At 53.5% G+C, this 57671-nt stretch carries 53 protein-coding genes and 6 pseudogenes; 20 read left to right on the plus strand and 39 right to left on the minus strand.

From position 1 onward, the window contains the following. The first annotated feature begins 310 nt into the window (after positions 1-310). Positions 311-1474: an alpha-hydroxy acid oxidase gene (locus V8L71_RS17160; protein WP_336269536.1), complete on the plus strand. Its 1164-nt coding sequence runs from the start codon at positions 311-313 to the stop codon at positions 1472-1474. Between the two features lie 93 nt (positions 1475-1567). Here V8L71_RS17160 and V8L71_RS17165 read toward each other — a convergent pair. The 8 genes and pseudogenes from V8L71_RS17165 to V8L71_RS17200 all read right to left on the minus strand — a co-directional run. Continuing rightward, positions 1568-1928, minus strand: a pseudogene (locus V8L71_RS17165) (IS5 family transposase); the annotation flags it as partial. A gap of 3 nt (positions 1929-1931) precedes the next feature. Beyond that, on the minus strand, positions 1932-2564 hold the full coding sequence (locus tag V8L71_RS17170; RefSeq protein ID WP_336269537.1) for an Rpn family recombination-promoting nuclease/putative transposase: 633 nt from the start codon (positions 2562-2564) through the stop codon (positions 1932-1934). Positions 2565-2776: 212 nt separating this feature from the next. Then, positions 2777-3454 carry a GntR family transcriptional regulator gene (locus V8L71_RS17175; protein ID WP_336269538.1) on the minus strand — a complete coding sequence of 226 codons (678 nt, stop codon included), beginning with the start codon at positions 3452-3454 and terminating at the stop codon, positions 2777-2779. Between the two features lie 107 nt (positions 3455-3561). Then, a complete protein-coding gene (locus V8L71_RS17180) occupies positions 3562-4515 on the minus strand; it encodes a 2-hydroxyacid dehydrogenase (protein WP_336269539.1) in 954 nt (317 codons plus the stop codon). 34 nt (positions 4516-4549) lie between these two features. Next, positions 4550-5734: an alpha-hydroxy acid oxidase gene (locus V8L71_RS17185; RefSeq protein WP_290696128.1), complete on the minus strand. Its 1185-nt coding sequence runs from the start codon at positions 5732-5734 to the stop codon at positions 4550-4552. Positions 5735-5784: 50 nt separating this feature from the next. Further along, positions 5785-7059, minus strand: coding sequence for a TRAP transporter large permease (locus V8L71_RS17190; RefSeq protein ID WP_290696127.1), 1275 nt, complete (start codon positions 7057-7059; stop codon positions 5785-5787). Further along, a complete protein-coding gene (locus V8L71_RS17195) occupies positions 7056-7595 on the minus strand; it encodes a TRAP transporter small permease (protein WP_193063331.1) in 540 nt (179 codons plus the stop codon). Before V8L71_RS17195 ends, V8L71_RS17190 begins: the two co-directional genes overlap by 4 nt. Before the next feature lie 67 nt (positions 7596-7662). Continuing rightward, positions 7663-8673, minus strand: coding sequence for a TRAP transporter substrate-binding protein (locus tag V8L71_RS17200; protein ID WP_226938611.1), 1011 nt, complete (start codon positions 8671-8673; stop codon positions 7663-7665). A 249-nt stretch (positions 8674-8922) separates the two neighbouring features. Between V8L71_RS17200 and araD1 the strand changes: the two genes are divergently transcribed. Together araD1 and V8L71_RS17210 are read left to right on the plus strand one after the other, a co-directional pair. Then, positions 8923-9909, plus strand: coding sequence for an AraD1 family protein (gene araD1, locus V8L71_RS17205; protein ID WP_336274903.1), 987 nt, complete (start codon positions 8923-8925; stop codon positions 9907-9909). 23 nt (positions 9910-9932) lie between these two features. Beyond that, entirely contained in the window at positions 9933-11510 is a 1578-nt protein-coding gene (locus V8L71_RS17210) for an aldehyde dehydrogenase (NADP(+)) (protein WP_336274904.1), read from the plus strand. Between the two features lie 69 nt (positions 11511-11579). Here the strand turns inward: V8L71_RS17210 and V8L71_RS17215 are convergent. The 5 genes and pseudogenes from V8L71_RS17215 to V8L71_RS20765 form a co-directional block, all read right to left on the minus strand. Beyond that, positions 11580-11768 (minus strand): annotated as a pseudogene (locus tag V8L71_RS17215) (IS3 family transposase); the annotation flags it as partial. 337 nt (positions 11769-12105) lie between these two features. Further along, positions 12106-13044: an acetamidase/formamidase family protein gene (locus V8L71_RS17220; RefSeq protein WP_336269544.1), complete on the minus strand. Its 939-nt coding sequence runs from the start codon at positions 13042-13044 to the stop codon at positions 12106-12108. A gap of 1 nt (position 13045) precedes the next feature. Further along, on the minus strand, positions 13046-14086 hold the full coding sequence (locus V8L71_RS17225; RefSeq protein WP_336274905.1) for an APC family permease: 1041 nt from the start codon (positions 14084-14086) through the stop codon (positions 13046-13048). A 4-nt stretch (positions 14087-14090) separates the two neighbouring features. Continuing rightward, a protein-coding gene (locus V8L71_RS17230; protein WP_336270105.1) for an IS3 family transposase occupies positions 14091-15253 on the minus strand; the annotation gives its coding sequence in 2 pieces (ribosomal slippage) (positions 14091-14980 and positions 14980-15253; 1164 coding nt in all). A gap of 25 nt (positions 15254-15278) precedes the next feature. Continuing rightward, on the minus strand, positions 15279-15503 hold the full coding sequence (locus tag V8L71_RS20765) for a hypothetical protein (protein WP_431313190.1): 225 nt from the start codon (positions 15501-15503) through the stop codon (positions 15279-15281). Between the two features lie 424 nt (positions 15504-15927). Between V8L71_RS20765 and V8L71_RS17235 the strand changes: the two genes are divergently transcribed. The 3 genes from V8L71_RS17235 (at position 15928) to V8L71_RS17245 (ending at position 17867) form a co-directional block, all read left to right on the plus strand. After that, positions 15928-16662 (plus strand): FadR/GntR family transcriptional regulator, encoded by a 735-nt coding sequence (locus V8L71_RS17235; protein WP_336269546.1) that lies wholly within the window; start codon positions 15928-15930, stop codon positions 16660-16662. Positions 16663-16863: 201 nt separating this feature from the next. Further along, positions 16864-17307, plus strand: coding sequence for an Xre family toxin-antitoxin system antitoxin (locus V8L71_RS17240; RefSeq protein WP_336269547.1), 444 nt, complete (start codon positions 16864-16866; stop codon positions 17305-17307). Positions 17308-17393: 86 nt separating this feature from the next. Further along, a complete protein-coding gene (locus V8L71_RS17245) occupies positions 17394-17867 on the plus strand; it encodes an RES family NAD+ phosphorylase (RefSeq protein ID WP_336269548.1) in 474 nt (157 codons plus the stop codon). Between the two features lie 264 nt (positions 17868-18131). Here V8L71_RS17245 and V8L71_RS17250 read toward each other — a convergent pair whose 3' ends face one another. The 4 genes from V8L71_RS17250 to V8L71_RS17265 all read right to left on the minus strand — a co-directional run bounded on the left by V8L71_RS17250 (position 18132) and on the right by V8L71_RS17265 (position 21736). Next, positions 18132-19256: an RNA-guided endonuclease InsQ/TnpB family protein gene (locus V8L71_RS17250; protein ID WP_336274906.1), complete on the minus strand. Its 1125-nt coding sequence runs from the start codon at positions 19254-19256 to the stop codon at positions 18132-18134. 66 nt (positions 19257-19322) lie between these two features. Next, entirely contained in the window at positions 19323-19478 is a 156-nt protein-coding gene (locus V8L71_RS17255) for a hypothetical protein (RefSeq protein WP_336269550.1), read from the minus strand. Positions 19479-19691: 213 nt separating this feature from the next. Beyond that, a complete protein-coding gene (locus V8L71_RS17260) occupies positions 19692-20144 on the minus strand; it encodes a hypothetical protein (RefSeq protein ID WP_336269551.1) in 453 nt (150 codons plus the stop codon). Further along, positions 20108-21736: a hypothetical protein gene (locus tag V8L71_RS17265; protein WP_336269552.1), complete on the minus strand. Its 1629-nt coding sequence runs from the start codon at positions 21734-21736 to the stop codon at positions 20108-20110. Before V8L71_RS17265 ends, V8L71_RS17260 begins: the two co-directional genes overlap by 37 nt. Positions 21737-21907: 171 nt before the next feature. Between V8L71_RS17265 and V8L71_RS17270 the strand changes: the two genes are divergently transcribed. Then, positions 21908-22609 carry a LexA family protein gene (locus V8L71_RS17270; protein ID WP_336269553.1) on the plus strand — a complete coding sequence of 234 codons (702 nt, stop codon included), beginning with the start codon at positions 21908-21910 and terminating at the stop codon, positions 22607-22609. A 334-nt stretch (positions 22610-22943) separates the two neighbouring features. Here V8L71_RS17270 and V8L71_RS17275 read toward each other — a convergent pair whose 3' ends face one another. From V8L71_RS17275 to glyA, 6 genes and pseudogenes are all read right to left on the minus strand, one after another. Next, positions 22944-23222, minus strand: coding sequence for an RpnC/YadD family protein (locus V8L71_RS17275; protein ID WP_336274907.1), 279 nt, complete (start codon positions 23220-23222; stop codon positions 22944-22946). Between the two features lie 100 nt (positions 23223-23322). After that, positions 23323-23823 (minus strand): PIN domain-containing protein, encoded by a 501-nt coding sequence (locus V8L71_RS17280; protein ID WP_336269555.1) that lies wholly within the window; start codon positions 23821-23823, stop codon positions 23323-23325. Then, entirely contained in the window at positions 23813-24889 is a 1077-nt protein-coding gene (locus tag V8L71_RS17285; RefSeq protein WP_336269556.1) for a helix-turn-helix domain-containing protein, read from the minus strand. The genes V8L71_RS17280 and V8L71_RS17285 overlap by 11 nt, the downstream gene beginning before the upstream one ends. 216 nt (positions 24890-25105) lie before the next feature. Continuing rightward, positions 25106-25549: pseudogene (locus V8L71_RS17290) on the minus strand (IS5 family transposase); the annotation flags it as partial. Beyond that, positions 25544-26196, minus strand: a pseudogene (locus tag V8L71_RS20770) (IS701 family transposase); the annotation flags it as partial. The pseudogenes V8L71_RS17290 and V8L71_RS20770, both read right to left, overlap by 6 nt. Before the next feature lie 500 nt (positions 26197-26696). Then, positions 26697-27962 carry a serine hydroxymethyltransferase gene (glyA, locus tag V8L71_RS17300; protein ID WP_336269557.1) on the minus strand — a complete coding sequence of 422 codons (1266 nt, stop codon included), beginning with the start codon at positions 27960-27962 and terminating at the stop codon, positions 26697-26699. Positions 27963-28291: 329 nt separating this feature from the next. Between glyA and V8L71_RS17305 the strand changes: the two genes are divergently transcribed. The 4 genes from V8L71_RS17305 to V8L71_RS17320 all read left to right on the plus strand — a co-directional run bounded on the left by V8L71_RS17305 (position 28292) and on the right by V8L71_RS17320 (position 30837). Continuing rightward, complete coding sequence (locus tag V8L71_RS17305; RefSeq protein WP_336274908.1) at positions 28292-28537, plus strand: DUF4258 domain-containing protein; 246 nt, start codon at positions 28292-28294, stop codon at positions 28535-28537. An 11-nt stretch (positions 28538-28548) separates the two neighbouring features. Continuing rightward, positions 28549-28740, plus strand: a complete 192-nt coding sequence (locus V8L71_RS17310; RefSeq protein WP_336274909.1) for a DUF2283 domain-containing protein — start codon at positions 28549-28551, stop codon at positions 28738-28740. A gap of 298 nt (positions 28741-29038) precedes the next feature. Beyond that, the gene (locus tag V8L71_RS17315; RefSeq protein WP_336274910.1) at positions 29039-29482 is read left to right on the plus strand and encodes a LexA family protein; all 444 of its coding nucleotides are present in this window, start codon (positions 29039-29041) and stop codon (positions 29480-29482) included. Then, positions 29479-30837 (plus strand): Y-family DNA polymerase, encoded by a 1359-nt coding sequence (locus V8L71_RS17320; RefSeq protein WP_336270571.1) that lies wholly within the window; start codon positions 29479-29481, stop codon positions 30835-30837. Before V8L71_RS17315 ends, V8L71_RS17320 begins: the two co-directional genes overlap by 4 nt. Here the strand turns inward: V8L71_RS17320 and V8L71_RS17325 are convergent. The 6 genes from V8L71_RS17325 to V8L71_RS17350 all read right to left on the minus strand — a co-directional run bounded on the left by V8L71_RS17325 (position 30799) and on the right by V8L71_RS17350 (position 38331). Continuing rightward, a complete protein-coding gene (locus tag V8L71_RS17325) occupies positions 30799-32262 on the minus strand; it encodes a sodium-dependent transporter (protein WP_336274911.1) in 1464 nt (487 codons plus the stop codon). The two genes, V8L71_RS17320 and V8L71_RS17325, sit on opposite strands and share 39 nt — an antisense overlap. 67 nt (positions 32263-32329) lie before the next feature. After that, positions 32330-33553: a YbfB/YjiJ family MFS transporter gene (locus V8L71_RS17330; RefSeq protein ID WP_336274912.1), complete on the minus strand. Its 1224-nt coding sequence runs from the start codon at positions 33551-33553 to the stop codon at positions 32330-32332. A 137-nt stretch (positions 33554-33690) separates the two neighbouring features. Then, on the minus strand, positions 33691-34044 hold the full coding sequence (locus V8L71_RS17335) for an AtuA-related protein (RefSeq protein ID WP_008957250.1): 354 nt from the start codon (positions 34042-34044) through the stop codon (positions 33691-33693). Then, the gene (locus tag V8L71_RS17340; protein ID WP_101146507.1) at positions 34031-35437 is read right to left on the minus strand and encodes an acyclic terpene utilization AtuA family protein; all 1407 of its coding nucleotides are present in this window, start codon (positions 35435-35437) and stop codon (positions 34031-34033) included. The genes V8L71_RS17335 and V8L71_RS17340 overlap by 14 nt, the downstream gene beginning before the upstream one ends. Further along, positions 35434-37344 carry a TRAP transporter permease gene (locus V8L71_RS17345; RefSeq protein ID WP_232774872.1) on the minus strand — a complete coding sequence of 637 codons (1911 nt, stop codon included), beginning with the start codon at positions 37342-37344 and terminating at the stop codon, positions 35434-35436. The genes V8L71_RS17340 and V8L71_RS17345 overlap by 4 nt, the downstream gene beginning before the upstream one ends. Positions 37345-37365: 21 nt before the next feature. After that, positions 37366-38331: a TAXI family TRAP transporter solute-binding subunit gene (locus tag V8L71_RS17350; protein WP_008957253.1), complete on the minus strand. Its 966-nt coding sequence runs from the start codon at positions 38329-38331 to the stop codon at positions 37366-37368. A gap of 183 nt (positions 38332-38514) precedes the next feature. On the opposite strand from V8L71_RS17350, the gene V8L71_RS17355 reads away from it, so the two are divergent. The 3 genes and pseudogenes from V8L71_RS17355 to V8L71_RS17365 all read left to right on the plus strand — a co-directional run. Further along, positions 38515-39399 (plus strand): LysR family transcriptional regulator, encoded by an 885-nt coding sequence (locus tag V8L71_RS17355; protein ID WP_101146505.1) that lies wholly within the window; start codon positions 38515-38517, stop codon positions 39397-39399. Between the two features lie 119 nt (positions 39400-39518). After that, positions 39519-40883, plus strand: coding sequence for a M20/M25/M40 family metallo-hydrolase (locus V8L71_RS17360; RefSeq protein WP_232774871.1), 1365 nt, complete (start codon positions 39519-39521; stop codon positions 40881-40883). A gap of 1681 nt (positions 40884-42564) precedes the next feature. After that, positions 42565-43224: pseudogene (locus V8L71_RS17365) on the plus strand (MipA/OmpV family protein); the annotation flags it as partial. A gap of 134 nt (positions 43225-43358) precedes the next feature. Here V8L71_RS17365 and V8L71_RS17370 read toward each other — a convergent pair. Both V8L71_RS17370 and V8L71_RS17375 read right to left on the minus strand, forming a co-directional pair. Further along, positions 43359-44096, minus strand: coding sequence for a MauE/DoxX family redox-associated membrane protein (locus V8L71_RS17370; RefSeq protein WP_336274913.1), 738 nt, complete (start codon positions 44094-44096; stop codon positions 43359-43361). 152 nt (positions 44097-44248) lie between these two features. After that, positions 44249-44935, minus strand: coding sequence for a type 1 glutamine amidotransferase domain-containing protein (locus V8L71_RS17375; protein WP_336274914.1), 687 nt, complete (start codon positions 44933-44935; stop codon positions 44249-44251). Between the two features lie 196 nt (positions 44936-45131). On the opposite strand from V8L71_RS17375, the gene V8L71_RS17380 reads away from it, so the two are divergent. From V8L71_RS17380 to V8L71_RS17390, 3 genes are all read left to right on the plus strand, one after another. Then, on the plus strand, positions 45132-45911 hold the full coding sequence (locus tag V8L71_RS17380) for a CLCA_X family protein (RefSeq protein ID WP_336274915.1): 780 nt from the start codon (positions 45132-45134) through the stop codon (positions 45909-45911). 2 nt (positions 45912-45913) lie between these two features. After that, on the plus strand, positions 45914-46069 hold the full coding sequence (locus V8L71_RS17385; RefSeq protein ID WP_176302726.1) for a hypothetical protein: 156 nt from the start codon (positions 45914-45916) through the stop codon (positions 46067-46069). Between the two features lie 401 nt (positions 46070-46470). Further along, entirely contained in the window at positions 46471-47208 is a 738-nt protein-coding gene (locus V8L71_RS17390; protein WP_336274916.1) for a Crp/Fnr family transcriptional regulator, read from the plus strand. 171 nt (positions 47209-47379) lie between these two features. On the opposite strand, the gene V8L71_RS17395 is transcribed toward V8L71_RS17390, so the two are convergent. The 8 genes and pseudogenes from V8L71_RS17395 to V8L71_RS20775 form a co-directional block, all read right to left on the minus strand. After that, the gene (locus V8L71_RS17395; RefSeq protein WP_336274917.1) at positions 47380-48117 is read right to left on the minus strand and encodes a hypothetical protein; all 738 of its coding nucleotides are present in this window, start codon (positions 48115-48117) and stop codon (positions 47380-47382) included. A 98-nt stretch (positions 48118-48215) separates the two neighbouring features. Then, on the minus strand, positions 48216-48671 hold the full coding sequence (locus V8L71_RS17400) for a hypothetical protein (protein WP_336274918.1): 456 nt from the start codon (positions 48669-48671) through the stop codon (positions 48216-48218). Between the two features lie 263 nt (positions 48672-48934). Further along, positions 48935-49728 (minus strand): IS5 family transposase gene (locus tag V8L71_RS17405; protein ID WP_431313191.1). Its coding sequence is split into 2 segments (ribosomal slippage): positions 48935-49404 and positions 49404-49728, totalling 795 coding nucleotides; the frame shifts between segments, so codons are not numbered across the junction. A 603-nt stretch (positions 49729-50331) separates the two neighbouring features. Further along, positions 50332-50805, minus strand: coding sequence for a host attachment protein (locus V8L71_RS17410; protein WP_336274919.1), 474 nt, complete (start codon positions 50803-50805; stop codon positions 50332-50334). Positions 50806-50866: 61 nt separating this feature from the next. After that, positions 50867-51376: an Hsp20/alpha crystallin family protein gene (locus V8L71_RS17415; RefSeq protein ID WP_336274920.1), complete on the minus strand. Its 510-nt coding sequence runs from the start codon at positions 51374-51376 to the stop codon at positions 50867-50869. A gap of 272 nt (positions 51377-51648) precedes the next feature. Further along, positions 51649-54045: an endopeptidase La gene (gene lon / locus V8L71_RS17420; protein WP_336274921.1), complete on the minus strand. Its 2397-nt coding sequence runs from the start codon at positions 54043-54045 to the stop codon at positions 51649-51651. A 13-nt stretch (positions 54046-54058) separates the two neighbouring features. Next, positions 54059-54199, minus strand: coding sequence for a hypothetical protein (locus tag V8L71_RS17425; RefSeq protein ID WP_336274922.1), 141 nt, complete (start codon positions 54197-54199; stop codon positions 54059-54061). Between the two features lie 202 nt (positions 54200-54401). Further along, a pseudogene (locus tag V8L71_RS20775) lies at positions 54402-54521 on the minus strand (hypothetical protein); the annotation flags it as partial. Between the two features lie 424 nt (positions 54522-54945). On the opposite strand from V8L71_RS20775, the gene V8L71_RS17430 reads away from it, so the two are divergent. The 3 genes from V8L71_RS17430 to V8L71_RS17440 all read left to right on the plus strand — a co-directional run bounded on the left by V8L71_RS17430 (position 54946) and on the right by V8L71_RS17440 (position 57172). Further along, positions 54946-56256, plus strand: a complete 1311-nt coding sequence (locus tag V8L71_RS17430; RefSeq protein WP_336274923.1) for a tyrosine-type recombinase/integrase — start codon at positions 54946-54948, stop codon at positions 56254-56256. Positions 56257-56480: 224 nt separating this feature from the next. Beyond that, positions 56481-56792, plus strand: coding sequence for a KilA-N domain-containing protein (locus V8L71_RS17435; protein WP_336274924.1), 312 nt, complete (start codon positions 56481-56483; stop codon positions 56790-56792). Between the two features lie 173 nt (positions 56793-56965). Beyond that, the gene (locus V8L71_RS17440) at positions 56966-57172 is read left to right on the plus strand and encodes a hypothetical protein (protein ID WP_336274925.1); all 207 of its coding nucleotides are present in this window, start codon (positions 56966-56968) and stop codon (positions 57170-57172) included. Positions 57173-57671 lie beyond the last annotated feature (499 nt).

Below are 57671 nucleotides of genomic sequence, written 5' to 3' on the forward strand. Positions count from 1 at the left end.
CACCCGAAACTGGGGGGTCACTGGTTCAGTGTCGCTTAACCCAGGAAAAGTGAAGGAAATCGAGCGTAATAAAAAGGCTGCTTAAGCTCAGCCATTTGGACAACTGGGTTGAAAATCACCGTTCGCCTCTGGCAGCCATGGACAATGTCGTGACGACGCCACACATAGGCTCTGCGACCCATGAAACCCGTGAGTCTATGGCTCAGTTGGCAGTCGATAACCTATTGGGAGCGCTAACCGGAAGCGGTCCTCTCAATGCTGTGAATGAAGACGCTTGGCGTCGGGTTACTGCTGATACTAAGGAGGCATGATGCCTCATCGCTTAGAACACATCTTGAGTCTTGACGATTTCGAGCGAGCAGCTAAGCGCCACCTACCACGACCGCTGTTCGGTTACGTGGCGAGTGTGGCTGAAGACGGCAGCACTGCCCGCTCAAGCCATGAAGCCTTCGATCAATACGCATTTCTTCCGCGCGCATTAGTGAATGTCTCTGGCGTGTCGACTGAAACCGAGCTCCTTGGCCGCCGCTATGCCTACCCTTTTGGTATAGCACCCATGGGTATTAGCGCCCTAACTGCCTATCGGGGAGACCAGGTACTGGCACAAGCAGCATCAGACAGCGGCATCCCCATGATTGTCAGTGGTACATCGTTGATCCCCATGGAAGAGCTTTCGGGGACAAATGGCTCGGATTGGTTCCAGGCTTACCTTCCCGGAACCCCGGAGGAAATCGACGCCTTGCTGGCACGTGTTGAGCAGGCCGGATTTACCAATCTGGTGGTCACCGTGGACTACGCTGTACCACCGAATCCTGAGAATCATCGTCGTGCGGGCTTCTCTTCGCCATTACGCCCAAGTCTACGGCTAGCTTGGGATGGCTTGGTGCGGCCGCGATGGCTATTCGGCACTTTTCTGAAGACATTGTGGCATCACGGTGTTCCGCATTTCGAAAATAATGCGGCGACACGTGGTGTGCCGGTACTGGCAAAGAACGTCAATCGTGATTTTTCTGGCCGCCGGCATCTTGATTGGTCGACGCTCGATCAGGTTCGGACACGGTGGAAAGGTAATCTAGTGGTAAAAGGTATTCTGCACCCAGACGATGCACGGCGTGCTGTTAGCGCGGGTGCCGATGGTTTAATAGTTTCCAATCATGGAGGCCGACAGCTCGATGGCACTGTAGCCCCACTCACTATGTTGCCTGAAGTGCTGGAGGCGGTCGCTGGAGCAGTGCCGGTGATGATCGACGGCAGCTTTCGACGCGGTAGCCAAGTACTCAAAGCACTTTCGTTAGGTGCAAGCTTTGTGTTTATTGGTCGTCCCTTTAACTATGCGGCCAGTGTCGCTGGTGAAGCCGGTGTGAAAAAGGCTGCCATGCTTCTAGGTAGCGAAATAGAGCGCAACATGGCGCTGCTTGGTATAACAGATGTGGAGAAATTGACCCCCGATTTGTTACGGCGGCTAAATCACTGATTGTTAGAATCAGTTTTCTGAAAAGAGATTGTGGTTTAGGAACCTACAAATCTCTTTTCAGGCTAGAACTGTCGGTTAGGGCCTGTTGACCTTTCACATGGGTAGCCGTAAAAAACCGCAGGCCAAGGCCACCATGCTTTCGTAGTTTCGTTTGAGTTTGTCATACCGCATCGCTATCGCGCGATACGGCTTCAATCGGGCAAACGCGTTCTCGACGAGATGCCGATAGCGAGATAACCCTTTGTCTAAACTGTTATTCTTTTTTTTGAATTGCGCTTTCGTGTAATCACGGGGCGCATGCCCTTTGCTTCGACCTGCTCACGGATACGCTCACTGTCATAGCCCTTGTCAGCTATCAGCGCCTCTTCTGTCGGCAGGTTGTCTATCAACGCCTGAGCCTGTGTGCTGTCTTGTACTTCCCTCCCGTTATCCTGAAGGCGTTGGGGAGTCCGTGGAATCAGTGCTGAGTCTCGGCACGTAGTTTTTCCACTTCTTCAATCGGCAGCTCTTCAATCTCTGCGATCAGCTGATCGTTAATTTCGGTCAGCGCTATCAGCTTGCGGGCTGCGTTACGTTTGCTTTCAAATGCTCTCTTCTCAGCTTCCTGCAAAACCTTCTGGCGCTCTTTATGAGCCCAGTTCTCTAGGTTCTCTGCCAACATACCTTTATCCTTTACCAAACTATTGAGCTGATCTAAGTTTACGTCAGCTCCGAGCCGCTGTAGATGGCGCTTTAACCAGCGGGTAATGATCTTGTCGATACGCTCTTTGTTCGGATCGGCCTGAATAATCGCCACAATCCGATCGACCGCCTGCTGTAACCCTTGTCGGTCAGTAGAGGCTTTCTCGATACTAAACACTCCGCTCAACGGCGTCTGGCGCAAGCCCAATTCGTCATTAGGATAGCGCGCTTCATCGACTAGGTAATAGCGTAGGTGGGGCTGGTAGACCTGCAGAAAGCCCGGCGGTTCCGGTGTAACCATCTCGTAGATATCCAGCGGTGCCGTCCAAGGTTTCGAGCCGTTGTGGAGGACGACCGGAAACACTGGCGGCAGGCCTTGGCCGGGGGTGATAACTTTATTTTTGAGCAATTCGCTGTAGATTCAAAACGATCGTTCACCCCCCGATGAAAAAGGCGGGCTCAGCGCAGTGGAAAAAATTGCGGCCGATTAGTTCTATCTCTGGGGCTTATCCCGGTGCGTAGTTTCAATCTGTCGGCCACCGACCCCGCGCAACCTGACGGGAGGGAAACACTGTACTTCTGTGTGCGGCGACCTGTTAGGTATTAACTTTCAATCCCCTACTAGCTATTAATATATTCCGAGTAAGCATCAGCCAGTTTGGCTAGGTTCGTCTGAATATAAGAGAGATGAATTTGCATGGCATCTAGCGCCTGTGCCGGTTCGCGAGACTCAATGGCACTTATCAAGGCAGCATGCTCACTGATAATGGATGGAATACGCTGCTCTTCAAGAAATAGCATCCGTACACGGTTGATATGTAGACGTACAGGATAAATAACGTCCCATACTGCACTATAACCGGCTGCTTCCGCTATTTTAGCGTGTAGTTCTTCGTCAAGGCGCTCGATGTCAAGGTAGGTCTTTCTACGACAGGCAGCTTCCTGCTCATCAAGATTTATCTTCAGATCAATGATCTGCTGTTCAGTACATTGCCTAGCTGCATCCTGGACTAGGGCACACTCAAGTGTGGAACGCGCGTAATGCGCCGCCATCACAGTATCCTTCTTAATTGGCGTGACGTAAGTACCCCGCTGTGCAAGGATATCCACGAAGCCATCATACTGGAGCCGGATCATCGCTTCCCGTATCGGCGTCCGGCTAAGACTGAATTCATCAGCAAGCTCTTTTTCCGAAATCTTTTCTCCCGGCTTCAGAGACAGGTTAATTATCCTGTCACGTATAGTGGCGTATGCGAAGCTGCTCGTAGAGACTGCTTGATTGCTCTTCATTATATTCATACTCAATATTCCAGCAGGGCCATAAATTCACCGATATCAGCTTCGCTTAAGTGACTATAGCAAGCCACTCAAGTACGAAACGAAGGCTATCATCAATATCTCACTAGTTAGTTAACCGGCGTTATTAATGGTAACCCCTTGAAATGGCAGCGCAAATTTTCAACCACCAAATCACGCATGGAAAAACGGGTCTCCCAAGTTCCACTTCCGGCGTGTGGCTGCAGAACGACGTTTTGCATGTGTTTTAGCGGTTCGGGCACATGTGGCTCGTTGCGAAAGACATCAAGACCTGCCGCCCCCAAGGCTCCGGTCTCGAGAAGCTCGATAAGACTATCTTCGTCAATCACACTGCCTCGTGAGACATTGACCAGACAGCCAGTGTTGCCTAGAGCAAGCATGACCTCACGGTTTATGATCTTGTCAGTGTTAGCACCGCCCGGCAATGTCACGATTAGAATGTCACTCTCCTCAGCAAGTCGAACCAAGTCACTATAAAAGCGATATGGCAACTCAGGTTTTTCAGTGCTTGCATAATATTGCAAAATACACTGAAACGCCTGCAGCCTGCGAGCGATAGCCTTGCCAATGCGCCCCAGGCCGACCAGGCCAACACGCTTGCCATTGACCTGAGCTGAGAGCGCCATGGGGCCTTGCCTTTCCCAGGAGCCGTCACAAACGTATCTGTGCGCAGCAACGATATTACGCCTTACCGCAAGCGTTAGCCCCACTGCTAGATCGGCGACATCTTCAGTCAATACATCCGGCGTGTTAGTTACGGCAATATCACGCCGGGAGGCCTCGCCGACATCGACACCGTCATACCCCACCCCAAAGCAGCTTATGACTTCCAGCGCAGGCAGCCGCGACATAAGTTCGGCGCTTACTTGCTGTTCTCCTGTATTCACCACGGCACGGAAATTGCCTTCACAAGCTTCAAGACACGCCTCAAGAGAGCCATGCAGCCAGTAGGCGATAGGATTCGCGAATTCGCTTATTGCCTCAAGAATATCGGGGGACTTGGGGCCAAAAACAAGAACATTCGGAATGTTTTGAGTATCCATAACTAGTTCCATGCTGATGGAAAGTGGGCAAACATCAACGAGACGATGACACCATTAGAGATGCAGAATCGAGTTCCGAGAGGTCGTTACAGCCTAGGAGGCCGAGTATTCGATCCATCTCCTCACGGATGATGTTCAATGCATGCTCAGCGCCCTCCTGGCCACCTGCCCCTAAGCCATAGAGTGTGGTTCTGCCGAGTAACACAGCGTCGGCTCCCAATAGCCGGGCCTTCAGGACATCGCTGCCACGTCGGAAGCCACTGTCGACGAGTATGGCGAGCTGATTCCCGACTTCTGCTCTGATATCGGCAATTAGCTCCATCGGGGAAACGGAGTAATCCAACTGACGCCCGCCATGGTTCGAGAGTACGATCCCGTCGACACCGACTTCTACTGCGGTGGCTGCTTCTTCGACAGACAGAATACCTTTTATGACAAGCCGGCCCTTCCACTCGTCCCGGAGCCAACGGATGTCATCCCAGTTAAGCGAAGGATCGAGCTGTTGGCCTAACACAGCGGCTGCGCCCTTTACCGACGTCTCGCCAGGAGGCAGCAGGTCGCCAAGATTCTTGAATTGAGGTATGCCATCGGGAATTAGTACATCATTGAGCCAGCGCGGCTTGGTTAACACGTGCAACTTGTTTCTCATAGTTAGCACTAAAGGTCGTGAATAGTTTCTTCTGTCCCACTCACGGTTACCAAATATAGCACTGTCGGTAGTAACAACGATCGTATCGTAATTGGCCTCCTTGCAGCGCTCGACTAACTTCTTAACGTAATCACGATTGCGATAGAAATAAATCTGCATCCAATGCCATAGGCCATCTATCTTAGAGATGTCTTCCAAGGAGGTGGTCGAGGCATTGCTGAGGGTAAAAGGAATACCGTAGTGTGTCGCTGCCCTAGCTAACTTCGTATCACCATCCTTAGTCACCATGCCATTGAAGCCGGTAGGCCCGATCAGCACTGGCATAGAAATTTTTTTACCAAAAATTGACGTCTCCAGGCTGCGCTGCTTGCTAACCTTCGTTAGCGTTCTGGGAGTAAAGTAATACTTGTCGAAGATCGCACGATTACGCTCAAGAGTCACTTCATCGTCTGAGCCGCCATGAATATACTCATAGACAAAATTAGGTAGACGACGCTTGGCAATCGCACGTAGCTCCTCGACATTGACAGCCTTGCGGTAATTCAATCCTGAGTAAGCACACCTATCCATTTTATACCTGCTATATATTGGTTAATTCTGATCAGTTGATTAGTGCTTACCTACTTTGACAACCATTCCATGGGAACAGTAACTATCTGCGGGAAAAGTATGAAACTGATCAATACCGCAAAATACATTGCCAACATCGGCCATATACCTTTCGTTATATCTAACAAACTTATTTTACTTATACTGCAGCCCACATAGAGCACAGTTCCGACTGGCGGAGTAATTAATCCGATAGACAGGTTGATAACCATGAGGACACCGAAATAGACCGGATCGATGCCCAAACTTTCAACTACAGGAATCAGCACCGGCGCAAAAATTAGAACTGCGGGAGTCATATCCATTACGCAACCGACAAGTAGCAGGAAGGCCATGATAATCAGCAACATGACGGTCGGGTTTTCGGTCATACCTCCGAGTACTGTTGCCAGTTCCGCAGGTACACGGGCCACCGTAATTGCATACGCAGTAACAATTGCAGCAGAGGCGATCAACATCACAATTGCAGTTGTTTTCGCCGTCCCGACCAGTACATCATAAAGTTGACTGACCTTGATCTCTCGGTAGACGAAGCTGATAAGCAGCGCATATACGGCGGCGATCACGCCAGCCTCGGTCGGCGTGAATACGCCGCCGCGCAACCCTATGATAATAATGCCCGGTAGCAATAGCGCCCAGAAAGCACGCAAGAAATAGTGCAGGCGCTCGCGTCCGGTTGCCTTCTCAACACGGCCGGCTGTTGTCTTTCTTGATAACAGATACCAAACCAGCATCATGCCCATGGCCATAATGAGCCCAGGGACGATGCCCGCCATGAATAGTTGAGTAATAGATACACCACCCACTACGCCGTACAGAATCATGGGGATACTGGGGGGAATGACTGTACCAATGATGCCTACCGACGCCACTAAGCCCGTAGTACTATTTTTATTGTAACCTTGAGCAACCATCATAGGGATCAGAATAGCGCCCAGTGCAGCGGTATCGGCAACGGCCGAGCCGGACAGACCAGCAAACACAACACCGGCAATGATTGCTACATAACCTAGGCCACCGCGGAAATGCCCCACTAAGGAGGAGGCAAAATCGACAATTCGCTTCGAGACACCTCCCGCGTTCATGATTTCCCCGGTAAGGATAAAGAACGGTATCGCCATAAGGGAAAAGCTGTTGGCACCGGTAATAAGATACTCTGCCAATGTGCTCGTGTTGAAAATACCTACGAGAAACAACATGACCGATGCAGCAATCATCATAGCGAAGGCAACAGGCATCCCGATCAGCAGCAACGAGAACAGTACCAGCAAAAACTGCCAGATCATGACTCTTCCTCCATAGCTTTTTCCGTCTCTTTATGGTCGCTGGGCAAATTTGCCCATGGCGGCGCACTCTTGTTGAATAAAACAAAACGTACCGTATGGATCACAAAGATGATCGACATGAGTACGACAGAAACTGCGCCAGCGTAGTAATAGGTATTCACTGGAATATCAGATGTCGGGCTACCTATCCCTGCGTTCAATTCGATGAGCCCGAGCAAGCCATCAAGCGCAAGAGCTAGCACACCCACAATTAATACTGTCGAGACTGTATATAAAATCTTTTGCACAGACAGGTTAAGCTTGCTGACGAGGATGTCTACGCCAAGGTGGCTCTGTTCCTTAACGGCGATCACCGAGCCCAAAAAGATGATCCACACAAATAAATATCGAGCAACCTCGCCCGACCAGGCCAGCCCGCTATTGAACATGTAGCGCAGAACTACGTTCAGAAAAACGAAAATTACCATCAGGGCTAGCGATACGAAAATCGTTCCCTTGAGTAGATGCTCTAAAGCATTCAATAACTTAAAATTCATAACGGCTTCTCGGGGATGGGGGGACTACTATTACGAAGCCATGCTTCAGGCATGGCTCCGCACACCGTTACTGCTCCGAGTAGGTTCTTACCTTGTTTACCAGGTCTTTAGCCCAGTCATACTCTTCATAAAAATCTTCGTAGAGAGGATCCATGGCATCGACCATGTTCTGGCGGAAATCATCGCTCGGCATATGAATAGTCAGGCCTTCCTCTTTAAGCTTGGCCTTGATGTCTTCTTCAGACTCCTGCATGAGCTGCCATTCCATTTCCATCGCTTCTTCGGCAGCTAGCTTGATGACATCCTGGTCCTCTTCGCTCAAGTTATCGAAGAACTTCTTATTCATGAGGTAAATATTGGGGCTGAACATGTGCCGGCTTTCAAGAACGTTGCTTTGAACTTCATACCAACCGGAATTGTAAAGCGTGGCATAAGGATTGTCCTGACCATCAACGACCCCCTGCTCCAGCGCCGTAAAGATTTCCGAGAAACCCAGCGTTTGCACGTTGGCGCCCAGTGCCTGGCCAACATCTACATACATTGCAAGGTTAGGCATCCTCATACGAAGCCCTTCGAAGTCCTCCATGCTAGTGATCGGACGATTGCTCGAGACCACTCGGAAGCCGTTCGCTGTCCAACCTAGCGGTTCCGTACCTAGCTTGCGGAACAGCGGTTCGATTTCGTCACCGACTACACCATTTAGCAAAGTGTTGGCCTGATCGTATGTTTCGAAAAGAAACGGCCATTCGGTAAAGCCAATCTTGGGTTCTGCCGTTTGGAGACCCATGCCAGCAACGACCATCTCAATAGAGCCGTTTCGCACGCCATTAGTGTACTGGCGCTCATCTCCCAGTTCGCTATTGGGAAATATCTGCACAGACATGTCGGAATTCTCTTCCACTGATGTCTTGAAATGTTCCCGCAATGCGACGTTTTGTGGATGATCTTCGGCAAAGTAATTTGCAACCTTAATTGTGGCTGTGCTTTGAGCCTGAGAATCCAAAGCAATCATCATTGCGGAAGCCGTGACTAGCAGGACGAATCCTTTCTTTGCCTGCACCAAATTACACTCACTCATGCTAAGACCCTTAATTTTATATTGATATTATCCGATGCCTATGCCTGACAAGTTTCAACTGGCACTCAGCGCTGCAACGCTCACCGGATCGATCGGTTGAGCTTATTTCACAATGAGATATACTAGTATACTAGAATCTATTTTCATCTAGACTTTAGTCATAACCGATGGGTCTTCCGTAGGCCTTTTGGCCTTGCTTGGCTGATTCGGCATCGACGCGTCATTGAGAACCTAACCAACGGAGGTCGCATGCGATTGATTCAATGTGTATATCAAGGCCAGGTGCATGCCGCCCAGGTCGAAAGTGACAGCCAAGTTCGGCTGCTCGATGCAGATACCTACAGCCTGGCCCGCCGCGCCATCGCCGCGGGGCGCTCCTTGGCCGACATCGTCGAAGCCGCAGCGACCGAGACCCGGCTCGACTATGCCCAGTTGATCGACGAAAAAAGCCTGTTGCCCCCGCTGACCCATCCGGACCCGGCTCACTGCCTGGTCACCGGCACCGGACTCACCCACCTGGGCAGCGCGGACACGCGCTCGGCCATGCATGCCAAGACGCAAGTCAGCGAATCCGAACTGACCGACTCCATGCGCATGTTCAAGTTGGGAGTCGAGGGCGGCAAGCCCCTGGCTGGCACCCCCGGTGCCCAGCCGGAATGGTTTTACAAGGGCGACGGCGCCTGCGTGGTGGCCCCCGAGGCCGAGATCCCCGTGCCGCACTTCGCCGAGGACGCTGGCGAGGAGCCAGAGCTGGCCGGGCTCTATGTGATTGGCGATGACGGCCACCCGTGGCGGGTGGGTTACGCTATCGGCAATGAGTTTTCCGACCACGTCACCGAGCGCTTCAACTATCTGTGGCTGGCCCACTCGAAACTGCGGGCCTGCAGCTTCGGCCCCGAACTAATGGTAGGTGAACTGCCTACGCATCTGGAGGGGGTCAGCCGTATCGTGCGTGACAACGAGACGGTATGGGAGAAACCCTTCCTCACCGGTGAGGCCAACATGGCGCACAGTCTGGCCAACCTCGAGCACCATCACTTCAAATACGTCGGTTTCCGTCGGCCCGGCGACGTGCATGTGCATTTCTTCGGCACCGCCACGCTGAGCTTCGCCGATGACATTCGCACCCGCGAGGGTGACCGTTTCGAGATCAGCCTCGCCGATTTCGGCCGTCCGTTGCGCAATCCACTACGCTTTGAAGCGGACAGCGCGCCTATCGACGTGAAATCGCTTTGACAGCAAACAGCAAGGAGTTCGACATGACCCTGGAAGGCAAGTTACTCATTGGCCAGGACGCCGTCAGCGGCAGTTCCAAGCCCATCAACGCCATCAACCCGGCCACCAACGAGATCCTCGAGCCGACCTACTTGGGTGGTACCAAGGCTGAGGTCGAGCGTGCCTGTGAGCTCGCCGAGACGGCCTTCGCCACCTATCGCGAGACTTCTCTCGAGGAGCGCGCGGTATTCCTCGAGACCATCGCCAGCGAGATAGAGGACATCGGCGATGAACTGATCGAGCGCGCCATGGCCGAGTCCGGCCTGCCCAAGGCCCGCCTGGAAGGTGAGCGCGGCCGTACCTGCGGCCAGCTGCGCCTGTTCGCTTCCGTGGTGCGTGCCGGCGAATGGCTCGACGTGCGCATCGACCCGGCCATGCCGGACCGCCAGCCGATGCCGCGCGCCGACCTTCGCCAGCGCCATATCGGCCTGGGCCCGGTCGTGGTGTTCGGTGCCAGCAACTTCCCGCTGGCCTTCTCGGTGGCCGGCGGCGATACCGCCTCGGCCTTGGCCGCCGGGTGCCCGGTGATCGTCAAGGGCCATTCCGCCCACCCCGGCACCTCCGAACTGGTCGGCCGTGCGGTACAGCGTGCAGTGAAAGCGCGCGGGCTGCCTGAAGGCACCTTCTCGCTGATGTTCGGTTCGGGTAGCGAGATCGGCCAGGCGCTGGTCGCCGACCCGCGTATCCAGGCGGTGGGCTTTACCGGCTCGCGGAGCGGCGGTACCGCGCTGATGAAGACCGCTCAGTCGCGTCCGCAGCCGATCCCGGTATATGCCGAGATGAGCTCGATCAACCCGGTGTTCCTGATGCCCGAGGCGCTCAAGGCACGCGGCAAGCAGATCGCCGAAGGCTTCGTCGGCTCGCTCAACATGGGTGCAGGCCAGTTCTGCACCAATCCTGGGCTGGTGATTGCGGTCAAGGGCGCCGAGCTCGATGCCTTCGTCAAGGCCGCTGCAGAAGGCGTGAAGGGCAGCGCGCCCCAGACCATGCTCACGCCGGGCATCTACGATGCTTACCAGCAGGGTGTTGGCCAGCTGTCCAACAGCAGCAAGGTGCGTGAAGCCGCACGTGGCCAGGTGGGCGAGTCGCCCAACCAGTGCCAGGCGGGGCTGTTTGTCACCACGGCGAACGACTTCCTGAACGAGACCGAGCTGCAAGAAGAAGTGTTCGGTTCTACCTCGCTGGTCATCGAGTGTGCCGACCAGGATGAAGTAAAGCGTGTCGCGGCCCAGCTCGAAGGCCAGTTGACCATTACCCTGCAGATGGACGACGGCGATCTGCAAGCGGCCAAGGCGCTGATGCCGGTACTCGAGCGCAAGGCCGGGCGGATTCTCGCCAACGGCTGGCCAACCGGGGTCGAGGTGTGCCACGCCATGGTTCACGGCGGGCCGTACCCGGCGACTTCCGACAGCCGCACCACCTCGGTAGGCAGTGCTGCGATCTTCCGCTTCCTGCGCCCGGTGTGCTACCAGGCGTTGCCGGAAGGGCTATTGCCCGAGCCGCTCAAGGACGGCAACCCATGGCAGCTGTCGCGCTTGGTGGATGGCAAACGCGAAGCGTAAGCAACCCCGTGGAAAGCGGCCTACCTCGCAGGCTGTCAGTAGAGGGCGGCCATGGGCTGCCCCTTGTTTTATCAGAGTGCGCGAAAACCCCCGCACTCTGATAACCACCGCTAAATAAAGCCAGCCTTCGTACGTTCGGATGTAAGTGATGTCCGTCACCCAAGCAACATTTGGCGCTGTTACTTCAAACTGATGGTCTAAATGGTTGGGTGATACAACAGCTGGTTTTCCACCGCCATAGCTGCCAGGGCGTCGTTTACCTTCACCCTGACGCAAACAGGCAATCAGTTCCTTCTTGAGCGAGCCGCGCGGCAAGAGGTAAAGCGCGTTGTAGATGGCTTCGTGGGAGATGTGGCGGTCAGTGTTATTAGGAAACATACGCTTCAGTGTGCGGGCTATTTGCTCAGGTGACCAGTACTTGCGCAGCAGGTACTTGCCACCCGTTCGAACAGCTCACCATTGAGATGCAGCTTCGGGCAACGGCGGGGCCGACAGCGGGTCAGTCGGGCTCAGTATCCAGCGAGGCTGGCGTCATACCCATAGCTAGCATTCCATTTTGGCCGAGCAATAAACCCGGCCAAATGACCCATATCGACTAGATAGCTTTGAGACTACGCGACTTGAAGATTGCTTTAGGTAGGTAGAAAGACACCACCCAATTCGGTTGATCAACAATTTCACTGATTCTGAGTTGCCCGGCTACGCTACAAAGTGCATAAGCCATTGCTTCGTCCATACCAGCTTTCTTTCTCAACCGATCAATCATGAAACGGACCGCATCTTTTGCGCTCTGCATCAGATCAGCACCCACGCCCGTAGTGGCAATATATCCTTCATTATGGTTGTCGCTAGCAACAGCGGGCATGTCAAACATAGGGCCGGGAATACTGTCGCCCTTGTGTAGTCTAAGTGTCGCCTTAGCGGCCATGCGCGTCTCAACTGCAGTGCCACACACCTCGCCATCGCCCTGACATGCATGCGTATCACCAATACTTAAAAGACCGCCCGGCACTTGAACAGGTAAATAGAGTTTGGCGCCTTTCACCAAGTCACGGATATCTAGATTACCGCCACACAAACGTGGCGGAACAATGGAATGCGAACCAGGCTCAGCGGGTGCCAAACCGATGGTACCTGCGAAGGGGCGGAACGGAATGACGATATCATCATGGAAGTACACCGACTCACTATCGTACTCAGATATCTTCAACCACGGTGTTGTAAAGTCTTCCGCCAGCAACCCAAATCCGGGTATAAGCGCAGTCCACCCCCATCCACCAGGTTCAAAATCTAGTAGCTCAATCTCAATGACGTCGCCTGGCTCTGCATCTTCAATAAATAGCGGACCACAAACAGGGTTCAAGGCATCGTGGGGCAATTGCGAGATGATGTCGGCCTTGCTGTCACGCGCAATCAAGCCTCCGCTAGCATCGAGAATATCGAAATGGCGAGTATCGCCGGAACTAATCGTTTCAACGGGCGCAATGCTATGATCAAAACAATGATGAACGTCATGAATCGTCTTGAACGTCATGTTAAACCTCCAGTTTGACTTGGCGACCACGAGCTTGTGCCAAATAATAGACACCCATCCCAATTACGGCCCAGACGACACCAATAAGAATGGTATAGGCTTCAAAACCACTCCAGATGTACCCCACAACGGCCAGCGCCATCACCGGGCTTAGAATATGAAGAAAGACGTTGTAGGATTTCTTCTTAAGCACAAAATAATAAATGGTACTGACATTCAAAATAATAAACGCCGTCAGAGCACCAATGGTGACAATGGACGTCAGCAGAGCAAGGTGTTGCATAAAAGCGCCCCCTGCTACGATGGACACCACGGCAACCAATAGCGTGCTGACATAGGGCGTTTTGAAGCGGGAATGCACACGAGAAAGTGAAGCGGGAAGTAGACGATCACGCCCCATGCTATAGAGGACACGCGCTGTGGCGATCTGGGCGACCAGCGAATCGGCGATGCCCCAGGCGATAGCGGTCGTTGCTGCGGTTAACACTGCCAGCCATCCTCCTCCGGCAATGCGAGCTGTTTCATAAAACGCCGTGTCAAGGTTATCAAACTGTGTCGGATCAGGCTGTATGAGTGCCGCGATCCAAGTTTGGGCAATAAACAAACCACCGATGATTAGCAGCACCAAAAAAATCGCCTTACTCACCGCTTTACCGCCCCCTTTAGCCTCTTCAGCTAGCGTAGAAATACCATCGAAGCCAAGGAAACTCAGCACTGCGATCGGGACTGCAGAAATGATAAGACCTAACGAAAAGTTATCTGCGTCATAAACGGGAGCTACTGAAAAAACGGCCCCGTTGACATTATTGCTGATGGCAATCACCCCCATCACCAGAAATACGGCTAGAACGATAAGCTCAGCGACCAACATCCAGCGATTGAACGCAGCGGTGAAGCTAATTCCACGGATATTGATATAGGTATTGAAGATCACGAAAGCAACGATCAAAACGAGCGGTGAGAGTGATGGAAAAATGTCGTGTATCGCCAGTGCGCCAACCACATACAGCAAAGCTTGATGTGGCAACAGTCTTCCGGACATATTTCTAAGCAGCTACTGGTAGCGCTGACTCATAGTCCACTGGACTCATATAGCCATTGCTGGAGTGCAGCCGCACCCGGTTATAAAACACTTCGATATACTCGAAGATGACTTGCTTCGCTTCAGCCCGCGTCCTGAAGTCTTCATGGTGAACAAGTTCCGTCTTTAGCGTGTGGAAGAAGCTTTCTGACGGGGCATTATCCCAGCAATTTCCCTTACGACTCATACTGCACCGGTAACCATGTTGCGTCAGCAGCTGCTGGAAGTTGTCCGATGCATACTGGCTTCCGCGGTCGCTATGCACTAGTAATCCGGCATTAGGCCTACGCTTCCAAATCGCCATGGTGAGCGCATCATTGACCAGCGAGGTCGGCATGCGACTATCCATTGACCAACCTACGACAGCGCGCGAATACAAGTCGATAAACACCGCCAGGTAAAGCCACCCCTCCCGCGTCGGTATGTAGGTGATATCCCCCACATAAGCCTGATCGGGCTTCTCCGTGGTGAAGTGTCGATCCAGCAGGTTGGGAGCAATGGGTTTATCATGTTTCGAGTTCGTCGTTGCCCTGAACTTGCGCCTTGTTTTGCACGCCAAACCTTCCTCCTGCATTAATCGACCAATGCGACGCCGACTGACGGATTCATTCTCTTCAGACAGCTTCTGCTGGAGACGTCGCGTCCCATACGTCGCTCGGCTGGCTTGATGGTGTTTATGAATGTTGGCCTTCAACGCTTCATCTCGCTGGTTTCTCAAGCTGGGCGGCCGTAATTGCCACTCGTAATAACCGCTTCGAGAAACGTCAAACACCCGACACATCAGAGCGATGCTGAATTCGCTCTGATGGTGCATAATAAAGGTGTATTTCAGCGTGATTCTTTGGCGAAGAAGGCTGCCGCCTTTTTTAACAGTTCCCGCTCCTCCTTGAGTCGGGCATTTTCACGACGCAGCTGTTTTAGCTCCTCATACAGATGCACGTCATTTACCTGCTTACCGGAGCCTGGCGGTGGTTCGCCGTGAAATTTATTGATCCAGGTATGCAGTGTATTGACGTTCACCCCCAGTTCCCGGGCGGACTGGGCAACTGGCTGATTCGATTCTATCGCCAGTTTGACGGCACCTTCTCTGAATTCGTCGGTATAAGAATTGGTTTTCTTCTGAGTCATGACACACCTCTATAAGCAGGAGATACTACCTGCGTCTGTGTGTCCGGGAAACTATAGCCACTTCAGCTGGAATTAGAATGTAATCCAACAGCATGATCCAGCCTGCCACGAAACCGACAAAGCTATTGGTTCCTTTGGACACATACGAGTAGACGGAACCTGCCACAGGAAATTCTTTTGCCATCTGCGAGTAACTGATAGCAGTGAACAACATGCCTACCAGACCTATTATATAGGCGGTTACGATCATGCCCCCACTGGCACTCACATAACGTGCCCAAAAATACCAAAAGGAGCGATTGGAACAATGAAAATGAGACCATAGATAACAAGGTCCTTCACTTCCAACGTCCTTGAGAGCTCCTGCTTATAGCCAAGACTTTCTAGAGTGTTGTCACTCACGGTTGATCTCCTGATTTTTAAGTGCACTTGTGCCTGATTGTTGTTGAGTAATGCCTGATACAATGGGTCTTTATTGCTCTCAGCTTGCGACGGCGTATGGGCTCACAATTTGTACTTTCTTCGGCAACCAGCATTGGACTCGACGCCGAAGCGAGCGCTATCTTCTTGGCTGCATCTCAATTGAGTGACCGCCACAAAAGGTATCTTAATAATACCTTTAAGAAGAAAACCACAATAAAAGGCATTATTCAAATACCTTTAGGGAGAAATTGGTGGAAAAGTCACCTGAACATGGCCTTCCTTACGTGAGGGAAGCTATCTCGGCCAAGCAGGAACTGGCTGACAGAATTGTGACCGCCATCGCCATTGGCGCTTACTCAGCAGGCGATAGGCTGCCACCGGAGCGTGAGCTTGCCGAACGACAAAATGTCAGTCGAGTTACCGTCAGAGGGGCGTTGGAAATCGTCAATTCACTGGGGCTGATAGAGTCACGAAGAGGCCGCGAAGGAGGCACCTTCGTCACCCGCACAAGTTTTGACGACGTGACGTTAAATACCGCACACCGGATTCTCGCGCAGGAAATTCCTCACCTGAAAGATTTCTTCGACTATCGCTGCCTTGTAGAAGGGCTAGTCGCCAAGACTGCCGCTGAGCGACATGACGAAGAGCAGGCTGGTAAGCTGCATCAGATTCTTGAATTATTTTGTCAGACAGAGTGTGCGTCGCTTGCTCGCGAAATTGATCACAAACTTCACCAATGCATTATGGAGATGACCGGCAACAGGCACTTAACTTCACAATCTAAACAATTAACAGCCCGGGCAACACTGGGGTTCGGTTCAGAGCCTTACCCTGTCGAGTCATTGCCCAGAGCTCGTCGTGAACACATTGCACTGGTAGAAGCCATACTGAAGCGCGATGGGTTGGCTGCTTTTCAGGAGGCGCAGCACCACTTCGCTCTAACGCTCGCCATTATGGAATACTCGCTGGATGGAAAACCTCTTTAGATAGCAAAATCGTGTCTAGTTAGTGAACCGAAAAAGCGGGCAACCCGCGCGTCATTGGTATGTCCTGGCTGGCATATTGGCTTGCCGATAACAAGCCAACGGTTTTACAGCACTATGCGCCTAAAACAAGATCGTCATATTGACGTGCAAATTACATCATTTCGACGCATCCTGTGTATCGGATATATGAAGGAGGATGGCATGGATCTCATCGAACAAGACAACAGTGGTACCCGTATGCTGGGTGATATCGGCCTCCCGCGTGATGTTTATGCCGACCAGGTGGCTTTCATTAGGGCTGTGCGAGAAGGCTTGTCTGGCCGCGTACTCCAAAGAGCGATCAATGCTCTGCGTGGTGATCGAGATGTCTTCGTTCGGCTCCTGGAGACTGACTCGGGCAACCTGCATCGCTTGTACAAGCGTAAGGCTCTGGGTCGTGCTCAAAGCGAGGAAGTGCTGGATACACTAAAGCTGTATGTCGAAACCGGACAAGTCTTCGGTGATCGCGATATCGCCCAGGAGTGGCTGCACAGCGAGGTTCGAGCGCTTAATGGGTCTCGGCCCATCGATCTATTCGATACTTTTACAGGGCGTGAAATGGTGCGGGATGTGCTGGGCAAGATCGAATTCGGAGAGTTCAGCTAATAATGTTCTGGATGCGGAAGACCGAATCATCTCACAATAAAAAAGCATAAATACCCTTAGCACTCGCCAACACTAGGGGCATCCGAGTGAAGTTATATCGTATCACCAAAGAACGCTATTTAACCGACCTTTCCGGCCAGGGCGGAAGCTACCGAGACGGCGGACGCTGGAACAAAGCCGGCCAGCCTGTACTGTATTTCGGCTCGTCAGCGGCGGTCGTCATGCTCGAAATGGGGAACTACCTCCCGAACCCCCGGCTGGTGCCAAAAGACATGGTGATCGGAATTTACGAAGTCGACACCACAGCAGTTAAAAGCGTGGAACTTTCAGATCTGCCTGAAAACTGGGATCACTTCCCCTACCCTGCTTGCACACAAACCCTAGGTGCCGACTTTCTGGATACCGCTCATAACCTCGTCCTTCAGGTACCCAGCTGTGCTTCTGGCGGGCTCGATCAAATCGCTGTCGTGAATCCCTTGCACCCCGAAGCCAAGAACATCCAGTTGGTTAAAACCATCACGCAAATCTATAACCCTCGGTTATTCCAAGGCATGAAGTGATTCCTACCAGGAAAAAGCCCCAACCAGTGGCTACATATTGATCTCGGAAACAATACTAATACTCGGGCAAGATTGAACGCTTCAGTTGGCGCTGTCGCTCGCGATGGCGCATTAACAACCAAGGTGCAGCGCCCACTGTTCATCGCTCGCTAGTGAGCACACGCAGAGCTGACACTCCCCGCCCGCCGCGCTTCGCGCTTTGGGCGAGGGTTCTAAGGTCGCCCCAGAACCTTCCTGCTTCAACACGCCTTCACTAGACAGCGGCTAGGCCGCTATCCCCGCTCCAGTCGCTCCACAGACTAACCCCGCCAGTCCGGCGGTTCGTATATTCTTTGCCGCGTTAACGTCCCGATCTATCGGTTCGCCACAGCCGTCGCAGTGCCAGTGACGCTGTGACAGCGGCAGCTTGTCGACCTTAAGACCGCAGCCGTGGCATGTTTTACTGCTGGGGAGCCACTGGCTGACCTTCACCACCTGGCGTCCCGCCCAGGCGGCTTTGTACTCAAGCTGGCGAACAAACTCGCCCCAGCCTGCATCACTGATGGCCTTAGATAGATGACGATTTTTGACCATGCCGCTGATGTTCAGCGACTCGATACACAGGACTTGGTTTTCGTTAATCAGTGTTCGGGTCGCTTTATGGAGCGCATCGCGGCGGCAGTCCGCGATCTTGGCATGCAGCCGCGCCACCTTCTGGCGCAGCTTGTTGCGGTTGTTCGATCCTTTCCGTTTCTTGGCTAACCGGCGTTGTAGGTAGGCCAGCTTGGCCCCGTAGCGTTTAAGATGGCGTGGGTTCCCCGACTTTTCGCCTTCGCTGGTGATAAACAGGTCGGTCAGGCCTAGATCAATACCCACCATTTTGGGCGTGATTGATAATGCCTCTGGCGTGACCTCACACAAGCAGCTAATGAAATAGCGGCCCGCACAATCGCGGGAAATCGTGATGCTTGACGGCGCACTCGGAAGCGGGCGGCTCCAGCGGATCGGCAACGGCACTTTAGACTTGGCAATGGTGATCTCGCCATCGCGATAGCGAAAGGCGGCTTTGGTGAGGCGGATCGACTGGCGTCCATCTTTTTTCTTAAAGCGTGGGTAGCGCGCCCGGAGCTTGGGATTAAAAAAGTTGTCGAAGGCGGCTTTTTGATCGCGCAGGGTTTGCTGCAGGATGACGCTCGATACCACTTTGAGCCACGGAAACTCAGCCTTCAAGTCCACCAGGCGCTTTTCCGTGGCAGAGTGAAGCACTGACTCACCGTGCTGTTGATACGCTTCGGTGCGATAAGACAGCGTATTGTTCCACACAAAACGGGCACAGCCGAATGACTGTGCCAGTAGCACAGTCTGATCGGCGGTGGGATAGAACCGTTCTTTGTAGGCACGCTTTGTCATACTGGAAAAATATCAGGGGTAGTTACCAACATCAACCCAGGCACCGCTACGCGGTGCGCGCTTATATCACCGCCCGAAGATTGGGCGATGCTTTACGCGCTTATTGGTAATATCAGGCAGATCCGGGCGCAAGTCGTTGATCAGATCCACCAACAAATCAGGCGCTTCGGCAAACAGCCGCTTGAAAACGTAGTCGTTGATGGGGTCGAGTAGCTCGCTCATGCACACTCCTATTTCAATACTACAATACGACCACAGCACGGTGCCTTGCCACGCGATGCCCCCGGCAGAATGGTGTCATCACTGAACAGCGGAGAGCTTCCGAGCGAGGAATCATCAACATAAAAAATAAAACCAGGCAGATACAACAAGGGCACCCACCAACCGAGGCTGCCCTTTGTTAGAGCGTCAAGCGGCGATAATGGAGTGATGTAACTACTTGAAAATATCGTCCAGGCTATCGGCAAACAGAATTTTTTTCAGCCAAAATTGCAGCTGTGGATAATCTGCTGTGCCAATACGTGACCTAACCCGGTCTGGGACCTCGTCAAACTTGGCGACGAGTTGCAGAAGAAGACTTTCTCGTGCGCCTTTAAGGCGCCCCTCATATACGGCCTCCCTGTACTCAGCTTCGTTTTCTCGTAACACTTTCTCTCTTACCTCAGCCAACCGGCGAGTTTCTTCGTCGGCACTGAGTTCTTTTAAACGCTCCATCGCGCGCAGAACAGGCTCATGGGTAATTTTTGTCATAATCCACCTCATCCAGTATTTAGAGTCAAACCTCTTTATCCAAGAATAAACCGTATCCGTCTTTTCGTGCAGCAACTGCAACTGGAGGGCCGGCAGCGCCACTAGCTCTCGGTTGCTCTTTTCATCAAGTACGGCCATAGCTGCTTGTTCTCAAGTGTATGAGTCCGGAACTGCCGAAAGGTGGCCTCCCGCTCCGTGATCAGCATCAACACGGCTAACACTCTAAGAACGTCAGTATCGCTCACGCAGTCGATCTCTTCCCAGGCTTCACGCCACAGAACGACTTCATTGGTCTGGCCAGCCCAGCCAATCAATTTCCTGTAATACTCAGGTTCGGTAGAACTGAAAGTTTGTGGATGGTTGAACAACATCTGCCCCACCGCAACGCCCAAAACTTCCGCTATGACTTCTGACTCTACAAGATCCCTCTTTTCCCGCTGTTGTTCTATTTGATGAATGAGGTAGCGCTCCCCGGGCAGGAGTTCCTCTGTCTGAGGAGCTACAGTTTTTTCTGGGCCAGGGTGATCATGGCTTGGAGGTTCATCGCCCACAGCTACCTCGGACATCACAGTGGATATCTCGGCGAGCGCCTTACGACAAGCCGCCTCTTCCGTTTCCATGATCTCTCGAAACCGGTCACGCAGTTCGGGCTCGCGCGCCGAAAACCGCTCCAGTAGCTCAGCCCTGCTCAGGTAAAACCGAGCTTGTGACGGTTCCCCCAACAGCGTCTGGAAGACCCGGTCGAAAGCGTCATCGATAGTCGTTAACTGCCCCACAGGCTGATCCAGAGCAGACAAGGGTTTGCGCTCAACAGGGTCAATGGTAACGAACCGTCGGCAGAGCATCTTGAGTAGTGCCTCCAGGGAGGCCCCTGGCTCTGCCTGAAAACGAGGCGTTGCCAGCACTAGGTCAATCAAGTCGTCAATATTTTGGGTAACCTCCAGATACGCTGACAAAAGCCGACCTACCCCTCTCTGGGACAGCGAGTGATAGCACTCCAGCTCTGCGACTATATAGCGCTGTAACGCCTCTGGCTCGACATAGAATATTAGCGTCTGTAGGGCTTGCTGCTGATCTCCCAAAAAAAGTGTATGGAAGCGCTCGATCAAGTGTTCCTGGTTTTGATACAAGCAGGCTAAGCGCGCATGAAGCGCGCGACCATCCAGACAGACAGGTAACTGAAAATCGGTACCGAGTACCGCGTTCACCCACAAAAGTGCCTGCTTGGCAGGCTCCCTTTCCAGCTGACCATGCACGAAGCAGTGCTTCGGAAACCGGTTCTCGAAAAGAATACCCACTGCCAACACCGCCAGGTGGTAAGGATATCCCTGCGTCTTGCTGCCGAAAATATCAATGCCCGACCCCACAGGGTAGGTAGCATCCTGCTCATCGGTCCAAAGAACATCCACATCGGGTTCGCTCGCGTTCGGACTCCGACTAAGAGGTCGATGAAGGTGACGATGAAGATGACGGTAGAGACAAAAGCTCTCTGCACGGCGGCCACTTACCCGGTCGCCAGATATCATCCAGCGCTCTTGTTCGGTGCCTGGATCGCATAGGATCTCGTCAGTGAGTCGATACCGGCGATACTCACCCACCTCGCAAGCTTCGAACCGGAGCAACGGCGTGGGAAACCGCCGCAGTAGCGACAGGCTCTCCTCATAAACCGCCTCCCAAACACCAGCATCAATACTTTGCAGTTGGACCATAAGATGGATATGGAGACCCATAAGTTGCTCCTTGCCAGGTAATGAGACGGCAGGCCGCCCTGAGGCCCAAGGAAGCCGCAGCGGATTTACCGCGGGCACTTCCAGTGACTCACTTAACATAATACTCAAGCGTATAATAATCAATACCTATGCGTATTACCGCTATGCCCAGCATTGCTGGACAATATATAAATGAACTCTTATCACTCTATTGCACAGACCTTGCACCACCTCATGCACCGCTACGATGAAGGACGCGGCATCAGCGAAAACGCCTTGTCGCGGGCTACCTACGAGGTGCTCGGTGAAGAAAAGGGCGTACCGCAGCCAACAATCCATCGCATCCTTTCCGGTAGCAGCAAAGACCCGAAGAGTCTTACGATTCAGCGACTGGCTGAGTTCTTTGGGGTTACGGAAGCCCAGTTGCGTGGCCACGACCCCCTGCCCATGCGGCCTGGAGTTGAAGATGGCAAAGGCCGTTATTTGGCCGCCAGCTTACCCGTCCTCACCTGGGAGCAAGTCGGTAGGTTAGATAGCACGCTTGAAGAGATACGAAGAGGTACGATAGAAGTGCCGTTCGAGACCATCCAGAGAGCTGGGCCGCAAGCCTTCGCACTCTTTGTGCAAGGTGATGCGATGCATGGTAGCGGTCGCTATTCCTTTCCGGAGGGGACGCGGATCACTGTCGATCCCACACTTGAGGCAAGGCATGGCTCTTTTGTCGTGGCGACAGCTCCAGGGTATTCAAGTCCTATATTCCGGCGACTTGAAATCGAAGGTGGGATACGCCGCCTTGTTCCGCTAAATGATCGGCCCGGCTACGAAATCATTGCCATGACGTCTCATGATTACGTCATTGGGAAGGTCATCGAGTACTACCGATCGCTTCCCTGAACACTCACTTCGGCTCAGGTCGTTCAGTTACGCTGGCATATTTATTGGGTCAGCATTTTACAGCTACCCCATTTGCGGAAAATACCCGAACCGCCATGAGCATTCTCCCGATTGGCGGATCACTTGAATACCCGTTTATTATATTGCTAAAGCAGAGGCTAAGAACCAGCATAGACCATACTTTCTTCAAAGATGACCCAGCTTTCTGGCCGTCCACTAAAAAGCACATGTTCAGGTAAATTAAGAAAAACAGACAAATACAACAAGGGCAGCCACCAACCGTGGGGCTGCCCTTTTTTGTGCGTCAGGCGGAAAACTGGAGCGGAAGACAGGATCAGTGCTGCGTCTCGACACGCAGCTTTTCCACTTCTTCCACCGGCAGTTCTTCTATTTCCGCGATCAGCTGATCATTCATCTCGGTCAGTGCTATCAGCTTACGAGCGGCGTTGCGTTTACTTTCTAACGCACGTTGCTCGGCTTCTTGACGACCTTCTTCCCGGCCGTCCTGCTTCGCATCATTCAAAAACGACACCTCATCCCGCAACGCCCGCTCACGCACAAACGTCAAACGGCGGGCCTCTTCATCTGCGTTGAGCTCGCGGATACGGCTCATGGCACGTTTAACGGTTCGTGGGCGACATTGGCCATGGTGAGTTCCTCCTGCCAGTGCTTGACCTGATCGAGCCTGCCGTTGGCGCCTTTCGCTACTAAACTTATGGTGACAAAGCACTCCATGCTTGCAGCCGTTGCAGGCATTCTTCTTTTGGAAGTCTTGCTCCATTGGCTAACATAGCATTCAGTGCTTTAACGAGCACATCAGGAGACACTAAAGCAGCTTCATGAAACTGATCCAATAACCACAATACACCACGTACTTCAAGCTGGCTTCTATGACCTGAACGGCGTAATGCTCCGTCCCCTGTCAGCAATGTCCAACCGCGTTCTTTGGCGAGAAAATAACATGAAACATCTGCCAGCGAGGAGTTACCCAACGTATGCCGTAGATCAAACAATGTCAGCATTTCCGTACTGGCTAACACTTCGACACCAAGCCCCAATGACACAAGATGCTCTCCCCTCGGGCTTTTCAATTCGTGTATTACAAATTCTGTGGTGACGAAGTGATGCTTCAGCTGAAATACTACCTCCAATAAACCGCTACGGTAGAGATCGATCCATATATTGGTATCTGAGACAACAACCTTATTGAACATCCGCGACCTCAGCGGCACGATGATTCAACATGACCTTCTCAATCTCAGTCAAGGACGTATCCAGTAATTCAGCGGCACGAGAAGGGGTAATCAACGCCTCTGCCAGTGCCCGATACACTAGCTGTCTGAGCCGATAAGATGATTCGCTTGGCAAAGGGTCAGGTTCACCACGGCGATAACCCTGAATTGACCACCGCTTCATGGTTTGCTGATAGAACCCCGGTGAAACAATTTCTAAATCGTAAAGGCGTCTTAATATCGCCTGAACGGAAATGCCCCATTCTTGCTTCGCCAGTAGAAACTCATCCAGCAGCACTTGCTTGCGTTGTTGACCAAAGGCTTCCTTGACATGTTTGGCAGGGAACAGAAAAGCCCCTGCAAATCGGTGGCACCAGTTTTCTTCTTCGCGAGTACCTTGAACTGCCTCAGGAACTGACAGAACTAAGTGCCCCAACTCATGCGCAAGGTTAAAGCGCTGGCGCTCTCCAGGTCGCTCAGTGTTACTGACGATCACTGCATCAGTACCGGCATTGATTAACGCACATAACCCATCGAATTTATCATGCGCAGCCAAGCCCACCACCTTGATACCACGCTCTTCGAGGGTCTCGGTGAGGTTACCAATAGGATTTGAACCCAACTCCCATTGGACACGTAGATGCTCAGCGGCTGGTTCAATATCGTCAATTCGTTCGATAAAAAAGGTCTGACGCAAATAGGCTAAGTCATGAACAGGCGCCTCAATATTGAACAAATGCTCGGCAGCTAAATAGCGCTCTAAATGTTCACATACTTGTTCCTTTACCGCTTCTTGTTGTTTTTTCCCAAAGGTGGCGTGCTTACGAAAATCGACCTCACCCAACATAATGCTTTCTTGACGGAAAAAATATTCAGGACTAACACCCAAGGTGTCCGACAACTGTAGCAAGCGGGTTGAATTTGGTGTGTCTTTGCCTTGCTCGTACTTGGACAGCGCTTGCTTGGAGATATCGCCAATAGCATCCGCAAGCTGCTGTAAAGACAACCCTTTGAGGATACGCGCACGGCGAATGCGATCATGGAGCATAGCGCTTCTCCTAACCAAGTCGAATTGACAAGACACAGGTTGACAAATTAATTTATTTTTTTGATATCGTCAACCTCTAGCTAAGCTCTCGGATGCGGCTCATCGTGCGTTTAACCGGTTCAAGCACAACATTGGCCATGGTGAGTTACTTCTGGCAGTGCTTAACCAGGACGAGCCTGGCGTTGGCGCCTTTCGCTACTAGGGTCTGTTGACGTTTCACATGGGCAGCCATAAAAAACCACAAGCTAAGGCCACCATGCTTTCGTAGTTTCGCTTGAGCTTGTCGTAACGCGTCGCTATGGCGCGATACGGCTTCAACCGAGCAAAGGCATTCTCTACAAGATGGCGATAGTGATATAACCCTCTGTCTAAACTGCTATTTCCTGTCTTTGAGTTGCGCTTGCGTGGGATCACCGAGTCCATCCCCTTGGCGTCGACCTGCTCACGGATACGCTCACTGTCATACCCCTTGTCAGCCACTAATGCCCCACCTATTGGCAACTCATCAATCAGCGCCTGTGCCTCAGTGCTGTCGTGTACGTCACCTCCGGTGATCCTGAAAGCAATCGGTAGTCCATAAGCGTCAACAGCTAGGTGTATCTTGCTTGTGTTGCCCGCACGGCTTTTGCCAATGGCTTCTACTTTCTCTGTGGCAGCCCCTTGGGGCCATTCGATCAGAAGCCATTCCGGTTTACGGTACTCACTCGCACCCGAACTGAAGCAAAGCGGGACGTCAGCGGCTGGTTGGTGCCTTCCCGCCACGTGACTTGTTGGAAGTCGTCAGCCCTCAGCGACTGGGCCAAGGCGTCTAACGAGACCGGATGATACTTCTCCGTCTATTGCCAGCGGGGCGGTGGACGCCAAACGCCCGACCAGCGTAGTGGTAAAGGCTTGGCGCCAGACGCCCAGACACTCAGATCTTCATGCACGCCGACGCAGTAGGTCAGTCCCCAGTCGGCAAGTTGCTCTCGCCACGCTGTTCCCTTGCCATAGGCTGCATCGGCCAACACGATGCCCGTCTTGATGCCTGCCTCCATCGTTTGACGAACCTGCTGCAAAGCGATGTCTGGCTTGGTGGCAAAGGCCACGTCGGCGGGAACGCTGGCCTAGTGACAGCGGTCGGGATTATCCGTCCAGGAGGCCGGCAAATAGAGCTGCCACGCCACCGGTAAGCTCGCCTGCTCCGTAGCGACTGACAAGATGACGGCGGCCTGGCAATTGTCTTGCTTACCGACTTCTCCAAACTATTCGGCTGACACCCACCGATGTCGGCCCTTCTTGCGGATAGCCGTATCATCGACCAAGTACTAGCGTAGGTGTGGCTGAGAGACCTGCAGAAAAAACGGGGTGCCGAGCGATAGCGCTCAAGCTTTCTTGGTAGCAGTTTGACTAGCTCCACCAACTTTTGTGCCGCTATCGGTGGGAAGTGGCAAAAGCTAAGAGTGGTAGATGCCGGTTTTGAAGCGCTGAGGGATTTCAATAGTTCTGCAATTTTGCAAAACAACACTGCAGTTTTGCAGTGCGTGATCAAGGAGAGCAAAACTAGTCACATCGAAAGTCTGCAATTTTGCAGGAAAAGCCATTTCATGAAATGTCCTGCAAAATTGCAGAGCAGGTCTGTTATATTGCAAAGCAAAAATTTTTAACTTATTGATTTTAAATAGATTTTTCGATAAGCGTAGGGTTATTAAATCTCTAACCTCTTTGAATTACCGAGCATCCAGGTGCCGAGGGTAATTGCTGCTGGTAGACGGCCTAATCGCCCAATAAGTTGGGCGATTAGGATGGAGCGAGCTACCGCGTTTGATTACTTATAAACCGGCAGCCGTGCGCAAACCTCAGCTACTTTATCCAGCACCTTCGCTTCGATGGCGCTGGTGTCTTCGCCTTTGGCCAGCACGTCCAGAATGTCGCAGATCCAGCCAGCCAGTTGGGTACACTCTTCTTCACCGAAACCGCGCGTGGTGACTGCCGGGGTGCCAATACGCAGGCCGGAGGTGACGAACGGGCTTTGCGGGTCGTTAGGAACGGCATTCTTGTTCACGGTGATGTGGGCACGGCCCAGCGCCGCATCAGCGTCTTTACCGGTTACGCCCTGCTTGATCAGCGAGAGCAAGAACAGGTGGTCTTCGGTGCCACCGGAGACGATGTCGTAACCGCGGTCGATAAACACCTTGGCCATTGCCTTGGCGTTTTTCACTACCTGCTGCTGGTAGGTTTTGAACTCGGGCGACATGGCTTCTTTGAAGCACACTGCCTTGGCCGCGATCACGTGCATCAGCGGGCCGCCCTGGCCGCCGGGGAATACGGCGGATTGCAGCTTCTTCTCGATATCGGCGTCGTTTTCGGCCGAGAGAATCACACCACTACGCGGGCCGCGCAGCGTTTTGTGGGTGGTAGACGTGACCACGTGCGCATGGGGCAAGGGGCTCGGGTAAACACCCGCCGCTACCAAGCCTGAGACGTGCGCCATATCAACCAGTAAGTAAGCGCCTACTTCATCGGCGATTTCACGGAACTTGGCCCAATCCACAATTTGTGAATAAGCAGAGAAACCGGCAATGATCATTTTGGGCTTGTGCTCACGAGCAAGCTGGGCCACTTGGTCGTAATCGATCAGCTCTTGGTCATTGAGGCCGTACTGAATGGCATTGTAGTGCTTGCCCGAAAAGCTCGGCTTGGCACCGTGGGTCAAGTGACCACCTGCGTCCAGGCTCATGCCTAAAATGGTGTCGCCGGGCTTAACCAGTGCTTGGAAAACGGCGCTGTTTGCTTGCGAGCCCGAGTGGGGCTGCACGTTGACGTAGGTAGCGCCGAACAGCTCTTTGGCGTAATCGATCGCTAGGTTTTCAGCGATATCGACGAATTCACAGCCGCCGTAGTAACGCTTGCCGGGGTAACCTTCGGCGTATTTATTGGTCAGCTGGCTGCCCTGGGCTTCGAGTACGCGGGGGCTGGCGTAGTTTTCGGAAGCAATCAGTTCGATGTGGGCTTCCTGGCGCGCCACTTCTTTTTGCATGGCATCAAACAGCACATCATCGAATCCGGCAATTGACATATCACGGCTGAACATCGGCGGGAACCTCGTAACGAGAAAGGATCATCATGGAAGAAGCGAGGCCGGTATCATAACGCAGCCTGACACTACTTTCATCGCATCCGCGTCAGGTCGTGCATGAGCGTGCTTCATGTTGTGCGAGCCAGCAAAGACTGACCGATTGGGCAATAACGCTTTTCGGTGTCATTCCGAATAGCCTCTTCTTTGTCATTGCGAGCGAAGCGCGGCGATCTAGGGTTAGTCTGCCACCGCTGCTTGAGATTGCCACGTCGCTGCACTACTCGTAATGACATGGGGAGGTAGAGCGATTATCGTAATGATGCTTAACCTAACGAGCGGCTACCATGTATTCCAAACGCTTTAATCGTGAAGTGCATATTACTCGCCACGCAAGAGAGCGTATGCAGCAGCGGGGCTTAAACGAAGCGCAGCTCAGCGAACTGCTGGAAACAGGCAAGACACGTTTTAAAGATGAAACTAGACTATGGATAGCTAAAGCGTTCGTGCAGCGCACCGACAACCTTGTTTGTGCTGCAGTGGTATTGGAAGATCAGCTAATTGTAAAGACGGTGATGCACCATTTTAATTAGGAGGAAATGTCATGAAAACGACCTATGATGAGGCCGATGATATTTTAGTGCTCCATCTATCGGAGAAGCCTATTACCAAAGAGGTTTCTCAAGATTGGCATACGCATATCAGTTATGCCGAAGACGGCTCAATTGCTGAAATTGTTATCCTTGACGCGTCAAAGCAAGGAGCTTGGCCTTTGCTGAAGAGCCACGCTGCCTAGCTCTCCAGTCGTTGGCATCTTTCACTTCTTCCAACGCCCTTCTGGCATTATGATTGCTCGCTTTCTTAATCCCCTGAGAAAGCAGCGAAGCACCTCAGGCTTCCTGCCACCGCTGGCTGAGATTGCCGCGTCGTTGCGCTCCTCGCAATGACATGGAGCGGTGTCATTCCGAATGCCCCTTCTTTGTCATTGCGAACTCAGTTAAGCAATCTCAGCACTGCCCGCCTATTTGCATTTTCTTTCACTATGAAAAATACTGTATATTCATACATACACCTTAAAAGTCAGGATGCCGACAATGCCGGGCCAGCTTTCTCATTTTACCCCCGCCTTGCCGTTAAGCGCCCAGCCGCTGCCGTATTTAACCTTTTTGGGCCGTGCTGGTTTCAGTGGTTTTCCTTCGCCTGCGCAGGATTACGAGCCGTGTACGCTGGATCTCAATGCCCGGTTGGTTAAAAACCCTACCCAGACGTTTTATGTCACCGCTACCGGTAACAGCATGGAGGGGTGGGGGATTTTTGAGGGTGACCTGCTTATCGTCGACCGCGGTATCGAGCCTCGCTTGGGCCACATTCTGGTCGCTATGCTGGAGGGCGAAGCGTTGATTAAACGCTACGCGCTTTACCAGGGAACGCCCCACCTCTGTTCCACCCATCCCCACTACCCGCCCTTGCCTCTTGAGGGCAGCGACTGTCAGCTATGGGGCGTGGTGCGCGCGGTCATCCATGAGTACGTGCGATGATTGGTCTGGTCGACGCCAATAACTTCTATGTCAGCTGCGAGCGGGTATTTCAGCCTAAGCTCGACGGTAAACCCGTTGGGGTGATGTCCAACAATGACGGTTGTGTGATCGCGCGTTCCGCCGAGTTGAAGGCGCTGGATATTCCCATGGGTACGCCCGCCTTCAAACTCGAAGGGCTGCGCCAGCGTGGCGAGATTCACCTGCTCTCTTCCAACTACGAGCTTTATGGTGATATGTCGGCGCGGCTGGCCCAACTGCTCCGCGATGCCTGCCCAGAGATCGCGCCCTACTCCATTGATGAAATGTTCGTCTATTTAGAAGGTTTCACCACCGAGCAGTGTGAAGCACTCGGGCGGAAACTGCGTCAGCGTATTCGTCGTCATTTAGGATTGCCGGTGTGCGTGGGGCTTGCCCCTACCCATACACTTGCCAAACTGGCTAATCACCTTGCCAAGCAAGACCCCCACTACGAAGGCGTTTGCTTATTAAGCGGGCAGGATCACACCACCGAGGCGCTGCTAAAGCGCACCCCGGTGGGCAGTGTGTGGGGCGTCGGGCGTCGGCTTGCCGAGCGTTTGGCGATTGGCGATATCAACACCGCCTGGGATTTGCGCGAAAGCGATGAAAAATGGCTGCGCAAACGCTTTTCAGTAGTGCTGGCCCGCACGGCGCTTGAGCTGCGCGGCACCTCTTGCCTGGAAATGAATGCGTTGGACCAGCCGCGCCAGCGCATTATGACCTCGCGCTCGTTCGGCCAACCGACCGGCGTGTTTGCCGAAGTGCACAACGCGTTGCGCCGTCACGCCCAGCGTAGTGCTGAAAAACTGCGTGAACAGGGCAGCATGGCCCGAGCGGTGATGGTGTTTCTAAACACCAACCGCCACCGCCGCGACCAGCCGCAATATTTTCCTCAAGCGCTGATCCCCCTACCCTCGCCCAGCGACGATACGCGTGTGATTCTTGATGCCGTACGCCAGGGGCTTGAGCAGATTCACCGCCCCCGCTTTCGGTTCATGAAAGCCGGTGTGATGCTGCTCGATTTGGTCGATGCCAAAGAGCACCAGCTTTCGCTGCTGCATCCCCCGGCCCGTGATCGCCATCCGTTTTTGATGGCCACGGTCGATCAGATTAATCAGCGTATGGGGCAAGGCACCATCAGCTTTGGCATGACCGATGCGCCAGCTGCCTGGCAGCTACGCTGTGCTCACCGTTCCAACCGCTTTACCACGCGCTGGGATGAGCTGATGAAAGTGGGCACTCACCCCGGCGCGGTGGCAGCGGCCGAGGCGAAGGAGCAACAGCGCAAGCAGCAAACGCTAGCCAGCGCGAAGCGCGTGACGCAGCCGCGGGCTTAAGGTTTCCCCAAGCGCCGCCATGACCACCAGTATCGCCAGCAGCCACGGCCAGTGCGCTGCAAAAGAGACCTGATAAACACCCAGCGCATCGACAAAAATCACCACAATGCCGAGCGGGCTAACGTAGCGCACCATGGCCAGCCATAGTGCATAAGGCAGCGGCGCAAGGCCGAGTTCATCGCGGAAGGTGTCGCTTTTCAATATAAAGCCCGCCAGCAGCACCATGCCCAGGCCGCCCAACGGCATCATCCAACGCGAGGTCAGGTAATCCAGCCAGTCGAAAAAGGTTTTGTCTGCCAGCGTCCAATCCGCGCCCAGATTGAATGACAGCATCGCCAGGGTGCTGATCAACCACAGCACAATACCCGTGCCCCAAGCAGCTGCCGGGCGCGAAATGCCTTTGTTATCGCACAGCCAGGAAACCGTAGCCTCCACCATGGAAATGGCAGAGGTCAACGCGGCCATGGAGAGCATGAGGAAGAACAAAATGCCAAACAGCGTGCCCAGCGGCATCGCCTGGAAGGCCAGGGGCAGGCTCATGAAAATAAGCCCTGGGCCTTCGCCGGGGTCCATGCCGTTGGCGAAGATCACCGGAAAGATCGCTAGCCCCGCCATCAGCGCCACTACCGTATCCGCCACGGCCACACTGACTGTGGTGCGGCCAATGGAAGCACCCTTGGGCAGGTAGCTACCGTAGGTAAGAATCGCCCCGGAGGCCAGTGAGAGGGTAAAGAAGGCATGCCCCAGCGCTGCCAGCAGCCCTTCGCTGGAGAGGCTGCCCGCGTTGAACGAAAACAGGAAGTTAACCGCCGCGCCAAAGCCACCGGAAAACAGGCCAAAGCCAATCAGGATCACCAGCATGATTACCAAGCCGGGCATCATCCAACTGACACTCTTCTCGATCCCCTTCTGTACGCCCTTGCCCACAATCAGCATGGTGAGCAGCGTCACTAAGGTACTCCAGAAACCGAGATTCAGCGGATTAGCGTTGTTGGCGCCAAACACGGCGGCCATCTCATCGACGCTGCTGCCTGCTAAGCCACCGGTCAGCATCTTCCACAGATACGAGAACGACCAGCCCGCCACGACGACGTAAAACGACAGCACCATAAAGCCGCAGAGCATGGCCATCCAGCCAATCAGCGACCACACCGACGAGCGGCCTGATTCATTGACTACGCGGCGAACGGCATCCACCGGGCTGCCCTGGCCGCGCCGTCCCAAGGCGATCTCGGTCATCATGACCGGCACACCCACGGCAAAAATACAGGCCAGGTACACCAGCACGAAGGCACCGCCGCCGAACTCCCCAGTGATATAGGGGAATTTCCAGATATTGCCTAGCCCAACCGCCGAACCGGTTGCTGCCAACATAAACCCCCAGCGGCCTAGCCACTGGGTGCGAGGTTGCCCAGAAGAGGTCATTTGCCCAGTTACCCTGTCAGAAAAAGGCGCTCATCCTATAGGATTTCGCGGGCAATGCCTAACAGGCCTACGCGTATACGGCGGCTTTGGCGGCAGCATCCAGACGCTGGGCGGTTTGATCCACCTTGCGTAAACAGGCGAGTAGCACAGCGCCGAGGGCCACAAAGCCGCCTGCCAACCAAAGCCCTAGGCTGTAATTGCCAGAGGCTTCGGCCAGCATGCCGGTCAAGGCCGGGGCACATATCTGGGCAACGCCGTAGGCCAGGGTCATCTGCCCCATTAACCGCGCTGGGCTTGAAGGATAAAGCCGCCCCGCCATGGTTAGCACCAGACTGACGCAGCCGAGGAAGGTACCGCCGTAGAGCACGGCGCTGAGCAACACCGCCGCTGCATTCGCGGTAATCGCAGGCAGTACGATGCCCACTACCTGAATGCACATGGCGATAATCAGCGCCCCCAGGTAACCGACGCGGCGGGCGACTAAATCCCATAGCATCACCGCGGGGGCCGCGGCTAAACCGGCCAGGGCAAAGGTCCAATTCCCCATCCCCGCCAGCAGCGGCTCACGCTCGACAATCGCGACGAGAAAGGTAGCGCTGATCACGTAGCCGTAACCGGCGCAAAAATAGGCAGCCAGCATCCAGCGCATAAAGGTGCGCGTGGGCGGCATCGCGGGTTGGCTGTTCGCCGTGTGCGCCGCGCCACCTTGCTTTTCCGGGCGCGGCAGCCAGTACCAGGCAGGTACCAACAACGCGGCCCCCAGCAGGCTAAAGCCCCACCACTGGGTCTGCCAGCTAAACGAAAGCTGCAGCATCATTTCAACCGCGACGGAGACCACCACCATACCAATGCCCAAACCAGCAAAGTGGATGCCCAGCTCGCCGCGCTGGCGGTGTTGCAATAGCCAGTGAAGAATCAACCCGGACGCTAGCAACATTGAGCCACTGCTGGAAAGGCCCGCCAGAAAACGCAGCCCCGCCCATACCCAGAAGTGCTCGGTGAGCGCCATGCCCGCGGTAGTAAGCACTGCCAGGATTAACCCACAGCGGAATAGGAGGTCTTTGATATAGAGACTGCGGATAGTGGCGGCCAACACCGCCCCCAGCATATAGCCTGCGTAGTTGAGCGCCGCCAGCCAGCCGCCATCGGCGTCGCCCATCCAGGTTTGCTGCTGCATGACCGGCAGCAACGGCGTATAGGCGAAGCGGGCGATACCCACACACAATACCTGGCTGAACACGCCCGCCAATAGCACTCTAAAGCGCTGGGAACCTAGCGTTGCTGCGGTCATCGGGCTGCTCCTTAAACACCACTTTTATTATGTTAGCTATCGCTATATTGATTAGCTCGCATGCAAGTTCACGCATAGTAGGGTGTTTTGAGCAGCGCGTCATGACCACCTAGGTCGAGTGCGTGGTTAAAAACTGGCTAAAGGTGAACCTCCAGGCTTAACAACAAAAACGACAGCGTTTTGCCATGGCCATCCAGATTGAGTGCCCCGTTAACGCCGCCTTGAAGCACATCATCGATCACGAAGTTCATGCCTGCCAAGTTAGGTAGAGGGTAGCGCCGCACCCGACTAGCGCCGCGATGGGAGAATAGCGCCAGCACTCGTTCTTCGGTGACCTGTTCCAGCAAGGTGGCGTAGTGATCCGCCTCATAGGCAAACAGCGCCACGTTGAGGCGTTCGCCTTTATCCCCCGCACGGGCGTGCGCCAGCTGGTGAAGAGAGATCGAGGCGGGCGCACGCATTGACGTTTGTGTGGGTTCAGCTTGCAGCATAGCGTTCGCTCCTGTGGGCTTCCTGGGTCGGCGACTCAAATAGCGTGGCATGGGCATGAATGTCGCTACGCTTGACCAGATATGAGGCGGTAAATACCCGCCGTTGAAACTGACGTCGCACCCCGCCGCCCCCGGCAGGCCCGGCACAGTAAAGTGCCAACAGCTCTTGGGTGGCGCGGGCTACCCAGCGCCGCTCGCTGTGCTCCGCTGCCAACCGCAGCCGGTAATCGCCGCTGACAGACGTTGAAGCGCTACGCTGAAGCTCGCCGCTATCGCTATCGAATACGCTGGCCAGGCCAATGATATCCAACCGGGTTCGCAGCTCAGCCGGGGCGCGAAATACCAACCGCTCACGCAGCACTTGCGCTGCAAGCTGGGCTCTTGCTAGCGCATTGGGCCCGGCATAGGAAATTTCTGCTTCGCCCTGCCACCCTCCTTCGTAGCAAACAGTAGTCTTTAGCCGTTCGGGGGCGGGCTTGCCGCGGATTCCAGTGACCGCCACACGGTTGGGTGAAAGCTGGCGTACTTCGGCGTGGGTAAGATCCACCGTGACATCCGGGGTCAGGTAATTGGCTGGATCATGGACTTCATAGAGCAGCTGCTCTTTCACCGTTTGCTCGGTAACGCAGCCGCCGGTATTGGCGGGCTTGGTGATGATCAGGCTGCCATCCTGCTCTACTTCAATAATCGGGTAGCCCACCGTGGCAAGGCCAGGCACGTCTTTAAAGCCTGGGTCGGCAAAGTAGCCGCCACTTACCTGGGCACCACACTCGGCCAGGTGCCCGGCCATCATACCGCAAGCCAGGCGGTCCCAATCATCCCAACGCCAATCGAAATGGTGCATCAGCGGGGCTAAAAACAGCGCCGGGTCGGCGACCCGCCCGGTGACTACCACGTCTGCCTGCATGGCTAACGCTTCGGCCAGTGCCTTGGCACCCAGGTAGACATTGGCGGAAATCAAGGCGTCATCGTCCGGCATATCCAGCCGTTCGGCCTCCCAACGCTGCAAGTCCAGGCCATGCAGTTGCTGGCGGATATCATCGCCATGCACCTGGACAATGCGCACATCGGCACGGCCCAGCTGTGCGGCCAGCTCCGCAATAACCTGGCACGCGCCGCCAGGGTTCGCTGCACCGAAGTTGCCTAAAATTTTAATGCCGTTATCCAGGCAATCGCGAAGCACTGGCGCCAGCAGCTCGTCCAGCAGCGGTTCAAACCCGCTTTCGGGGTCTTCACGCATCGCCCGGTGGGCGGCCGCCAATGTCCGCTCACCCAGGGTTTCAAATACCAAGGCAGAGGGTTGTTGTCGCTTGATCAACTCTGCTACCACCGCCACGGCCGCATCGGTACGGTCACCGGAAAAGCCTGCCCCGCTGCCCAGTAAAAAACTCATAAATGTGTCTCCTTGGCTTGAAGGGAGTGGTGGTCGCTGGCGGCAGCTACCGGCTCGTCATCCAGCAGCGAGCGGCGGCGTATAAATAGCCCAATGATCAGGGCGAGCGCTGCCAGCGTGGTCAGCCAGCCTGGCGTCAGCGCCAGCCCAATCACCGCGATCAGCGCCACCACATCAATCACGCGCTTACCCGTCATGGCTACCCGAGACATCAGCGCGGCGAAGGCCATCACGAACACGACCCCCTGACAACTGGCCAAGACGATCTCCAGGGGAGTCCCAAACCCCGCCAGGGCTGGGTAGATCAGCAGCAGGAAAGGAATGACATAGATCGCCGCTGCCAAACGCACCGATTCGACGGCGGCAGGCAGCCAGTTGGTATCGGCAATGCCTGAGGCCACGAATACCGCAATGCAGACAGGCGGCGTAATGACTGAGAGTGTCGCAAAGTAGAAAACGAACAAGTGGGCAATCAGCGGCTCGACACCGATGGTGGTGAGCGCTGGCGCCAGCACCGATGCCACCAACACATAGGCCGCGGTAGTGGGTATGCCCATGCCTAAAATCAGACACACACCGCCAACGATAAAGGCTACTAGGAAGAGCGATTCGCCACCGACCGTGACAATCAAGCTGGCCAGCGTTACGCCGATGCCGGTCATGCCAATCATCGCCACCAGAATCTGCGCCCCGGCCAACAGCACGCCGATAATCACCATGCCTTTGCCTGCATCGACCAAGCCTGCCACCAGTTTGCCGAGAATCTCGCGCAGGGGCATTTTGGACAGCAGTGCAAAAGGCACAAAGGTCAGCACGGTCATCAGGATGCCGTAAAAAGCGGACATCTGAATCGAACGGCCGCTCAGCACGCCGTAAAACAGCCCGCCCAACGCTGCCAGAATAGGAATGATCCGTTCAGGGCGTATCACATCTGCCCAGCTGGGCAGCTCATCATCGGGCACCACCTGTAGCTGACGGCGTTTGGCCACCAAGTGGATAGTGACAAATACGCCCAGGTAGAAAAGGATGGCGGGCAGCAAGGCCGCCAAGGCGATACGCAGGTAACTTTCACCCAGAATTTCCGCCATGATAAAGGCCGCCGCGCCCAGGATCGGCGGTGCGATTTGACCGCCGGTGGAGGCGACCGCTTCTACCCCCGCCGCGAACGGACGTGGGTAGTTCAAGCGCTTCATCATGGGAATGGTGAAATTGCCGGTGGTGGCGACATTGGCCACCGCGCTACCGCTGACCATGCCAAACAGCCCGGACGCGACCGTGGCCACTTTGGCCGCACCGCCCGGCGAACGGCCGCTGATACGCAGCGCCAAATCCATGAAGGTATTGCCGCCCCCAGTGTGCAGCAACAAACAGCCGAATAGCACGAAAGCGGCAATGGTCGTGGCGGCAACGCCGACCAGCATGCCCCACACGCCAAGATCACCCAGGTAAATGGTTTCGGTCATGTAGTAGAGATCAAAACCCCGATGGCCGAGCGGCCCGGGGATGGCGGCACCGAACCACGCGTAGGCTAACCCCGCTAACACCAGCAGGGGGAAAATAGCCCCAATGGCGCGGCGCGAAAGCTCCAGAATCGCCACCAGCAGTACGCCGGTCAGCAGCATATCGCGGGGCGTTGCCCAGGGGAGTTCGACCAGAATTTGTTCGTGGTTAAGCGCCACATAGCCGCAGGCGCCTACCACACCGACTGCCAGTATGACATCGATAGCGATGCCCAGCGGGCGCCAGCGCTTGCCCTCCCCTAATGGGTAGACGGCAAGCCCCAGCAGGATGACCAGCGCGAGAAAGATACTCCGCTGAATCAAGCTCTCGAACGGCCCAGTGGCGGAGGTATAAAGGATTAGACCGCCCAGCAGCAGCGCCAAGCCTTTGGTGACTGTCTCACGCATGATCATCTTCTCCGAATGGCCTTACTGGACAGGCTGCAAGGCATCGGGGATGTCGTACCCCTGCTCTTCGAAATAGCGCGCCGCACCGGCATGCAGCGGCACGGTGCCAACCTCCAGGGTCATCTTCGCCATATCGGCATCTTTCATCGCGGCAAAGGCGTTGACCTGCGGTTCGGGGTTTTCCATCACGGCTTTGACGATTTGATAGGCGGTCTCTTCATCCATATCCGGGTGCGCATGTACGGCAACCCCAAACGCCCAGGTGGTATAAGCGGGGATACCGTCTGCAGCGCCTTCGGGCACATCGACAATCGCCACATCGGGCATTTCGCTGCGCAGCGTATCGGCCTGCGCGTCATCAAGAGAGAGCACGCTGATGGGAGTGAACGTTGCGATATCCATAGAGGAGCCATCCAAACGCTCGCCGACCCCTGATTTCACCGAGCCCATCACCCGGCCATCCTTCATGGCGTCGACCATATCGGTCGTTGAGCCGCGCACGTAGTCAGGCTCGATACCGAGGGTACGCATCACCGCTTCGGTGGTTTTCTCAGTGGCTGACCCGGTGATACCGGGGTTGAAACGCACCCCATCCAAATCAGCGAAGGTGGCGACGTTAGCATCCTGGCGCATCACTGCGTTTTGGGGTGCCACGGTGTAGACCCACAGCAGACGGTTATCGACCGGGCGGCCTTCAAAATCTTCCTCACCGGCGTAGGCGTGGTAGCCAGTATTGGTCGTCACCAGCCCCATATCAATCTGGTCGCGCCCCAAACGACGCAGGTTATCAACCGTAGCGCCGGTTTCAGCGACAGAAGAACTCACACCTTCGACCTGGTTGTTGATGATCTGGTTAACCGCGACAAAATAGCTGTAGTGGCTGGAGGAGCTCGAGGTAGAACCAATCAGCAGGCGCTCATCGGCATGGGAAGTGGCAGCAGCCAGCACCGCGGCGCTTGCCACCATAGCGGTAAGTAGCGTTTTCATTGTCTCTCCGAAGCTCGCTGTACGAGCCTTTGTTATTGTAGAACGGGTTGTTGTAAATACGGTTATTGTAAAACGGGTTGTTGTAAAACATGACCGCGACGCACGAATCGCGATAAGCCAAGCATGGTGGGCTGGTTTCATTTTGTATATTGAATAGTTTTTAATTTATGTTTTACTTTCTAAATGAATCCAAGCATCCAGCAGTTGCGCGTTTTTGTTGCCGTTGCCCACTCGCGCAGCCTTGCGGAGGCCAGCGAGCGCGTCCATCTTTCCCAACCGGCGATTTCGATTGCGCTACGTAAGCTGGAAGAGAACGTCGGCGGTGCGCTATTTGCCCGCACATCACGTCAGCTTGCCTTGACCCCGGAAGGCGACGCTTTCCTACCGGTTGCCGTGCGGCTATTGAATGACTGGAATGAAGCCTTTGAGGATCTCAACGACCAGTTTTCCAAACAGCGCGGCAAGGTGACCGTGGCGGCGCTGCCGACGCTGGCGGCTGGGTTATTCCCCCGGGTGATTAAGCTTTTTCATGAAGCCTACCCGAGGATTAATTTAAGCCTGCACGATGTGCTGGCCGAGCAGATCAATCAAATGGTGCGTGAAGGTCGCGCTGATTTGGGGCTTTCCGTGCCGCCGAGCGACGCGGACGATCTCACCTTTGAACCCGTGCTTGAAGATAGCTATGTGGCGGTTTGCCCGTGTGGGCACCCGCTGCTGGCGCAGTCGGCCGTGGCGTGGAGCCAGTTGGCTGCCTATCCGTTTATTGGTATCAATCGGCTTTCCAGTTCACGCCAAGATATTGACCGCATCATGCAGAGCGTGGGGGAGCGGCTGGATATTTTGTGCGATGCACGCCAGATCGCCACGGTTGGCCGCATGGTGGCAGCGGGCTTGGGTATTAGCGTGCTGCCCTCGCTCAGCTTTCGCCAGATTGCCACCGATGGCATCGAACACCGCCCGCTGGTCGAACCGACGATCCGTCGCGAGCTGGGCATGATATTGAGCCGACGCCACCCCCCTTCCGCCGCCGCCAGCGCCTTGTGCCAACTGATTCGTGATCACGCATAAGGTCTTTTCATGAATACGCGATTTCCGCTCGGCTTTCTCTTCGCCTTTATCTACAACCGCGCCGAGAATCTGGCAGACTAGAGATGACGAACATCCACCTGACTAAGTGAGCGATATCCATGAGCGATACTTCCAAACCCTGGACACAGCCAATGCCCGACGCGCAGTTCAAACTGATGCGCGATATTCTTGCCGCCCCAAGCCCGGTAGGCCTTGAAGCGGCGATGACTTACGGCGTGCTCAAGCCGCATTTTGAGAGCTTTGCGCCTAAAGGTTGGCACCTTCATCAGTTCAAGGGCAACGCGGGCGTGGTGCTGGACACCCACCCCGGCCGTGACGACATGTTCAAGGTCATGCTGATCGGCCATGCGGATAAAATCCGTATGCAGGTGCGCTCGATTGGCGAAGACGGCAAAATCTGGATCAACACCGACTCCTTCCTGCCGACCGTGCTGATCGGCCATGAAGTGAAGCTGTTCAGCGAAGACCCGGACGCCCCCGGCAGCTACCGCTGCATTGAAGGCGGCACGGTAGAGGCACTGGGCGCCATTCACTTTTCTGACCCCGGCCAGCGGGATGGCAGCAAAGGGATCAAGAAAGAGCAGATCTACCTGGATTTGCAAATTCACGGTGAGAACAAGAAGCAGCAGGTGCTGAACCTGGGCGTACGCCCGGGCGATTCGATTATTTTTGATCGCCCTATCCGCCCCGGCTTTAGCCCCAATACCTTTTACGGTGCTTACCTGGATAACGGGCTGGGCTGCTTTGTGGCCGCCGAAGTGGCGCGCTTGATCGCTGAAGCAGGCGGTACGAAAAATGTACGCGTGCTGTTTGCGATTGCCAGCTATGAGGAAATTGGCCGCTTCGGCAGCCGCGTGATGGCTGGTGAAATGAAGCCGGATGCGCTGATTGGCGTGGACGTTAACCACGACTACGTGGGCGCGCCAGGCATCGGCGACAAGCGCATGCAGCCGCTGGAAATGGGCAAGGGCTTCACCATGGCGGTGGGTTCGATTGCCAGCGAACAGCTCAATCGGATTATCGCGACAGCCGCTAAAGCGCAGGATATTCCGCTGCAGCGCGATATCGTGGGCGTGGACACCGGTACCGATGGTATGGCGGGTGTACTGGCCTCTATCGATAGTGCTGCTACCTCGATCGGCTTCCCTATCCGCAATATGCACACGATCTCGGAAACCGGCCATACCCAGGATGTGCTGGCGGCTATTCACGCCCTCACCCATACCCTGCAAGCCATGGATGCTCTGCCTGATTTAGAGCGTGAGTTCCTGGATAACCACCCACGCCTTGACCAAGCCAGCCCGCTTCCTCACCAGGGCAGCGACAAGCCGGATAGCGACGGTGATGAAGGCAAAAAGAGTGACGGCAAAGAGAGCAAGGCCGAAAGCAAAGCAGGAAGCAAGGCAAGCAGCACCAACGCCCCTGCCGCCAGCAATAAAACCAAGAAAAAAGCGAAAAAATAAAACACGCGTATAAAAAGAAGCCCCAGCCATTCCTTGGCCGGGGCTTTATCAAACCTTCCCTGATTTTCTTCATAAACATCCTGTTTGTGCTTCCCTGAGAGCGTTTAGCCTTCCTGGCGTTGCCTTCCCTGTTTCCACTTCCTTGTGGTGTGTGCTCACAATGGACGTGATAGCGCTGTGTTTATCTATCCCAGGTTATTAAATCAAAAAAATATTGCTTTAATATTAAAAAAGCCTTGTTGCGTCGATTTAATGCACGATTGCAATACATTTCGCATGGAGAATATATGAATTGACTCTTATACTTAAAACGTGTCGGTAACGATATGGATCAACAGGGAGGTTACCACGCCTGAACCATCATCAACCCTAATGGTAGGAGGTCAGCGTGCGCGACATTATAATCAGCAATAAAGTCAATGAATTAGATGTTATCTGTCGTCATTGCGGCAATTCAGAGACAGCCAAGTCACCATTTTTTAATCGCTTTCGTTTAGAAGGCACAGGCAAAAACACGGCGACAGTGCGTTGCCTTAACTGCCAAACAGCAGTTGAAGTGCCCTTGAATGAACTAAGCACGCTCTATTATCACCATGCATGTTAATGGGCAGGCTGATTAATCAATAGCTTATTTTGCTAACAGGCCGGCTAATAAAAAAGAAGGGGTAGATGGCTAACACATCTGCCCTTTTCCTTAGCATGCTATTTACGATAAATGAGAAAATTCATAAGAATGTAACTAATACGTCATTTATTTAAGCTTAAAAAAAGCCCCAGCCATTCCCTGGCTAGGGCTTTATCGCAGCGTCTTCCTTCCTCACAAACATCCTGTTTGCACTTCCCTGAGATACTAAGCCATCCTGGCGCAATCTTCCTTGTCAGCACTTCCTTTTGCTTGATGATTAGGATGCACCTTTAAACAACGAAATCAACTAACCTAGGTTATTTAATGAGAAAATAATTCTCACACTAGGCTAGGTATTTTTTATCGAGAATCACGCACTTTAAGAACATGCTTACCTTGTCATCATTATGTCAAATAAACATAATATAATTTTCTAATTTTAAGGTATTTTTGATTAATGACTCAAGCGACACCGGCCTTTAATCGCCACCAAACAACTGTCAAAAAAGCATTATCATCAGTTAATTATGGTTATACATCGACCATCACATCTAACAATCTATTTATAATTATTGTAATATAATTAATTTTACTAACCTAGCCAGCCATGAGAAAAAACAAACGCTTGACTTAATTTTATTAACTTTAATAAAAAATAAAGCTCAACCATTTTATGGCTGAGCTTTATTAGGTCTTCCATAACCGTACGTCACAAATATCCTATTTGTGCATCCTTGTGCTACTCAAGCAATCCTTGTCTAATCTTCCTTTTCGCGAGTTCCTTTCGCTGAGCACACAATGCGCTTTATAGAAGTATGTTTATTTAACCTGTGTTAGTTAATAGAAAATAAATTATTATTAAACGCTCGTTTGCCATTTTATAAAGCGGCTTGCCAAGCTTCCAAGCAAGCACATACAATCATGAACGTTTGCTTAATTCTTCTTAAAATGAGTGCGATCATGATTTCAAAATACTGGTGGCCAGTCGCCGCGCTTAGCCTCGCGATAGCTCCTCAAGCATGGGCCCAGTAATGGGAAGGTAGTCTCGGCGCGGGTGTCCTGTATGTGCCCGATTATCTGGGCAGCGACGATTACAATACCCAGCTTTGGCCCTCTATCGAACTAAACTATGGTGATGCCCTTTCAATCAGCCCACGCAGCGGCATTGAATGGCACGCGATTCGCAATGGGGATTGGACCGTATCGCCTTTTATTGGCTATACCTTTGGCCGCGATAATGAAGGTGATATTTCGTCATTCGAGAAAGTGGATGGCGGTGCTACGCTCGGTTTACGGCTAGCGCTGGAGCAAGGGCAGTGGAAATATAGCTTGGCGGGAAGCACGCCGGTAACGGGCGATGTGGATGGCGCAGAGCTGGAAGCATCGGCTGCTTGGCGATTGCCTCTCAATGAGCGTACGTTCTTTACTTTTACCCCGAATGTGGCCTATGCCGACGAAGAGTGGACGGAGTCGATGTTCTCGGTTTCGACACGTGACAGCCTGCGTAGCGGCATTGCCAGCTATAACCCTGATAGCGGCTCCTGGCGTTTAGGGGTTAGCACCAGCCTGACTTACGCTTTGACACCTCAATGGTCTGCCACCGGTTTTGTTGGCACCAGCTACCTGACCGGTGATGCGTCTGACAGCCCCATCGTTGACGATTTAGGCAGCGAATGGCAGACCGTGACGGGTGTGTCGCTCAATTATAACTTTTAGCAGTATTAAGACGCTAAAAAGCCTGGGTAAAAATAAAAGCGCCCTTCACGTTTAGGGCGCTTTTGCGTTTAGTGGCTGGTTCTTGGGAATGGTTCTTGCGAATGGTTCTGGTGGTGCTGCTCTGGTAGTTCTGCTCAAAACCACATTTTAAGCGGCATCCATAGCCCCATCAGTATCATTACGATATTTTCCGTTAACGATACAAACCCTAGTGGCACATTGCTGCTTCCGCCAACACACGCGCATTTCAATTCACGCTTATCGATGTACACGGCTTTAAACACCGACACCGCCCCCACCGTACCGATAAAAAGTGCCAACGGCGCCGCCAGCCAAATCAAAGCGCCTGCCAGCATTAAGATCCCGGCCAGGGTTTCAGCGTAAGGATATACATAACTATAGGGGACATAGCGCTGAGCCAGCAGGTCGTAGTTAAGGAACATAGAGCTGAAGCTCTCTACATCCTGAAATTTCTGTAATCCCAACAGCACCATGGCCGTCGCCACTGCGTATTCAGGCATCCGCGCGGCCATCAAGGTACCGTTGGCGACCCAACTAACCGCCAACCCGACCAGCAAGGCGGTCACAAAAATCGCGATCACTGGTCGATATGTGGTCTCTTTCGTATTCGGCACGCTCATCCCAAGATACTTACGCACCTTTTCATAACCACCAATACGCTTATTGCCGATATAAGTTTGCGGTGTGGTGTCGACATTTTCCCGAGCCTTGAACGCTTCTATTTCATCTCGGGAGGTTAGCGGGTGATCGTCAACCTCATATCCTTTACGCTTTAACAAATCGACCGTTTTCATACCAAACGGGCAAAGGTGCTCTGCCGTTTTCATCCGATAAACATGTGCCGTCTCCATGTTGACCACCTCCTTGATGCGTGCTGAAAACTACCTATTTTAACCCCCTACCTCACTACCTTATAAAGGTAGTCAGAATATGGTCAGTGACCAAAATAGAAACGGCGAGGATAGCCTCGCCGTTATCATTGAGCCTGCTTACCCCCTAGCAGTTATTTCTCCAGCCACGCCATCAGCGTTTCAGCCGTTAGCGCTGAAGAAGGCGGGTTTTGCCCGGTAATCAGCTGGCCATCTTCACGCACATAAGGGGTGAAATCTTCCGCCTTGGTGTAGATACCACCACACTGTTGCAGCGCATCTTCGACCAGATGCGGCACGATGTCAGTCAGGCCAACCGCATCTTCTTCGCCATTGGTGAAGCCTGTTACTTGGCGGCCCTTGACGAGCGGTTCGCCTGAGCTGTTCTTGGCATTCACCAATACAATCGGCGCATGGCAAACGGTAGCGACCGGCTTGCCTTGCGCAATAAACGTTTCGATCAGACGAATGGAGTCTTTATCATCAACGAGATCCCATAACGGACCGTGACCGCCGGGGTAGAACACCGCATCAAAGTCATCGGCCTTCATATCGCGCAAACGATGGGTCGCTGCAAGCTCAGCATTGGCCTGTTCATCTTGCTTGAAGCGGCGCGTTTCATCGGTTTGGCTATCCTCAGCGTCGCTCTTGGGGTCCAACGGCGGCTGGCCACCTTGAGGCGAGGCCAGGGTTACCTCGGCCCCCGCGTCTTTGAAGACATAGTAAGGGGCGGCCAACTCTTCCAGCCAAAAGCCGGTTTTATTACCGGTGTCGCCCAGCTGATCGTGAGATGTCAGTACAACCAAAATGCGCTTGCTCATATCTTTCTCCTAGCGGTGAAAAATGAGGCTATTAAAAGGCCTTGTTGTTACTTAGTGGGGGCCTCTGAGGTGGAATGCAAGGAGATATCCAAGATCGTCGTCACTGGCTCAAGCGACAAATGATCACCAGTAGTGTCAATCTGTTAGTGGCGCTTTATCATGGCGTCATTCAGTCATCGTTCAGGTGAAGCGACCAGTGAGTATTGAAGCGCGGGATTTTTACCGCAGCGGCCCTGACCACCGCCAGGGGCAAGCCAGCAGTTTTGCCTTGATCCGACGCCAGTTTGATTTTCGCTCTATCGAGATTGGCCGCTGGGTCACCAGCGCTGAGCGCGACCGTGCCGCCGAGCTGTTTCACGATGCACTGTGCGATCTCATGTTGATTCTACAGGGGCCAGAGGCGCTAATTTCATTACGCGGCACAATCGCACTGCAGTACGGCAGCGGTGGCCGACCTGGCGTTTCTGCCCACTACGACCCCAGCCAACGCAGCTTTGCGCTAGCCAAAAACGCAGGCCCCGGCAGCATTGCCCACGAGTGGTTTCATGCTTTTGATCACTACATCGCCAGTAAGTGTTTTCGCGGCACACCTGCCGGTGTATTCGCCTCTACCGCTTGGCTCGCCGATGCAACGCCCATTGCCCACCCTCTGAATCAACTGCTGATGCGCTGCTTCAAAGCCGTACTACTGCAGCCCGAAGGCGACCAGCCTAGCGATCTGTTTCAAAGCTCGGTGCAGATGGATAAAAAGCTTGGCCAGCTCTATTACAGCAAACCCGAAGAGCTTTGCGCACGCGCCTTTGAGGCATTTGTACAGGACGCAGCCATCACCAATCACTTTCTGGTCAAAGGCACCAAGGCCTCTCTTGAAGCGGAAAAAGGACTCTACCCACAGGGCGCACAGCGAGAGCAGATCAATGCAGCGTTCAGCTGCTATTTTGGCAGGCTGGGAAAGGCGTTGCGGGAGGCCGGGTAAGCATGACAGCGTGCAAAATGGTGCAATCGTGCCTAAGCTGTAGCAACGCTCACTACTCAAAGGAAGAGAACATGCCATCTACTACCACTATCGTCGTTATCGTTGTTGTTATTGTTGCCGTGCTTGGCATTGGCTTCGGCGGTGTGCTGCCTTTTTAATCGCTCGTAGAAGTGGTTAACGTAGGGCGCCTAGCCGCGCATCACACCCATGCCCAGCTCGAAATACTTTAACAAATATTAAAATATTGAAAGTTTAAAAAATCAGACAAGCTAGCCTGCAAAAGGCTAGCTTTAATTTATCTTAGAAAATTATAAAATAATCTTTATTTTCAGAAAGATATAATTACCATAACTTATATGAGAAATTTTCCCTAAGCACTCTAGTTAGCAGGTAATTTTTTTCATCTTCTCAAACAATTTAAATAATCTTTTTATAGGATCGATTTTGATTTACAATTGTAAAAAAATTCGGTTATATAACTAAACATTGCTTTTATTAGAACTTAAGCAGAGACACTGTCGCTCAGGCTTCATTCCTGCCAAACATGGAGCCAAGCAGCATGTCTAGCGCCCTACTTCCTCATACCCACCTAATGATCCGCAAGTTAGAAAGTAATTTCACCCTTACCGCCGATGAAAAGCGGGCACTTCAGGAATTACCGGTACAAACGCAAGATGTAAAGGCTAACCAAGTTATCGTTAAAATGGGTGACCAGCCTAGTCAAAGTTGCTTATTGCTGGAAGGCTTTTCATGTGTTTACAAACTAACCCTAGAGGGTAAACGTCAAATAATGGCATTGCATATTCCTGGTGATATGCCAGATTTGCAGAGCCTGCACTTGCAAGTTATTGATATTAACATTGCATCACTCAGCCCCTGCAAACTCGGTTACATACAGCACCAAGACTTATCGCTTTTATTTGAGCGCCACCCTCGGCTTACTGCGGCCTTCTGGCATGAAACATTGGTGGATGCTTCCATTTTCCGGGAATGGTTGTTGAATGTAGGGCAACGCGAAGGCTATTCACGGATCGCTCATATTATCTGTGAGCTCTTGCTGCGCCTTAAAGCGGTGGGATTGGTAGAGAATGAAAACACTTTTGATATGCCTATTACCCAAGCGGAGCTAGCAGATGCAACGGGGATGACCCCAGTACACGTAAACCGAGTGCTACAGGCCCTTCGTAATGATGGCTTGATAATTACGAACAAAAGAAGGGTAACCATACCTGACTGGCAGAAATTACAAGACGCTGGCGAGTTTGACTCGCTTTACCTGCATCTTGAAAATCAATAATTTTACAGGCTAACACTCTGATTTTTCTTGCTATTACCAGGCTATCGGAAGATACCAATAGTCACTAATGTTGTAAAAAGAGCGTAAGCCGCATAAGAAGAGAAAATCAGCAGCGAAAAAGGTGCATGCGTGACATGCACCTTAAGCTTTCTTCATCACAAGCTCGTTAGGCTAGTCCTCTTCAGACGCAGCATCCGCTTCAGAATCGTTTTGCTCGTCTGAAGTCTGCATTTCAGTTGACCCACTGGGGCCTTCGGCACCCATGTCGGTGGGAGGCATTAGATTTTCATTGCCTTGCCCACCGCGTTGATTTGCAGAGTTTTGCCGATTACCATTTCCGGTATTGCTTTGGTTTCTATTTGAATTTTGATTAACACTCTGATTAGCACTGTGTACTGCATCTTGCATACCCTGCAGGTAGCCCTGCCGATAACCACGCATTAGTCCCTGCTCAAGGCCTTCTTGCTTACCTTCTAGATAACCTTGGAAGTAAATATAAGATTCCTGTTCACTACCCTGTGACTGCTCCTGCCGTCGGCTCTGTTGACCTCTCTGTTCACCGTTATATAGGTTATTGTTAGACCTATATTGCTGACGCTCATAATCGCTTGATGACTGATTGGAGTGCTGGCCTCTTCGATCGTAATCATCATTGCTGCGGTATTGACGATACTGGCCATCGTTCCCGCTGTGACTGCGCTGACGATCTCTCTGGTCATCATACCGATGGTAGCGGTCATTTTGGTGGTACTGACCACCTTGGCTATCTCTAGATTGATAACTTTGTTGATTACTTTGGGAATTATCATAACGGTAGCTGTCGTTACGATTATCATCTTGTTGAGCAACCGCCATATTGGTTGCAAATGCCGCTGTTACGGCTGTTGCCAGAATCAATTTTCTAAACATCACGTTCTCCAAATGCTTCAGTGATCTCATCATTCAAGACAGCCGGTAGGTAGGCTAACGGCTGTCTTACTGGCTTAATTGCTATAACGGCTATGCCTCTAATCGCGCCACTCATGGGCGTTGCTGTTACGGTTCTGCTGATAGCGGTTATCCTGGCGGTTCTGATCACGCCACCGGTTGTCGTTGCGGTAGCGATCCTGCTGGTAGCGGTTATCCTGGCGGTTTTGCTCGCGCCAACGGTCGTCGTCGCGGTAACGATCATCCTGGTAGCGGTTATCCTGGCGGTTTTGCTCGCGCCACCGGTTGTCGTCGCGGTAACGATCATCCTGGTAGCGGTTATCCTGGCGGTTTTGCTCGCGCCAACGGTCGTCGTCGCGGTAACGATCATCCTGGTAGCGGTTATCCTGGCGGTTCTGATCATGCCAACGATTGTCTTGGCTGTAGCGATCCTGACTCTGCGATTGGTTGCTCTGGTCCCACTGTTGTGCCATTGCAGTACTGGTGGTGGCCAGTGCTGTGGAAATTGCTGCAGTGATAAGTAGCTTTTTAAACATGACCAACTCCTTTAGTCATCCAATGAAAAACGATCTTGGCTGTCAGTTGGCTATAGCCAAGCCTTACAACAACAAAACTAGCTCGCCTATTAAAGGGATACAAAGTTTAAAACAGGCAATATATCGCAATACATTTTTATTAATATAAATTAAAAAATTTACTTCTTAAGATATTTATCTAAATGTTATTAACACAAGTTAAAAACTAATGACGAAATTAGGAGTATCAGCACAATAAAGACTTAGAGCTTCTTTCAAAACTGTCATGTGAGCCGCTTCAAGCAGATCAGGGAGCAGCCCAGTAAAGTGAACGCATAGTGGATGTCAGTGCGCCGCTCATATCGTGTTGCGAGCCGACGCATCTGTTCCAGCCAGGCGAAGGTTCTTTCAACCACCCAGCGATGTCGTCCCAGTCGCTGAGTATCTTCCACACCACGTCTGGCTATACGAGCCTGAATATGGCGTCTACTGCAGGCACGGCGACAACGAGCAAAGTCGTATGCCTTGTCGGCGTGAAGCTTACGAGGTCGCTGGCGAGGACGACCCAGACGACCTGCGACGGGGGGTACCTCGTCTAGCAGGACAGATAGGGGAACACTGTCATGCATATTGGCCCCGGAGAGAACGACCGCCAGCGGTGTTCCCTTTCGATCGGTCAGTAGGTGCCGTTTAGTTCCGGGTCGCCCACGGTCTGTCGGGTTTGGGCCAATGGCTGATCCCCTTTTTTTGCCTTGATGGAGGCACTGTCCATGCAAGCACGATCCCAATCCAGTTGATCAGCTGCTTGCAGGTATTCCAGCAACGTCTGATGAAGCTTTTTCCAGACACCGGCTTCATGCCAGTCACGCAGCCGTCGCCAGCAAGTGACGCCGGAACCGCATCCCATTTCTTGAGGTAACATCTCCCAGGGGATGCCTGACTTAAGAACAAACAGGATGCCGGTTAAGGCGGCACGGTTGGAAACACGTGGCCTGCCACCATCAGGCTTGGGTGGTTCAGGTGGCAAGAGCGGCTCGACAATTTTCCAGAGTTCGTCAGGTACAATCTTCTTAGCCATATTAGCTAAGCTAGGCACGCAGGCGAGCTATTTCAAGGGTTTTGAAAGGAGCTCTTAGCCTTAAAGCCTTTCTGTCATCTAAACGCTTATAATAGCGGCGCAAAAAGGCTTAAAGAGAGATGCTCCTTTCATTAATTACTTGAAACGGGTGTTAAAGGCTCATCATCAATATCGGGATCATGATGGAATGTAGCAGCTAGTGTATTAGTTTGTTCTTCTAACGATGGTGCTTAAGAAAAGAATGGCCAAGCTGGAGGCGAGGCAATTCCGCAATTAGCTTATTTCCAGAAAAAGCTTCGCCTACTTCTCCGTAGAGGTACAACCATACTTTCTATATTGAACACTTGGTCGAGCGCATGGAGCCCCCTCACGCCATCCTGCGAGTTATCCGAAGAGCGGGCGGATCATTCCCTATTGTTTTTGTGTACATAGCAAAAAAACCGCTGACTGTGAACCCGGCCCGCTGCAGAAGGCGCCTCGACTAGCTGCTGGCAAGCCTTCAACGGTCAGGAGGGTACCCACCGCCCTGCCTCAATCTTCGGCCATAGCCCACCGCGCTTGAGCCGACAGCCCGCGTCTCGGGGTGAGACAACGGGGATAAGCTCAGGCTGATAGCGAACTCTGTGGCTGAATGATGGTGGGCAGATGCTCAGTCAGATGGGCACGCAGATCGGTGTCGCTCAAGTGGGCGAGATCCTTGTCCAGTTCCAGCAGCAGGCACCCAGCGACCCGCTTTGGCAACGCCTCCCGTATTAGCCCCAACAGCTTCGGCGGAGCACAAAGAACCAAGCGCTGGAAGCTATCTCGACGGTGGTGATCGGCCAGCAGCGTCGCTATCTCCTGGGCGAAGCGAATCTCCTGCTGCTCCGTCGCCGGATGGCGTGTTCCCATGGCATGCCGCCCCCGCCCCATGCTATCGAAGTCCCTCCCTGGCCGATCGGCCTCAATGTCGCGCTCATGTAGTCGGCCTTCAGGATTGTCCAATCTCGCCAACTCTTCGAATGGGGCTTTCGGCAGATTGATCGTGAACAGGCGAGCACTCGTCTGATCCGAAACTAATACCCCGGTCATCTTCATGATGAAGTCCTCGGCGTACGGCGCGGGAAGCGATATTCCCGCGCCTCTCACGCCATGATGTTTAACTCTTGATGTCCAGCTTGCGACGGTGCGCCTCTTTGATCTTGGGCAGGGTCAGCTCCAGTACGCCGCTTCGGAAGTTGGCCTCTGCCTTGTCGGCATCAATATCGCAAGGTAGATCCACTGTACGCAGTACGCTGCCACTAGAGATCTCACAGCGATAGTACTCGCCTTCCTCCTCACGAGATTCCTTATGACTCTCACCCTTGATGGTCACCGCCCTTTCAGTTACCGAGACATCGAGATCCTCACGCTCGATACCGGGAAGCTCGGCGCGAACCACTACTTCAGTATCCCTGTCGAGAACATCGACTCTGGGTAGACGCGGCGCAAGGGCAGACAGACGATCCCAGGGCAGGGGGTGCATCCAATCCCGAGCCAGAAGGCTGTCGAACATGCGATCCAGCTCCCGAAAAGGGCTCGGGTAGCGTGACGTAGGAGCCTCAGCTTCGGTGATTGTGGCGGGCTGTGTGGCGGAAGGAGAAGCCTCCTTGAATTTATTGTTGGTCATGATGAGTCACCTCACGGGAAAGGCGGAAAAAATCCAATGAGGCAAGTTACCCGGCCCCACAGGAGATGTGCGATCCACCAATACGATCACATGGAAAAGTATAGGAGGGTCCCGTCGGACAGCCATGACGCGGATCAAGGTTCATGACACCTTTTCCCCATGGCAAGACTCGACAATGGCGCTGGCCATTCTCGAGTACATGCCAAACTGCAAACGGGGCTTCACCCCCCTCGCCACCCCAGGTATACCGACGCTTACGGACGAGCCAGCCGTCAGGATTCCTTGGGTGTGGTGACTGTTGAGGAGCCCGCATCGCATAGCGCCAGCCGTGTAGCGTCCTCGACATGCTCGATCCAATGGAAGGTCAGACGTTCACGGGTCTTCTCAGGAATTTCCTCCCAGTCCTTGCGGTTGCGCGCTGGCAGCAACACGGTGCGGATGCCGGCCCGTTGGGCCGCGAGTACCTTCTCCTTGATGCCGCCCACTGGCAGCACCAGACCCCGCAGGGTGATCTCCCCGGTCATGGCGACGTCCTCACGGACGCAGCGACCACTTAGCAGCGAAACCAACGCCGTATAGATGGCCGTGCCGGCACTGGGGCCATCCTTAGGGATCGCTCCTGCCGGAACATGGACATGGATGTCGGTCCTGGCCAGGCGCCGGGCCTCCAGACCCAGTTCGTCGGCATGGGCCTTGATCAGACTCAAGGCCGCCTGGGCGCTCTCCTTCATCACCTCGCCGAGCTGGCCAGTGAGAATCAGCCGTCCGTTACCCGGTGATTGGCTCGCCTCGATGAAGAGGATATCGCCACCCACTGGGGTCCAGGCCAAGCCCGTGGCGACACCAGGCACGCTGGTGCGCATCGCCATCTCGTTCTCGAAACGTGGTGGACCAAGGGACTCCGTCAGGTCTACGGTATCCACATCCGCTCGTTCCAGGGCACCTTCTGCAATGCGCACGGCTACGTGTCGCACTACCTGGCCGATCAGCCGCTCGAGCTGGCGCACCCCCGCTTCGCGGGTGTAGTCCGCCACGATGGCATGCAAGGCGGCATCGGAGAGTGTCAGCTGCTCCTCGGAGAGTCCTGCGGCCGCGCACTGGAGTGGCACGAGATATCGCCGAGCGATCTCGACCTTCTCGTCTTCCGTGTAGCCGGCCAGCTCGATGACCTCCATCCGGTCACGCAACGGGCCAGGAATCTGGTCGAGCACGTTGGCAGTGCCGATGAACATTACCCGACTGAGGTCGAAAGGCACGCCGAGGTAGTTATCCCGAAAGGCACTATTCTGCGCCGGATCAAGCACTTCGAGCAGCGCCGCCGAAGGATCCCCTTGGATACCGGCGCCGAGCTTGTCCATTTCGTCCAGCATGAACACCGGGTTGCGAGTGCCGGCCTTGCGCAGTCCCTGGATGATATTGCCCGGCAGCGCGCCGATGTAGGTGCGTCGGTGGCCGCGGATCTCGGCCTCGTCGTGGACCCCGCCAAGGCTTGCACGCACAAACTCGCGGCCCATGGCCCTCGCGATACTCTGCCCCAGCGAGGTCTTGCCAACCCCCGGCGGGCCGACAAAGCACAGGATCGGACTCTTGCCCTCCGGGTTGAGCTTGTGAACCGCCAGATGCTCGATAATGCGCTTCTTGATGCGCTCGAGGCCATAGTGATCGGCATCGAGAATCTCCCGAGCGCGGGCAATATCGAGGTGTTCCTCACTAAGTTTCGACCAGGGCAGCTCCAGCAACCACTCCATGAAGGTGCGCGCCATGGAGTACTCCCCGGCGCCCTCAGGCATGCGCTCAAGACGCTTGAGCTCCTTGCGGGCAAAGGTTTCTACCTCCTCGGGCATGCCAGCACTGTTGATGCGCTCTTCCAGTTCGCGAATCTCCTCGGCTTTCTCGTCTCCCTCGCCAAGTTCCTGCTGGATAGATCGCAGTTGCTCGCGCAGCACTGCCTCACGCTGACGCTCAGTCATGGTCTCATGGGTGCGCTCGCTAATCTTCTGCGACAGCTTGAGCACCTCCACTCGATAGTCGAGGCGCGCTAGCACCTTGTCCATCCGTGCCTTGAGATCAGTGAGCTCCAGAATCTCTTGCTTCTCATCGGGCAAAAGATCCAAGTAACCGGCGATGGTGTCGGCCATCAGGCCGGGTTGATCGATGGCCCGCACCGCACGGATCAACTCGTCAGGGATCTGCGGCAACAGATGAAGTGCCTCAAGGGCCCGCTTGCGCAGCGTCAACAACCGCGCCTCGACATCCGGACTACGCCCCTCTCGCGCTCGGATCAATTCCACTCTCGCCAGCAAAAAAGGATACCCATCGATGAAGTCCAGTATCCGGAAACGCGTCTGGCCCTGGCAGACTAGTTGGTGTCTGCCCTCCTCGCTCGACACGAAGCGAAGGATATTGGCCACGGTGCCGACCCGGTAGAGGTCAGAAGGCCCAGGATCGACGGCGTCGGGATTCCTCTGCAGTATGACGCCCACCGGACGATCATTCTTCAGCGCCTCCTCGATACCTGCCAGGGACTTGGGTCGACCCACGGTGATCGGCAGTACCAACGCCGGGAATAGGACCAGGTTACGAACAGGCAGGAGTATCAGCACGTCCTCCGGCATCTTGATACCGGCTTCGTGCGAAGTCGAACTCGGCTGAGTATATGCCTCGCTCATAGTCTCCCCTCCATCAGGTAAGACGAACGCCCAGGTAAAGGCAACCATCACACCATTCCCGCTTATGCAGGCGAAAAGTAACTGCCGACAGCCCCAAGCGACGCTCGAAGCGACCGAAAGGAATTTCCAGGCGATGCGGGTCACGTAACGGCATGGCTCCTCCCAGCGACGAACGCGCCCTGGCACACCGATCCTTATTGAAGATTAGCCGGTCCGCGACCAGCGCGCCAAAGCTCTCCCGCGGTAACCGTCGCTTTACGCAGCTTGTTGTCAGTGTCCACCCGCGAAGGGTGGAACTCGAGAGATCAAGATACTCACCGCAGCCCTAAGTAATGTCAGGAGCATGCAAAATAACTCTACATAGGAAAAAGATGAGTCAGCAGCAAGTAAGGAGGCAGGCGTCGCTTGCACATTGTGGCCACGCTGGCTTCTTCAAGACAGGTGTCGATCAGTTCGGGAGAGAGCACTTCGGAGAGACTGGAGAAATCATAGGGGCTGCCTTGGCGATGGCATCAATGGCGTCGCTGAACTGCATGGATCTTACCGAGTCAGTGTGCCTGACATGGGAAGGTCTCATGGTCAACTTATAAGGAATAGGCTCAACTGCCTGGCATTAGGGACAGAGCCTGGTCTTGGAGGAGGATCGTGATGCCGTAGAGATGCATATTGTCCAGCGGCATATTGAGCGAGCCCATGGAAACCAGCTGCTATGTGTGGGTCAATATCTTTCAGGAAAATAAAAAGCCGCTGAAAATCAGCGGCTTAATCTAAATTCTGTGGCGGAGGGGGAGGGACAGTCCGCCAAACGGTTATAAGTAACTGATACACTTAACTATCAATGCATTACCTCCCTTTCATGTGGTAAATTCGTGTGGTAAATACACCATCTGGATGCCCACTATGAGCCACCTGGAGAGACGCGCAAACCGTTGGTACGCAGTGCTTACTATCCCCAAGGAAGTACGGCCAAAACTCGGTGGCAAGATTCGTTTCGTTAAGAGTACGGGCACCACTGATAAACGAGTGGCTCAATCAAGAGCCTATGCATTGGTGGCTGAATGGAAAGACCAGATTTCCAAAGCACAAGGTAATGATGAGCTAGGAGGATCATTTTTTGATGGTGTTTTGGAGTATCGCCAGCAGCTAGAAGAACTCCGACGCAGCAACGACCTTCAGCACTATGAAGCCCTAGCCGGTTCAATAACCAGCAAAGCCGAAAAGCTGGACTCTCAAGGCCACCATGAAGACGCCCAACGCCTCGCTAGCGTTGCTCTTGGGCAGCGGACACCTATTACTCCAGAGCTTATAGAATGGCGTAACAACCTACATTTGAAGCAGAAAACTGCCGAACAGATGGAGAAAGACGCCAAGCGAATGGCTGACTATTTCGAGGTCATTGAAGCCATAAACACTGAGAGCGTCAGGGAGTGGGCCAAGGTTCTCATGGCACCGAAGGAACAAGACGGTCATGGCTATGGCGTATCGTCAGTCAAACGGTGCTTCACGACGGCTCGAAACGTCTGGCACCACCTTCAAGAAACAGGCAAAGCCCCAACTGACCGTGAACCATTCAAACTGCCCTCTTTCGTGCTTCGCCAAGAACGAGCTTCCAGCGCCAGCAAAGCCCGCGAGGGAACGAAAGGCTGGGTACCCTTTGAACCTATCGATGTGGTTAAGCTCCATCGTGACGCGATAGATGGCGGGGATCATTCGCTGGCAGACCTGATTGTTCTAGGGATGTTCACAGGGGCCAGGATCGAAGAGTTATGCTCACTACGCACGGATGACAGTTCAACTGATAGGTTAAGGGTTACCGACAGCAAAACTGATGCGGGGATACGTGAGATTCCTGTTCACCACGAGTTGAAGCCCACAATAAAGCGCCTGTTGGCTGAATCTAAAGACGGCTACCTACTATCAGGACTCACCTTTAATAAGTACGGCGATAGGTCGAACGCCATCGGTAAACGCTTTGGGCGGCTCAAAGCCCGCCATGGCTTCGGCTCTACCTTCGTATTTCACTCCATCCGTAAGACCGTTGTTACCCTACTCGAAGATGCCGGAGTGTCGGAAAACCTCACGGCGGATATTGTCGGTCATGAGAAACCAAGGGTGACCTATGGGCTTTACTCTGGGGGGCATTCGTTGAAGAGCAAGCGGGAAGCTATAGAACTGATCAACTACCCAAAGGGAGTAGCTTCCGAGGCATAGTGAAGCGGGAATGTCTGGCAGGTACGACACTCGGACACACAAAATAAATTGAAGCCTTGTATGGGGAAATCCCCCTATTAGGATCAAGTAGCAGTCACTGGAATTCTAGGTACCGGCCTTATTCAAGCTATTCCAAGCATTATCTGGAATTAATTCATCGGATTTTGATGATTTAAGTCACGGCCTTGCTGAAACTACATGGCTCTGGTAAATGAGCTATCAAAATGATCAACGCAATGATCACCAAACAGTGGCACGGCAAGACCCTCACATTCCGCGAAGACGGTTACTTCAACATGACGAAGGCCGCTAAGGAATTCGGTAAGGAGGTAAAAGAATTTCTCCGGCTCCCCAGCACAAAAGAATACACAGCCGAATTGGAAAAGGTGGGATATTCCCACGTTTTTGAGGTAAAGCGTGGTCGTCATGGTGGCACCTGGGCACACCCAAAGCTGGCCGTGTTCTTTGCCCGCTGGTTAGACGTCCGGTTTGCCGTGGCTTGTGATGGAAGACCTCAAAGCATACGATTCCTATAGCCCACAAAGAGGAACTGGATAATGGAAAGTCAGCCGCAAGCCGTGCCCACAAGCAATAAAATCTACTGCAGCGAGCGCTGGCTGCTGTGGAGGAATTTCGCAAGCTGCATTCTGACCTACCGATGACGGTGGCTTCCCTTTTCACCTATGTCGCTGCAAATCCAGGGGTATCAATGGATGAACTACGAAAGCAGACCAATACCAAACAAGCGACATGCTCAAGAACAATCGCTGTACTGTCCGAGTGGCAAGAATACGACAAGCCTGGGTTTGGACTTGTCTGGACAGAGGAAGACCCCAAAGAACGCCGTAAGAAACTCGTCCACCTTACCGAGATGGGTGAGGAACTGGCTGTGACCCTTGATGATATATTGCACTAACCAGAACAAACGGGCTGACCAACGCTTTATGTCTTGGGCTGGCCCCTATTAATGCGGCTGTACTTCCACGCAAAGGCTTTTATAGCTTAGCTGGGCATCACTACTGCTTTTAGTTTCAAAGCCGCCAGAAAGCCGCACAATTCCAAACTGATTACCCTGCACCTAAGGAGGACATACGCTCCTTCGGGGACCAATCTAAGAAGGCTCGGCATACTGAGATTTACTTCTTCCCCGTCATAACCGTAGCTTAATCGCTTTCGGGAGAACCTCGGTAACGGTTCCTTAATTGGAATGCATGAGAAAAGGTTCAACCCGACACAGCCCGTTCAAGTTGTTTATCGGTGTCTCGCTCGACTTCGCCAGTCGGACGGTCACACGGTGGGCAACGTAGAGCATTTCAAGCTTGGCATTACGCTTAGCCTCTGGATGCCCTGAAGAACGGCGGAAGGACTCTCTGGAAGTGGTGGCCCAGAGCGCAGTCCGAGCGACCTAACGAGTT

Source organism: Vreelandella indica, assembly GCF_037070225.1.
GTDB lineage: Bacteria > Pseudomonadota > Gammaproteobacteria > Pseudomonadales > Halomonadaceae > Vreelandella > Vreelandella arctica.

Coding starts and splice junctions, on each gene's coding strand:
- lon (WP_336274921.1), bottom strand. CDS start 54,045: ATGAGCGAGGCATATACTCAGCCGAGTTCGACTTCGCACGAAGCCGGT.
- V8L71_RS17325 (WP_336274911.1), bottom strand. CDS start 32,262: ATGACCTCTTCTGGGCAACCTCGCACCCAGTGGCTAGGCCGCTGGGGG.
- V8L71_RS17185 (WP_290696128.1), bottom strand. CDS start 5,734: ATGGATAGGTGTGCTTACTCAGGATTGAATTACCGCAAGGCTGTCAAT.
- V8L71_RS17395 (WP_336274917.1), bottom strand. CDS start 48,117: ATGTTTAGAAAATTGATTCTGGCAACAGCCGTAACAGCGGCATTTGCA.
- V8L71_RS17390 (WP_336274916.1), top strand. CDS start 46,471: ATGTCTAGCGCCCTACTTCCTCATACCCACCTAATGATCCGCAAGTTA.
- V8L71_RS20765 (WP_431313190.1), bottom strand. CDS start 15,503: ATGATCGTAACCGCCTATATAATAGGTCTGGTAGGCATGTTGTTCACT.
- V8L71_RS17310 (WP_336274909.1), top strand. CDS start 28,549: ATGAAAACGACCTATGATGAGGCCGATGATATTTTAGTGCTCCATCTA.
- V8L71_RS17345 (WP_232774872.1), bottom strand. CDS start 37,344: ATGCGTGAGACAGTCACCAAAGGCTTGGCGCTGCTGCTGGGCGGTCTA.
- V8L71_RS17305 (WP_336274908.1), top strand. CDS start 28,292: ATGTATTCCAAACGCTTTAATCGTGAAGTGCATATTACTCGCCACGCA.
- V8L71_RS17400 (WP_336274918.1), bottom strand. CDS start 48,671: ATGTTTAAAAAGCTACTTATCACTGCAGCAATTTCCACAGCACTGGCC.
- V8L71_RS17240 (WP_336269547.1), top strand. CDS start 16,864: ATGGATCTCATCGAACAAGACAACAGTGGTACCCGTATGCTGGGTGAT.
- V8L71_RS17350 (WP_008957253.1), bottom strand. CDS start 38,331: ATGAAAACGCTACTTACCGCTATGGTGGCAAGCGCCGCGGTGCTGGCT.
- V8L71_RS17435 (WP_336274924.1), top strand. CDS start 56,481: ATGATCAACGCAATGATCACCAAACAGTGGCACGGCAAGACCCTCACA.
- V8L71_RS17370 (WP_336274913.1), bottom strand. CDS start 44,096: ATGGAGACGGCACATGTTTATCGGATGAAAACGGCAGAGCACCTTTGC.
- V8L71_RS17210 (WP_336274904.1), top strand. CDS start 9,933: ATGACCCTGGAAGGCAAGTTACTCATTGGCCAGGACGCCGTCAGCGGC.
- V8L71_RS17190 (WP_290696127.1), bottom strand. CDS start 7,059: ATGATCTGGCAGTTTTTGCTGGTACTGTTCTCGTTGCTGCTGATCGGG.
- V8L71_RS17220 (WP_336269544.1), bottom strand. CDS start 13,044: ATGACGTTCAAGACGATTCATGACGTTCATCATTGTTTTGATCATAGC.
- V8L71_RS17315 (WP_336274910.1), top strand. CDS start 29,039: ATGCCGGGCCAGCTTTCTCATTTTACCCCCGCCTTGCCGTTAAGCGCC.
- V8L71_RS17335 (WP_008957250.1), bottom strand. CDS start 34,044: ATGCTGCAAGCTGAACCCACACAAACGTCAATGCGTGCGCCCGCCTCG.
- V8L71_RS17430 (WP_336274923.1), top strand. CDS start 54,946: ATGAGCCACCTGGAGAGACGCGCAAACCGTTGGTACGCAGTGCTTACT.
- V8L71_RS17250 (WP_336274906.1), bottom strand. CDS start 19,256: ATGACAAAGCGTGCCTACAAAGAACGGTTCTATCCCACCGCCGATCAG.
- V8L71_RS17275 (WP_336274907.1), bottom strand. CDS start 23,222: ATGAGCCGTATCCGCGAGCTCAACGCAGATGAAGAGGCCCGCCGTTTG.
- V8L71_RS17360 (WP_232774871.1), top strand. CDS start 39,519: ATGAGCGATACTTCCAAACCCTGGACACAGCCAATGCCCGACGCGCAG.
- V8L71_RS17375 (WP_336274914.1), bottom strand. CDS start 44,935: ATGAGCAAGCGCATTTTGGTTGTACTGACATCTCACGATCAGCTGGGC.
- araD1 (WP_336274903.1), top strand. CDS start 8,923: ATGCGATTGATTCAATGTGTATATCAAGGCCAGGTGCATGCCGCCCAG.
- V8L71_RS17320 (WP_336270571.1), top strand. CDS start 29,479: ATGATTGGTCTGGTCGACGCCAATAACTTCTATGTCAGCTGCGAGCGG.
- V8L71_RS17415 (WP_336274920.1), bottom strand. CDS start 51,376: ATGACCAACAATAAATTCAAGGAGGCTTCTCCTTCCGCCACACAGCCC.
- V8L71_RS17160 (WP_336269536.1), top strand. CDS start 311: ATGCCTCATCGCTTAGAACACATCTTGAGTCTTGACGATTTCGAGCGA.
- V8L71_RS17410 (WP_336274919.1), bottom strand. CDS start 50,805: ATGAAGATGACCGGGGTATTAGTTTCGGATCAGACGAGTGCTCGCCTG.
- V8L71_RS17180 (WP_336269539.1), bottom strand. CDS start 4,515: ATGGATACTCAAAACATTCCGAATGTTCTTGTTTTTGGCCCCAAGTCC.
- V8L71_RS17270 (WP_336269553.1), top strand. CDS start 21,908: ATGAACTCTTATCACTCTATTGCACAGACCTTGCACCACCTCATGCAC.
- V8L71_RS17330 (WP_336274912.1), bottom strand. CDS start 33,553: ATGACCGCAGCAACGCTAGGTTCCCAGCGCTTTAGAGTGCTATTGGCG.
- V8L71_RS17175 (WP_336269538.1), bottom strand. CDS start 3,454: ATGAATATAATGAAGAGCAATCAAGCAGTCTCTACGAGCAGCTTCGCA.
- V8L71_RS17255 (WP_336269550.1), bottom strand. CDS start 19,478: ATGAGCGAGCTACTCGACCCCATCAACGACTACGTTTTCAAGCGGCTG.
- V8L71_RS17195 (WP_193063331.1), bottom strand. CDS start 7,595: ATGAATTTTAAGTTATTGAATGCTTTAGAGCATCTACTCAAGGGAACG.
- V8L71_RS17440 (WP_336274925.1), top strand. CDS start 56,966: ATGGATGAACTACGAAAGCAGACCAATACCAAACAAGCGACATGCTCA.
- glyA (WP_336269557.1), bottom strand. CDS start 27,962: ATGTTCAGCCGTGATATGTCAATTGCCGGATTCGATGATGTGCTGTTT.
- V8L71_RS17285 (WP_336269556.1), bottom strand. CDS start 24,889: ATGCTCCATGATCGCATTCGCCGTGCGCGTATCCTCAAAGGGTTGTCT.
- V8L71_RS17340 (WP_101146507.1), bottom strand. CDS start 35,437: ATGAGTTTTTTACTGGGCAGCGGGGCAGGCTTTTCCGGTGACCGTACC.
- V8L71_RS17355 (WP_101146505.1), top strand. CDS start 38,515: ATGAATCCAAGCATCCAGCAGTTGCGCGTTTTTGTTGCCGTTGCCCAC.
- V8L71_RS17280 (WP_336269555.1), bottom strand. CDS start 23,823: ATGTTCAATAAGGTTGTTGTCTCAGATACCAATATATGGATCGATCTC.
- V8L71_RS17200 (WP_226938611.1), bottom strand. CDS start 8,673: ATGAGTGAGTGTAATTTGGTGCAGGCAAAGAAAGGATTCGTCCTGCTA.
- V8L71_RS17265 (WP_336269552.1), bottom strand. CDS start 21,736: ATGGGTCTCCATATCCATCTTATGGTCCAACTGCAAAGTATTGATGCT.
- V8L71_RS17260 (WP_336269551.1), bottom strand. CDS start 20,144: ATGGCCGTACTTGATGAAAAGAGCAACCGAGAGCTAGTGGCGCTGCCG.
- V8L71_RS17225 (WP_336274905.1), bottom strand. CDS start 14,086: ATGTCCGGAAGACTGTTGCCACATCAAGCTTTGCTGTATGTGGTTGGC.
- V8L71_RS17425 (WP_336274922.1), bottom strand. CDS start 54,199: ATGCCGTTACGTGACCCGCATCGCCTGGAAATTCCTTTCGGTCGCTTC.
- V8L71_RS17385 (WP_176302726.1), top strand. CDS start 45,914: ATGACAGCGTGCAAAATGGTGCAATCGTGCCTAAGCTGTAGCAACGCT.